The following is a 56,699-nucleotide window of genomic DNA, read 5'->3' as shown; positions in this document are numbered from 1 at the left end:
CCGCGACGCGCAGACCCCGTACAGCGAGGCGCTCAAGGCCCAGTGCCCCTACGCCTACTCGTGGTCCCGGCACGACCAGGAGCCCGGCAACCAGGTGATGCGCCAGTGCGCCAACTGTTCCGGCTTCACGATCACGTTCCACGCGCCGGGCAGCACCGAACCGACCCCGCGCGTCGGCCCGGTCGTCGGTCTCGCCGACAAGTGCATGGACGTCGACGGCGCCAACCCCGCCGACCGGACCGTCGTGCAGCTGTACACCTGCAACACCAGCGCCGCGCAGCGCTGGACGATCGGCACCGACGGCACGATCCGCGCGCTCGGCAAGTGCCTCGACGTCGCCGACGCCGGCACCGCGAACTACACGAGGGTGCAGTTGTACACGTGCAATACCAGCGGCGCACAACAGTGGAGAGCCACGGCCGCACTGCAGTTGCAGAACCCGCAGTCCGGCCGTTGCCTCGACGTCTCCGGCGCCAACCCGGCCGACCGCACGCCGCTGGTGCTGTACGACTGCCACACCGGCGCCAACCAGAAGTGGCGCCTCCCCTAGGAATCAGCGCATTCGCGCGACCGCGCCGCGCAGGCGGTCGAGATCGCGCCGGCGCCGCTCGTAGGTCGTCGCCACGGCGACCAGTGCCAGACCGCCGATCGCGAGCGGCGCCCATCGCGGCACAAGATCCCAGATCAGGACCATTTCATGGAACGCCACCAGCACGAGCACGGCACCACCCACCACGAACGGCGCGCGCAGCCGCCACTTCGCGCCCACGAGCACCACGGCTACCGCCGCGACGCCCAGCGCGAGGCGGCGCACCGGGTCGCCCTCCTGCGCCAGTCCACTTGCGACACTCGGCCCGAACCCGGCCAACAGCGCGGCCCCGTACGCGGACCAGCTCGACAGGCCCGGCCGCCGCTTCGCGACCGTCCACCCCGCGAACACCGCCGCCGCGGCGCTCGGCACCGTGTACGCCTCCACCAGCGCCACATCGTTGGCGGCGAGCAGGTACCAGTACGCGAGAAGTTCGACCAGAGTGGCGGCGACCACGCGGGAACGGCGACCGTCCCCCGCAGCGCGCAGTGCCCGCAGCCCGACGGCGATCCCCCACAGCCCGCACACGCCCGCGGCGTGCCCGAGCCGCCCGCCCGCGAGCAGGAACGCCACCGCGGCGCCCGCATGCCCCGCGGCCTCGAGGACCGTCCACTCAGGACGGCGCCGCACCACAGCCGAACCGGCCAGCAGCACCGCCGCCGCGCCCAGCACGCAGTAGGCGACCAGATGCAGCGGCAGGTCGGCGGCCCGGCCGGCGGCCAGCCCCAGGGCGACCCCGCTCGCGCCCGCCACGAGCCACCCCGTCACGCGAACCGGCACCGAACGCCCGACCGCACCGCAGATCCCGCCCACGGCGACGATCGCGCCGAGCGCGGAGAGCGTCATCGGGCGCGTGGCGAGCGACCCCGCCAACCCCGCCGCGACCGAACCCCACGCGAGCACACCACCGACGGCGAACCGCTCCGGACGCGGGCCGAACGCGGCGAGCACAACGGCCGCGAGGCCGCCGGCCAGGCTGACGATCGGGACGGCCGGCCACTGCGCGCCGAGCGCGGCACACGCGGCGAGCGCGGTCAACGTGGCCAACGGCAGGGTCGCCCGCAACACGGTCCACAGTGGACGGTGCTCGTGGGCGACGCCGGCGGGCATGGGTGCCGCTCCGTCCGCCGGCACCGTCCCGCCCGGCGCGGGATGCGGCCCGGACAACGCCTCCGGGGCCCCTGCCGCCACGGGAGCCCAGCCCGCCGACGCGGCGATCCGCCCGGTCGCGTAGGCCCGGGCGACGAGCCCGACCACGACGGTGAGAATCGCGAGCGACACCGCGGCCGGCCCGACCCCGAAGGGACCACCGACGCCGCCGTACCCCGACCGGCCCGGCGCGAGCCCGACCCCGACCACGGCCCCGCTCCAGACCTCACCGGCCCAGCGGTACGGCCCGAACAGCAACGCACCGACGGTCGGCGCGACGGCCACCGCGAGCGCCCCGCCCACCGGCAGCGCGGCCGCACCGAGCGCACGGGTCCCGCCCGGCACACGCCGGCCGAGCACGAGGGCGAGCGCGACGGCACAGAGCAGTTCGACGGCGGCCACCACCCCGAACGGCACCCCGGGCACCGCGACGGCCGCCACCGTCACACCCGCTCCGGCGGCCGCGGACGCGAACCCGCCCGCCATCGCCCACGGCTCCCTCGCCACCCGCGGCACCGCGAGCCCACCCGCGACACCCACCGAGGCGACGACCGCGCACACCGAGGCCACGGGGGTGTCGAGCAGCACAGCCGGCGCGGCGAGCAGTTCGCCCAGGGCGGCGGCCAATGCCGGCACCGCGAGCACCACCGCGGCGACGGTCACGGCGCGTACCGCCGGCACCCGCGCGAACCACCCGACGACGATCCCGAGCGCCACCACACCGGCCAGCACTCCGGCCGTCCCCGCCGGACGCCCCAACCCGACCAGCACCGCGTGCGCCACGAGCACACCCGCGCCCGCGCCGCAGAGGTGAGCCGCGCGCCGCGACGTGACCCGCGCCGCCGCGAGCGCCAACGGCACGGCCACCAGACCGTCCACAAAGGACGGTGTCCACCACACCGTCGCGAACGACACCGGCACCGCGAACACCACCAGCGCCCCACCGACGATCCCCACGGCGGCCGGCGCCGGCACGGCGGCACGGCCGCGCGGCACGATCCGCCACAGCGCCACCGCGAACGCCCCCGCCACCAGCACCAGCGACACCGGCAACTGCCAGTCGTACAGCCGCGCCGGATCGGCCCCGTCCCGCCACGCCGGCAGCCCGAGCGCCGCCGTGAACGCCGCACCGGTCAGCGCCGAGTTGGCGAGCACCAGCGCCACACACCCCGCCACGAACAGCACCCCGGCCATGGCGCCCCGCCGGATCGCGCCGAGCACGCCGCCGCTCCACGCCACCGCCACCCCGAGCCCACCCGGCCCGGGACCACCGGCCACCGACGCAGCCGACGACACGACACCGCCCGCGAGCACACCCGGCGACGTACCGCCGCCGCCACCGGCCCCGCCCGGACCACCCGCCACCGGTGCGACGGCGGCGGGCAGGGCCACCGCGAGTGCCACGGACAGCGTCAACGCCGCGATCCCGACCGTTGCGTACCCGGGCCACGACACCGCGATCACCCGCGCCGCCCCGCCGGTCCAGCCGGCCACCGCGACAGCGGTGAGCAGGGCGGCGACGGCAGCGTTCCGGCTGCGGGCGCCGGCGTACCCGAGCACGGCGGCCAGTAGCGTGGCGGCCAGCAGCGGCGACCCGACCCATTCGCTCCGGCCGGCGCCCGCGAAGGCGAGCACGGCGAGGATGCCGGCAAGGGCGGCGTTCGGCACGAAGAGGAGCCAACCGGTGACCCGGAACCCGCGCACCGCGCCGGACACGTCAGCCCAACGGGAGCCGACCGTCGCGGCCGTCGCGTCGAGGCCGGCGACGATCGCGAACGCGGCGACCCATCCGGCGGGGCTCGGCCGCTGTTCGGCCACGAGCAGCGGCAGGACCGGCTGCGCGATCAGCAGCGCCACGAAGCGCGGCCCGACGAGCCCGGTCGCCGCGGCGTAGCCGGCCGCGATGAGCGCTGTCGCGCCGCACACCCCGCCGATGTACCTGGCCAGCGGGATCGCGTCGACGGCCGCCACGTCGAGCAGCCGTGCGGCGCACCCGTCGAGGAGCACGAGCAGCAGCCCCAGCGCCGCGAACGTCTCACCCGTCCCGGCGAGCCCACGCTGTCGGGCGATCGGACCGACGGCCAGCGCCAGAACGGTGAACGCCGTCAGGATGGCCGCCCGCCCGCCAGCGCCGAAGTTCGCCCACGCCACCGCCGTGAACACGATCGCGGCAGCGCCCAACAGCAGGCCGCCGAGCACGAACAGCAGCGTCTGCACGGTCAGCGGCGACGCCTCCGGCGCGGGTCCCCGGCTGTGGTGCGCCGGCCACCCACCGCCGACGCCCACACCACCCACGCCAGGCCCACCCGGGACAGCGGGGCCGCTCGGGCCGCTCGGGACGGGGCCGCCGTACGGACCAGGGGCCGGGGCGGTGGCAGCCGGGGCACCCGACGACGGTGGGGCGAAGCCGGGCGGCGGCACGGGCACGGGGCCGGCCGCCGACGCGAGGGATCGCTGCCGGATCATGCCGAGCAGCGACTCGAAGCGCCCCCTCGCCGCCCCGAGCTGCCCGAGCAGCGCGTGGTGCCGCAGCCACGCGGTCTGCGCCTCGGCGGACAGCCCGTCGATCTCGTCGCGCAGCCGCGCCACCTCGGGCGCCTCCGGCTCCGGCGGGCTCCCACAGGTCCGGCATCCCCGCACGATGTCCGCGACCGCGCCGCATCGCGGGCACGCGTACGCCGTGCTGTTCTCCCCCGTCATGCCGTGTGTCATGACCGTCAGGGTGCCCCGGCGGTGACCGCCGGTCATCGGCTCACATACTCAGTCGCGCTAGGTACTCAGTCGCCCCGGGTGCGCAGCCCGGTCGATGACCGGATGACACCGCAGGTACGTCATTTTCCGGGAATGAGGTACCCGGCGTGTCATCCGGTCAGCGATCGTCGCCCACGACCAGGACGTTCACCGAGCGGAGGTCGCGGTTGGCGTAGTGGACCTCCACGATCGAGGCGAGCGCGTCGCGGCCGAGTGCCCGATACGCGCCGGTGAGGAGTTCCAGGGCCTCGTGGCGGAACGCGTCGACGTCGCACCAGTGCAGCTCGCCGCCGACCGTAAGCGCGAAGGCCGGGCGTCCCTCGGCGAGTTCGGCGCGGGCCAGGTCGATGTGGCGCCGGGCGGCCGCCGGGTCGCGGTAGTCCGCCAGGCGGTGGCGCGTGGCGGCCGGTGTCAGGCGCGGGTCGCCGATGCCCGGCAGGAGGACCGGTCCGACCGAGATACCGCCCTTGGGGCGTTTCAGCCGCGTCAGCCGCCGGGGGCCGTCCTCCTTGAGCGATGCCCGGTCGATCTCGTGGAACCAGTGGAGTGCGTCGCGCAGCGGTTCCAGCACGGCGGTGTCCTCGCCGTAGCCGCGCAGGTCGCGGTCGACGTGCGCGAGGTGGATGCCGACCTGCTCCAGGATCGTGCTGCAGCGGTCGGTTCCGGTCTCGGCGGAGTCCCGCGCGTAGTTGAACGCGATGAGCGACGGCAGGTGGGCCGGATCGTCGTACCAGAGTCCGAAGTGCAGCCCGTCGCTGCCACCGCTCATGACGGTCACGAACTCGGCCGGGTCCCGCCGGTAGCGCCAGTGCAGCCGTTCGTCGAGTCCGTCGCGGGCCACCAGGCGCGGCCCGTCGGCGCCGAAGTGATCCAGCACGCCGGCCGGCCGCAGGCCCATCCGGTCGAGGGCCGCGGACTCCGCCGGGGTGGCCGAGGCGAAGAACGCCGCGGCCACGGCCGTGTGGCGGGGTAGCCGCAGCCCGTAGACGCGCCGGAAGCGTTCGGCCACGGCGGGGAACCGTCCGGTCATCTCCGCGAGCGCGGCACGCCGTTCGTCGGTCATCGCGGCAGCGTAACCGCCCGTGCGAAACGGCGAAGGCACCACGCGTGCGCCACCACCAGCGCCGCGTGCGCGGCGGTCGCCGCGATGCCCATCGGCACCAGTCCATAGTGGACGAAGCTGTCCCAGAAGTAGACGTTCGCGCCGCCGAGGAGCACGTGCAGCGCCAGCGCGAACCGGTGCCAGTATGCCCGCGGGTCGTGCCGCGCCACGAGCAGGAACAGCAGCCCCACGAGGAACGCCTGCCCGTGCGCCTCGACCCAGCCGATCGTCAGGTACGAACCGTCGAAGATGTCCCCGAGCGGCCCGACGCCGAACCGGTGCCCGACCAGTTCGAAGACGACCTGCACGCCACCGATGACGGCCAGGAAGAGCCCGTTGACGGTGAACAGCAGCCGCGGGCTCATGAGCGCACCGCCGGCACCGGACCGCACCAACGGGCGATCGCCGCCGGATCGAGCACGGAGCCGGCCCAGGCCACGTAGCCGTCGGGGCGCACCAGCACGTAATCCGGCAGCCCGGCGGCGAGCGACCGTACACAGTGGACAGTCGACGGGAGTTCCGCCGGGGTGTCGCGAGAGAGCAGCACGAACCGGCCGTCCCGCATCAGTTCGTAGAGGCGGCCGCCGTCGCAGTCCACGTCGGGCATGCGCCGGCCGACCCACGAGTGCCCGTTCGACGGGTATGCGATGCCGATGCCGCTGAGGCGTTCGGCCATGAGGAGCCGGGTGCGGTGGAAGCGCAGCACGGTCCGGATCACCACCGCCTGCGCCACGTTGCGCAGCTTCGAGCGCCCCAGCACCAGCCGGTTGAACGTGTCCGTGAGCGCCAGCACCTTCTCGCCGACCGGGTGGCGTTCGGACTCGTAGGTGTCGAGCAGCTCCGCGGCGGCCGTCCCGCGCACGGCGGCGGCGAGCTTCCAGCCGAGGTTCATCGCGTCCTGGATGCCGGTGTTCATGCCCTGGCCGCCGAGCGGCGAGTGCACGTGGGCGGCGTCGCCGGCGAGGAACACCCGTCCGACGCGGTACTTCGCGGCCTGCCGGCGTTCGCTGAGGAAGCGGGTGCTCCAGCGCGGCTCGCCCATGCCGAGGTCGCCGCCGGCGATGCGCCGGAACGCGTCGACCATCTCGTCGCGGGTGACCGGCTCGGACAGCGGTGCCCGTTCGCGGCTGCGGTCCCAGGCGATGACGCGGAACCAGCCGTCCCCGAACGGCACCGAGATGACCGCGCCCTCGGTGTTGGTGCGCGCGAACATCGCCTCGGCCGGCGGCTCGGCCAGCCGCACGTCGGCCAGCAGGATGTGCGTCTCGTACTCCTTGCCGGCGAACGGCACCCCGATCAGCGTGCGCACCGTGCTGTGCGCGCCGTCGCAGCCGACGACGTAGTCCGCCCGTTCCCGCGAACCGTCCGCGAGGGACAGGGTCACGCCGGAGGGGTCCTGCTCGAGCGCGGTGACGACGGCGCCCCGCACGATCGCGACCCCGAGCCGCGACGCCCGCGCCTGCAACGCCTTCTCGGTGGCGCTCTGCGGCGCGATGCACAGCATCGGGTAGCGGGTGTCCAGGATGCCGAGGTCCAGGTAGGCCCCGGGGACGGGGGCGACGCCGTCGATCCGCACGCCGCGCAGCAGCACCTCGTCGGCGAGGCCGCGGGCGTCGAGCAGTTCGAGGGTGCGGGCGTGCACGGCGAACGCCCGGGTGATGTTGGATTCTTCGGCGCGGCGTTCGAGGAGGCGCACCCGCACGCCGGCCAGGGCGAGTTCGCAGGCGAGGGCGAGGCCGGTGGGGCCGGCGCCGACAACGATGACATCAGCGGAATTCATGGGCACCAGCCTGCGAAAAATCGAACGCGGTCGAATCGGCGAAGTCGCCGGTCGGCATAGACTCCGCAGCGTGCTGTACGGCAGGACCGACGAGTGCGCGGCCGTGGACGCCCTTCTCGCGGGGGCGGTCGAGGGGCGCAGTGGTGCGCTGGTGCTGCGCGGCGAGGCCGGCATCGGCAAGTCCGCGCTGCTGGCCTACGCCGCCGCGCAGGCCGGAGACGCCACACAGGCCGGAAACGCCGCACGAGCCGGCGAGGGAAAACAATGGAAGATCCTGCGCGGCACCGGCATCGAGTCCGAGTCGGAGTTCCCGTTCGCGGCCGTGCACCAGCTGCTGCGGCCGGTCGCGGACCTCATCGACGCCGTTCCGGAGCGCCCCGGTGCCGCCCTGCGGGGTGCGTTCGGGCTGGGGCCGGCCGGTGGCGGGGACCGGTTCCTCATCTCGCTGGGTGTGCTGAGCGTGCTCGCCGAGGCGGCCGAGTCGGGGCCGGTGCTGTGCCTGGTGGACGACGCGCACTGGCTCGACGGCGCGTCGGCGGGCGCGTTGACGTTCGTGGCGCGGCGGTTGGACGCCGAGGGCGTGGTAATGCTGTTCGCGGCGCGGGACGGCGATCCGGCGACGTTCGCCGCGCCGGGGCTGCCGGAGCTGACGCTGGCCGGCCTGGACGCGCCCGCGGCCGGTGCGCTCCTCGCCGCACGCTCCACTGTGGAGCTTCCCGGGTCGGTGCGGGACAGCCTGGTGGCGAGCACGGCCGGGAATCCGTTGGCGCTGCTGGAGTTGCCGGGTTCGCTGAGCGGGGCGCAGCTGTCCGGCCGCGAGCCGTTGCCGCGCCGGCTGCCGGTCGGGGCCGACGTCGAGCAGGTCTTCCTCGACCGGGTGCGCCGGCAGGACCCCGCCACCCAGACGCTGTTGCTGGTCGCCGCCGCGGAGGAGACCGGGGATCCCGGTGTGGTGCTGCGCGCCGCGTCCGCGCTGGGCGTCGCCGCGGGCGCCCTCGACGCCGCCGAGCGCGCCGGGTTGATCCGGGTGAACGACCGGAGCATCGCGTTCTGCCACCCGCTCGTGCGCACGGCGGTGTACCGGGGTGCCACGTTCTGGCAACGGCGGGAGGCGCAGCGCGCCCTGGCCGACGTGCTGGCCGGCGCCGACGAGGACCGGCGCGCGTGGCATCTCGCCGCGGCCGCGCTGGGGCCCGACGAGGAGGTCGCCGCGCTGCTGCACGATTCCGCCGAACGGGCCCGCGCCCGCGGCGGGCACGCGGCAGCGGCGACGGCGTTCGAGCGGGCGGCCGCGCTGACCCTGGAGGCGCAGCGGCGCGGGGAACGCCTCGCCGACGCCGCCGACGCCGCCTGGCAGGCCGGCCTCCCCGAACGGGCGAAGTCCCTTGTGGACGGTGCGGCCGAGCTGGCCTCGACGGTGCCGCTGCGCGCGCGGGTGGCGCACCTGCGGGGCTCGATCGCGGCGGTCAGCGGCGAGCTCACCGCCGCCTACGCGACCCTGGTCGCCGCCGCGGAGCCGATCGCCACCACCGAACCGGCGCGCGCCGCCGCCATGCTGACCGAGGCGGGACAGTCGGCCTGGCTCGCCGGCGACGTGCGCGGCCTGCACGCCGTGGCGACCCGCCTCGCCGCCCTCCCGCACACCGCCCCGCCGAGCGCCCCGCCCGCCGCCGCGCCGAACGAACAGACCGCCGCCGCGCACAGCGGGCCGACCGGCGGAGCGGCACAGGCGGCCGTGCCGATGAGTGCGGAGCTGATCCTGGGCCTGGACCGCCTGCTGAGCGGCGACACCGCCCGCGCCGTCGGGCACCTGCGCGAGGTGGCCGCCCGGGCGACGCAGTCGCCGGACCTGCGCGCGGTGATGCTGACGGCGGCCGGTTCGATGTTCCTCGGCGACGACTCCGTGGCGTTGGGCCTGTTCTCGACGGGTGTGGCGCGGGCGCGTTCGGCGGGTGCGGCGGCCGTGCTGCCGGCCCTGCTCGCCCCGCTGTCGTCGCTGGAGGCGTGGACGGGTCGCTTCGCGGCGGCCACCGCCAACGCGACGGAGGGCCTGCGCATCGCCCACGACACCGGTCAGGAAAATCCGGGCGCGCACCTGCATGCCGTTCTCTCCTGGATAAATGCGGTACACGGGCGGGAGGGCGAGTGCCGGGCGCACGCCGAGGCCGCGATCAGCCGGGCGATCGGGCACCGGCTCGGACCGTCGGCCGGGATCGCCGGGTGGGCGCTGGCCCTGCTGGACCTGGCGTGCCGGCGGCCCGACGAGGCCCGCGACCGCCTCGCCGCGCTCGCCGAGGCCGGGCCGGGCGACTCGCATCCGGTGGTCGCGATCTTCTCCGCCGCCGATCTCGTGGAGGCCGCCGTCCGGACCGACCGCCTCGACCTCGCCCACCATGCGGTCGAACGTCTCGCGTCGTGGGCCGGCCACACCGGATCGGTGTGGGGCGCGGCGCTCGTGGCCCGCGGAAAGGGCCTGCTGGCGGAGGGCTCCGCGGCCGACCGGCACTTCACCGAGGCGCTGGCGCTGCACACCCGGGGCGGCCGGCCGTTCGACGCGGCGCGCACGGCGCTGCTCTACGGCGAGGTGCTGCGCCGGCGGCGCCGCCGGGCGGACGCGCGGGTGCACCTGCGGACGGCGCACGAGACGTTCGAACGGCTGGGCCTGCGGCCCTGGGCGGACCTGGCGGGGACCGAGCTGCGCGCCACCGGCGAGACCGCCCGCAAGCGCCGCCCGGACACGGCGACCGCGCTGACCCCGCAGGAGGTGCAGATCGTGCGCATCGTCGGCGAGGGCGCCACGAACCGGGAGGTCGCCGCGCAGCTGTTCCTCAGCCCGCGCACGGTCGACTACCACCTGCGCAAGGTCTTCGCCAAGCTGGGCGTCACCTCCCGGGCCGAACTGATCCTGGCCGCGCGCGCGGACCGGTGACTTCGCCGATTCGAACGCCGGTCGCGGCGTACAGTGCCTCGGCATGGGGGCGGCGTTGACGTTCATCGGTGGGTGCGTTGTCGTCGGGGCGGTGCTGTGGTGGCTGCGCCGCTCGTACGTGCTGGTCAGCGTCTCGGGCCGGAGCATGGAGCCGACGCTGTCCAACGGCCAGCGGGTGCTGGCCCGCCGGGCCGGCCTGCGCCGGGTGCGCCGCGGCGACGTGGTGGTGCTGTATCCGCCGCCGGGCGGGCCGCACGGCGACGGCCTGGTGATCAAACGGATCCTCGCGCTGCCTGGCGATCCGGTGCCGCGCGCCCGGGTGCCGAAGCTGCGCGACCTGCCGCTGGAGACGGTTCCGCCGGAGCAGCTGGTGGTGCTGGGCGACAACCCGGGCTGGAGCATGGATTCCCGCCAGCTCGGGCTGTTCCCGGCCGACCGGCTCCTCGGTGTGGTTCCGCGCCTGCGGGCCGAACGCGCCGAGGCCCGCCCGGCCGCACGACCGGACGGGCCCGGCGAGCCCTGAGGCTCGGATCAGCAGAGGCTGATGGCGCCGGCCGCCTGCCCGCACCCGGTGTTGCACCCGTTGCACTTGTTCCCGCACTGCGGCGTCGTCCAGCACCGCTGGAGGTAGCACGTGGCGCAGACCCGGCAGTACGGATCCGGGGGGCACGCCGCGGACGCCTGAACGGTCGGCACGAGCTTGCCGAGCATCCAGGAGCCCATCGATTCGATGGTCTTGATCATGATCAATCCCTCCCTTCCGTTGATCGGGCGACACGCTAGGCGCCGCGCATACGGCGCCGGTACAGGCGCGTTGTATCGACGCCGTATGCGCGGGTCCTACGGTCGGCGCTGTTGATCGCTCAGCTGATCGCAAGGGAGTGGGACCGGCGTGGCATACGTCGAAGTGGCGGTCCGGGCCCTCGTGGTGACGGTGTTCGTCGTCGCCGTGTGGGGCAAGGCGCACGGCGGGGAGGCGTGGCGGGAGTTCGTCGCCTCGGTGCGGGCGTTCGACGTGGTGCCGGCGCGCGCCGTCCGGCCCGTCGCGGCGCTCGTGGCCGGGTGCGAGGCGGTGGGTGTGGCGCTGCTGGCCGTCCCGGCGACCGTGGTCGCGGGCTATGGGCTGGCGGCCGCGCTGCTGGCGGCGTTCGCCGTCGCGATGGCGGTGTCGCTGCGGCGCGGCGCCCAGCCGGTGTGCCGGTGCTTCGGTGGGCGCGGGTCCGCCGTCACCGCCGTGCACGTCGCACGCAACCTCGGGCTCGTCGTGGTCGCGCTGCTCGCCGTGGCGGCCCGGATGTTCGTCGACGATCCGGTCGAACCGGCGGGAGCCGCGCTCGCGGCGCTCTCGGGTGTCCTGGTCGCCGCCCTCGTCGTCCGGCTCGACGACGTCGTGGCCCTGTTCGCGCCGGTCTCCTCCCCGCGTTCGCGCTGAGGCCCCTCTTGAAAGTCGGAGGCTCCGATGTGGATCCTGTCCGCGGCAGTCGTCATCTTCGGCGTGCTGACCACCCTCAACCTCATCCTCACCCTCGGGGTGTTGAAGCGCCTGCGTGAGCAGTCCGAACAGCTCGCCAAGACGGCCGTGGCCGAACAGGTCGAGGACCCGCTGCTGAGCGCCGGCGAGACACCCGGGGACTTCGCCAACACCACGATCGACGGCGAACCGGTGAGCCGCGACGACGTGACCGGTGCGCGGCTGGTGGCGTTCCTGTCGCCGCTGTGCGACCGCTGCGAGGCGCAGATCCCCGGCCTGCTCGACGCCGCGCGCAGCATGCTCGGCGGGCGGGACAACGTGCTCGTCGTCATCGTCGGCAAGGACGAGAAGGCCGGCGAGTACGCCGAACGGTTCCGCGACGTCGCGAAGGTCGTCATCGAGCCGGGCAACGGGCCGATCACGAAGGAGTTCAGGCTGACCGGGCTGCCGGCGTTCGCGCTCCTCGACCCGTTCGGGAAGGTCGTCACCAGCTCCATCGCCATCGACCGGCTGGACATCCCGGTGGCGTCGAGCGCATGAGGCAGCAACGCCTCGGGCCGCGGCGGGCCGTCTCGCACAGCCTCGCCGCGGCCGGCATGCGCTGGCGGGCCGCACCCGTCGGTTCCGTCGTCGAACTGCTGATCACGCTGCTCACCGGCGCCACCCCGGTCCTGACGGCATGGCTGCTCAAGCTGCTGCTCGACGACCTGACCTCGGGCCGGGCGAGCCGCGAACGGGTCCTCGCGCTGGCCGCCGCCCTCGGCGCGACCGGCGTTGTGGGGCTGGTGCTGCCGCACGTGACCCGTTACCTCGATGCGGAGATCACCCGCCGGGTGACCCGCCTGGTGCGGCAGCGGCTGTTCACCGCCGTGAACCGGCTCACCGGCATCGGCCGGCTGGAGGACCCGCGCTTCCACGACCGGTTGCAGCTCGCCCAGCAGACCGGCCACATGGGCCCCTCCGAACTGTCCGGCGGCCTCATGCGCATGGCCGCGGGACTGGTCGCCGTCGGCGGGTTCGCCACGTCGCTGCTGCTCCTGCACCCGCTGGTCGCCCTTCTCGTGGTGGCCGCCGCCGGCCCGGGCCTCTGGGCCGAACTGCGCCTGAGCCGGGCCCGCGCGGCCACGTTCCTGCGGATGGAGCAGCGGGAGCGGCGCGAACGCTTCTACACCCACCTGGTCACCGGCGTGGAGGCGGCGAAGGAGGTGCGCCTGTTCGGGCTCGGCGGCTTCTTCACCGGCCGTATGCTCGCCGAACTCGACGCCGCGAACGCCGAGCACCGCGGGCTCGACCGGCGTCAGCTGCGCGCGCAGTCCCTCGTCGGGCTGCTCGGCGCGGCGGTGGCCGGCCTCGCGATCTGGTCCGCCGTGGCGGCGGCGTTCGACGGGCGGATCACGGCCGGCGGCGTGGCGCTGGTGCTGGCCGCCATCCCGGGGGTGCAGGGCGGGCTCGGTTCCCTGGTCGGGCAGGCCGGCCGGATGCACCAGGCGCTGCTCTTCTTCGACCACTACCGGGTCGCCACGGGCCAGCCGCCCGACCTGCCGCTGGCCGGGTCGCCGGTGCCCGTCGCGGCGCTGTCCGAGGGGATCGTCTTTCACGACGTGTGGTTCCGGTACGGGGACAACCACCCGTGGGTGCTGCGCGGCGTGGACCTGACCCTCCCGGCCGGACGTTCGGTCGGTCTCGTCGGGTTGAACGGCGCCGGCAAGAGCACGATGGTGAAGCTGCTGTGCCGGTTCTACGACCCGACGAAGGGACGCATCACCTGGGACGGCGTGGACCTGCGCGACCTCGACCCGGCGGCGCTGCGGGCCCGGCTCGGCGCGGTGTTCCAGGACCACACCGCGTACGACCTGACCGCGACGGAGAACATCGGCGTCGCCGACCTGCCTGCCCTCTCGGATCCGGCCCGCATCGCCGCCGCGGCCCGCGACGCCGGGCTGCACGACGCGATCGCCGCCCTGCCGCGCGGCTACGACACGCTGCTGAGCCGCATCTTCTTCGACGCCGACGACCTGGCGGCCGACGGCGATCCGGACACCGGCGCCGGGGTCGTCCTCTCCGGCGGGCAGTGGCAGCGGATGGCGGTGGCGCGCGGGTTCCTGCGGGCCGACCGCGACCTGCTGATCCTCGACGAGCCGAGCAACGGCCTCGACGCCGAGGCGGAACACGACCTGCACGTGCGCCTGATGCGGATGCGGGAGGGGCGCAGCAGCCTGCTCATCTCGCACCGGCTGAGCGCCGTGCGTTCGGCCGACGTGATCGTGGTGCTCGCCGAGGGGCGGGTCGCCGAGGAGGGTGACCACGCCGCGCTGATGGCGGCCGGCGGCGGCTACGCGCGGCTCTTCTCCCTGCAGGCGCGGGGTTACGCGTCCCCGGCCGCCACGTAGGCCGACGCCGCTGCGGTGCTGCGGCGGGCCGCGTCGACGGCGAGGCGCCGCACCAGCGCGGCCTGCCGTTCGTGGCCGCCCCGGCGCAGGTTGTCGTGCAGCGCGCGGGCGATGCGGCGCACGGCGTTCTCGCCCCCGGGCACGCGGGCCGCCTGGCGCATCGCGGCGAGGAGGTTCTCCCGCTCCACGCGCAGCCAGGTGGCGCTCGCGTGCCCGGCCGCCGCGGCGTACCAGTCGAACGCCCGCATCAGGGCCGCGTGCCGGCGCACGGTCGGCTCGTAGCCGGCCAGTTCGGCGCCGTAGGCGCGCAGCAGATCGGGCAGCCGGAACCGGTCGGTGCCAACCGGCGTCACGATGTGTTCGGCGACCAGCCGGTCGAACACCGTCTCCGCCTCGCGCACACCCGAGCCGAGCACCGCCGCGAGCACCGGCACCCGGTACTCCGGCACCCGCAACTGGGCCAGCCGCCAGAGGGCTTCCGTGCCGGGGCCGAGCGTGCGGCAGGCGCGGGCGTAGTGCGTGCGCACGTCGAGCAGTTCGCAGCGCAGCTCGTCCAGCCGGAACCGCAGCGGGCGCAGCCGCGCCGCGAGCACCGGCACCGGCAGGTCCGGCCTGCGGGCCAGCCGCACGGCCGCCGCCCGAACGGCCAACGGCAACAGGTCGCAGCGTTGCGCCACGGCCGTCACGGCATCGCTGTCGTCCGGCTGCGGTTCGGCGCCGACGACGCGGGCGATCAGTTCGCGGGCCTCCGCCAGGGGCATCGCGCCCAGCGCCACCTGGAACGCCGCGGGCCGCTCCGGCACGCTGCGCCGGGTGATGATCACCGCACAGCCCGGGCCGGTCGGCAGCAGCTGGCCCAGGTCGGGGAAGGCGTCGGCGTTGTCCAGCACGAACAGCAGCCGGCGCCCGTAGCCGGCGGTGCGCAGTTCGGCGGCGTCGACCTGCGGGGTGGGCGTGCGGCGCAGCGCCTGCAGCAGCCGCCGCAACACCTGCTCGGGCGCGGTGACCGGCGACAGGTCCACGTACAACTGGCCGTCCGGGAACGCCTCGGCGACGCGGTGCGCGGCGGTCACGGCGAGCGCGGACTTGCCCACGCCGGGCGGCCCGGTCACCACCACGACGGCCGGCCCAGCACCGGGGCGCAGGGCGCCGCAGACCCGGTCGAGTTCCGCCTGCCGGCCGGTGAACCAGCCCGACGTCGGCGGCAACTGGTGCGGCACCGGCGGCGGTTCGCCGCTCCAGCCGGCCGGGGTGCCTCCGGCGACGCTGGCGTCCCGGTCCCGCACGGCGCGGTACATGGCGGCCAGCTCCGGCCCGGGTGCGATGCCGAGATCCTCCGCGAGAACGCGGGTGGCGGCGGCGTGTGCGCCCAGCGCCGCGGCCGGGTCGCCCGCGCGGTACAGGGCGAGCATCAGCTGGCTCCACGCCCGTTCCCGATAAGGATGCTCGGCGAGGTGCTGCCGTAAGCGGGCGGCCAGCTCGGCCGGGTGCGCGGCTCCGGTCCGCAGTTGCGCGGCGACGTGCTCCTCCACCGCGACCACCCGCAACTCGTCCAGCATGCCGGCCCGGGCGGCGATCAGCGGCCCGTGCGCGACGTCGGCGGCGACCGGGCCGCGCCACAGTCCGAGGGCCGCGCCGAGCAGCGCCCCGGCCTCGCCCGCCGGGGCTCCCGCGGCGTCGTTGACCGAACTCTCGAACACCTCGGCGTCCACCTCGCCGGGCGCCGCGACCAGCAGGTAGCCCTCGCCGCGGGCGACCAGCCGGTCGGGGTCGCCGAGGACGCGGCGCGCCTGCGAGGCGTAGCTGCGCAGGTTGTAGCGGGCCGAACGCGGCGGGGACGCGCCCCACAGCTCCTCGGCCAGGGCCAGCAACGGGACCACGCGGTTGGCCCGCAGCGCCATGCCGGCGAGAAAGGTCGCCAGCCGCCCCGCGGGTACCGTCCGCAGTTGTCCGTCGAGGCGGATGTCCAGCGGTCCGAGCACGCCAATGTGCAGCGACATCGTCGGCCCTCCCCGTGCCCCCGTTTGCCGACATCGCAGTCAGGAGAACCATAACGGTCGATCAGGTGGCGGTCGAGTGGAGAGCGGTGCGGGGGCCCGTCACACAAATGTTTGCCGGAATGCAACTATGTACCGTCGGAGGAGGTGGAATGGAACTGACGACCCGCGTGTCCGGGCCGCTCACGGTGGTCACCGTGCACGAGGACGCCGACCTCGCCACGGCCGCCGACCTGCGCACGTACCTGTACGACGCGCTCGAGGGCGGGGCCACCCACCTGGTCGTCGACCTGAGCGCCACCACGTTCGTCGACTCGGCGGTGCTCAACGCGCTCATCGCCGTGCACCGTCGGGCCACCACGGCCGGCGGCCGCTTCGGGGTGCTCTGCCCCGACGAACGGATCCGGCGGCCGTTCGAGGTGACCGGGCTGCACGAGGTGTTCGAGATGTACAGCAGCCTCGCTCAGGCCTCCGGGCCCCCGCCGTAGCCGATCTCGTTGCCGTCCGGGTCCCGGAACGTCACCTTGCGCACGCCGTTGCCGTAGGTCTCGCGCCCGGCGGGCTCGATGCCGCGGGCGCCGATCGCCGCCACCACCGCGTCCAGGTCCTCGACGAAGAGCGTGTGCAGGGCGTGGCCGGCGTGCTCCGGGTTGACCTCGATGTAGAGGTAGCGGTGCTCGGCCACCTCCCAGACGGCCTCGACGTCGTTGGGCACGAACGCCGGCGGGCCGCCGAAGAGGCGTTCGTACCAGGCGAGCGCGGTCGCGTAGTCGCGCACCCGGATCCCGCCGAACAGGTCCACCATGCGCGCGATCCTACGTTCCGGCGGCACTCCACCAGGGACGTTCCACTGTGGACCCGGTCAGCACGGCCCGAGCCGTCCACGGGAGCGTGCCGAACGTGCGCCGCCTGGTCACCCGGTGCATCGGCAGCGCGGCCAGGGCCAGCGGCACCGCGAGCCCGCCCGGGACGAGGGGCGCGGTGCGGGCGGCACACAGCAGGGCGAGGCGTTCCCGGGGCGGCACGGGATCGACCCGCTCGGAGTCGCCCCACTCGAGCACGACCGTCCGGACGACGGGCGCGGCGAGGGTGCGCGGCGCCGGAAGCTCCAGCCGGACCCGCTCCCCGCCCCGCACAACCTCGCCACCCGCCTCCGGCCCGCGCACGGCCCCCGGCCCGCGCACGGCGATCTTGCAGTTGTGGTGCCCGGCGTATCCGGTCCGAGCCTGATTTGTCGCCGCCACAACTGCAAGATCGGCGAAGTCCCCACCGGGAGCGGAAGCGAAGCCCAGGCGGGCGGCCGCGTCCGGGCGGAGGTCCAGGCAGCCGGGCCCGGCGTGGGCCACGCCGTCGCGCAGGTTCAGGTGGTCGTCGGTGAGCACGTCCAGCCCGGCCTCGAAGGCGAGGTACGCCATCGTCGAGGTCTTCCCGCCGCCGGACGGGGCGAGCACGGCGACCACCCCGTCGGGCGTGTGCACGGCGCCGGCGTGCAGGCAGTCGCCGCCGCGTTCGAGGGTGGCGGCGCAGACGACGAGCGACAGCATCGGGTGCACGCGGCTGTCGGGGCGGTGCACCGCCCCGCCCGTCCACCAGACGGCCTCCCCGCCCCGCCGGACCCGCACCGCCCATCCGTCGCCGGCGAACACCTCCCGCCAGCCCTCCGGCGGGTCGCCGACGCGCACCTCCAGGGCCGGCCAGTCCGGCGCGGCGGTATGCAGGTAGCGGCGGCCGAAGAGGTGGGGATCGAGCCGAAAGCCGAAGGCGCCGCAGTGCTCCACGATTAAAGAACATATACGGACAAAAACTCATACGTCGCGGTACCTTGGCGCCATGACCACGATCGTTGAGGAACGCGAGATCACGCTGGACGCCGACTACGTCCCGCCGGCCATCGAGACACTCGGCACCCAGGAGGAACTGGCCCGCACCGCCGGGGAGCCGAAGGCGATCGGCGCCTCGTTCTGACGCCACAGTTCGCCCGCCCGGCCGGCCCGCGCCAGCGCCTCGTGCGCCGGCCGGGCCGCCGCCGCTCCGGCGAGAGTGTGCAGCGGGAACCGCGCCGCCTGCGGCACACCCGCCGGGAGTTCACCGCGCCGCAGGCCAACAACGGCGTCGACCATGAGATCCGCCGCGAACACGTCGGCAGCCCGTTCCAGATACCAGAGCGAGAGCGGACCCGACGGCACCGGCATCGGCCGCCGCACGACGATCGCGCCGGTGTCGATCCCCGCGTCGACGCGGTGCACCGTGGCCCCGAGCGGTATCCCCTCGGCGAGCGAGTAGCCGACCACCCCGCTGCCGCGCATCCACGGCAGCAGCGCCGGATGGGTGTTGAGCACCGGCACCGCGACCGCGTCGATGAGTTCGGCCGGCAGGAGGCCGCAGCCGCCGAGCAGAACGCAGTCCGGCGCGAGCCGCACCAGGTCCCGGCGCAGCCGTGCGCCGGCGAGGCCGCCGCTGGTCCGGATGCCCCGCCAGCGGCGGTGGAAGTGCAGCGTGCGCCGCAGGGTCGGCCACGGCCGTTCCCAGTCGCCGGCGAGGAACACCACCGCGTCGAGCGGCACGCCCCGCCGGCGGAAGCGGTCCAGCAGCAGCCGGCCCCGGAAGCCACCCGGCGTGATCAGGACAATTCGGGCCACCTACCGCACGCTACAGGCCGATCGCGGCGCGTACCTCCGTGATGCCCTCGACGGTCAACGGGTGTTCCGGCCGGACGAAGCGCTCCGGGGTGAGCACCAGCCGGCGCAGCATGGCCAGCTCGCCGGGCCGCCGCCGCCAGCGCGACGTGCCGTTGTCGACATAGCCGACCTTGCGGCTCACCGCCAGCGAGGCCGGGTTGTCGAGGAACGCCGCCGACGTGATCTCGGCCGCGCCGAGGTGGTCGAAGAAGAGCGCGCAGACCGTGCGGCGCATGGCCGTGCCGATGCCCTTGCCCTGGAACCGCTGGCCCAGCCAGGATCCGGTCTCGCCGGTGCGCACGACCGCGTAGTCCTTCGCCGAGAAGCCCTGGACCCCGACGATCTCACCGTCCACGCGGACCACCAGGTCGAGGGTCCATTCCTCCGGGGAGAACGTCGCCCGCTTGCGCCAGTAGTAGGCGGCCATGCGGGAGGGAAGCTCCTCCTTCGGCGCCTCCGTCCACGGGAACGCGAACGGCATCCGCCCCGGCTCGTGCACACCCCCGAGCGCCAGTGCGGCCAGCGGTCCGATGTCCGCGTCCGTGACGGCGCTCAGCCGGATGTGTCCACAGTGGACGCTCAACGCGAACGGGGGCCACAGCTGCGCGGGTGTCACCATCACCCGATGATGACCAACCCGGCGGACGCTGTCTTTTCAATTACCCGCACAGCGCTCCGTCGACGCGGTGCGGCGCGCGATCGGGATCCGGGCGGCCGGTTAGGCTCGGCGCACCGCCCCACCGGGAAGGACGCGCCTTGGCGATCTACGTCGTCGGTTCGATCAACGCTGACCTGACCACCGTCGTGCCGCACCGCCCCACCGGCGGCGAGACGGTCCTCGCGAGCGAACTGCGTCGCTCCCCCGGCGGCAAGGGCGCCAACCAGGCCGTCGCGGCGGCCCGGGCGGGTGGCCGCGTCACGATGATCGGCGCGGTCGGCGCCGACGACCTCGGGCGCGCCCAGCTGGCGGCGCTCGACGCGGCGGGGGTGCGGACCGGACCGGTGGCCGTGCTGGACGACGCGCCGACCGGGCTCGCGTTCATCGTCCTGACACCCGACGGGGAGAACTCCATCGTCGTCGTGCCCGGCGCCAACCGGCGGCTCGACGGCGCCCTGTCGGCGCTGCGCGACAACCTGCGCGAGGGCGACGTCGTGGTGGCCCAGGCGGAGATCGGGCCGGCGGCGGTCGACGCGGCGGCGACGGCGGCCGCCACGCGCGGGGCCCGGCTGGTCGTCAGCGACGCGCCCGTGGTGCCGCTCGCACCGGCCACGCTCGCCGCCGCCGACCCGCTCATCGTCAACGAGCACGAGGCGCACGACCTGCTCGGCGGGCCGCTTCCCGAGGGCAGCACGCTCGCCGCCGCGGTGCTGCGGGCGACCGGGGCGCGTTCGGTCGTGGTGACGCTGGGCGGGGCCGGGTGCGTGGTCGTCACCGGGGACACCGTCGAGACGGTGGTGCCCGGCGAACCGGCCGACGTCGTGGACACCACGGGCGCCGGCGACGTCTTCGTCGGCACGCTCGCCGCAGCGGTGGCCGCCGGGGCCGACCTGCTGGCCGCGGCCCTGGCCGGCAACCGCGCGGCCGCGCGGTCCGTGGGGGTGGCCGGCGCCCGGGGCTGACCCGCTCGCCGATCTTGCAGTTGTGGCTGCGACAAATCCCCACCGAAGGCCGCAGGTCGGGCGCCACAACTGCAAGATCGCACGGTCAGTGGCGGTGGTGCAGGTACTCGGCCGGGCGCAGCAGCATCGCCAGGAGCATCGTCGCGAACATCAGCGTGTGCCCGGCCATCATCAGCGTCTCCCCGGAGACGGCGCCCAGCCAGTACGGCACGAGCAGCACCACGAACGGCGCCACCATCGCCACCGACATCTCCACGATCGGCCGCCACGCGTGCCGACGCACCCGCATCCACAGCACCATGCCCACCGTCATGTCGAACGCCATCACCAACGCCCCCACGTCGTCGCGCGCCACGAGTCCGGGCGCCGCGAACGACCACACCGGCGCCAGCACGAACATGCCGACGAACATGGCCACCACCATCTCCACGTAGTGGCCCGCGAAGCGAAGGTAGGAGCGGGAACGAAGCGAAGTCGTATCGGTCATGCCGCACAGGGTGTCGAACCGGCCGGCCGCGCGCACGTGCCGAACGTCATGACCCGGGTCATGGTCCCAGCAGCCCCAGCGCACGGGCCCGCAGCGCCGCCTGCGTCCGGTCGCGCGCACCGAGCTTGCCCAGCACGTTCGTGACGTGGTTCTTGACGGTGCCCTCGGCGAGGAACAGCGCCGCCGCGATCTCCCGGTTGCTGTGCCCCCCGGCGAGCAGCCGCACGACGTCGAGTTCGCGGTCGGACAGCGGTGACGTGACCGGCGGCGGCTCGTCCGGCAGGCGCGCGAACGCCGCCACCACCTTGGCCGCCACGGACGGCTGGAGCACGGACTCGTCGCGTGCGGCCGCCCGAACGGCCTCGACGAGGCGTTCGGAGGAGACGTCCTTGAGCAGGTAGCCGACCGCGCCGGCGCGCAACGCCGCGAACACGTCCGCGTCGTCGTCGAACGTCGTCAGCGCGATCACCCGCGCGCCGGGGCGTTCGGCACGCAGGCGGCGGGTCGCGGCGATCCCGTCGAGCACCGGCATGCGCAGGTCCATCAGCACCACGTCGGGTGCCAGTTCGGCGGCGCGGCGCAGCGCCTCCTCGCCGTTGCCGGCCTCCCCGACGACCTCGATGTCCTCGTGCACGCTCAGCAGCACCGCGAGCGCCTCGCGGAAGAGCGACTGGTCGTCGACGAGCAGCACCCGCGTCATCCGGGCACCTCCACGCGGAGCGTGTAACCCTTGCCGGGCAACGATTCCAGCGTCATCGTTCCGCCGGCGTGCGCGGTGCGCTCCTCGATGCCGAGCAGTCCGAAGCCGCCCCGCGCACCGTCCACATCGGACACTCCGGTGCCGTCATCGCGCACCTCCAGGCGGACGTTCGCGGCGTGCGTGTAGTCCAGGGTCAGGTCGGCGCGGGTGGCGGCGGCGTGCTTGCGGACGTTCGTCAGGCCCTCCTGGGCCGCACGGTACAACGACTCCGTCGCCGCGGGAGCCAGCGGGCGGGCCTCCCCTACGACGTCCAGGCCCGTGGGCACGCCGGCCGCCGAGGCCTCCTCCGCCAGGGCCCGGAGGGCGTCCGGTAGCGGTGCGCGCGACTCCGGTTCCCGCAAAGCTCCGACGGAACGGCGAACGTCGCGCAACGCCGTCTCCGCCTGGGACTGCGCCTTGGACAGCACCGCGTCCGCGCGGGCCGCGTCCGCCGCCAGCACCGCGCGCGCCGCCTTGATCTGCATCTGGACGACCGTCAGCGAATGGCCCAGCCCGTCGTGGATGTCGCGGGCCACCCGGTTGCGCTCCCGCACGACGGCGAGCCCTTCCGCCTGGACGGCGTACTCGCGCAGCCGTCTGTGCGCCTCGGCCAGTTCGGCCCGCGACCGCTGTTCGCGCATCAGCAGCTTCGTCACGAACGCCGTGAACAGCCCGGCCGCCAGCAGTCCCAGCCCCTCGCGCAGCCCGTCCCGCCACGCCATCCCGACGTGGTAGAACGGCACCACACCGACCACCACCGCCGCCGCCCGCCAGGGCAACAGCAGCACGCTCTGGCTCACCAGCACCACGAGGAACAGCGTCGCGCCGACGTACGACCGCGCGCCGACGAAGACGATGAAGCCGAGCAGCATCTGGACGACGACGTACGCGTACGCCCCGGCCCGCCCGCGCCGCGCCACCCATTGGAACCCGGCGATCGCCGCCGCGGCGAAGAGCGCGCTCGGCACCAGGGGCCACAGCCGCTGGCCCGCCCCGATCAGGTCCACCCCGATCGTCGCGAACGCCCCGAGCGTCAGGGCGGCCAGCGCGCGTCTCATGCCCCCACTCTGCCGTGCGCGGGCGCGGAAAAGCTACTGGCCGATCCGGCCGTCGATCCGTTCGCGCAGCAGGTCGGCGTGGCCGCAGTGGCGCGCGTACTCCTCGATCATGTGCACCAGCACCTGCCGCAGCGGGAGGCCGGTGGGGCCGGTGGGACCCAGGTCGGGAGCGGCGTCGACAAGGCGTTCCGCGAAATCCACCTCGGCCCGCCACGCGGCCCACGCGTCCGCGACGACGGCGGGATCGGCGGACGCCCCGTCCCACGCCTCCTCCCCCGGACCGTACAGGTACGGCGCGTCCGCGCCGGCGAGCCGGCGGCGGAACCAGCCGCGCTCCACCTCCGCGAGGTGGCGCACCAGGCCGAGCAGCGACATGGTCGACGGCGGCACCGAACGGCTGGCCAGCTGCGCGGCGTCCAGATCCGCGCACTTCAGCTCCAGCGTGCGCCGGTAGCGGTGCAGGAAGTCGCGCAGCGTGGTGCGCTCGTCGACGTACGCGACGCCGGTCTCCCGTGGGTCGTCGGCGGGGTCGACCCACATGTCGGCGTAAACGGTGGACTTGGTCCAGCGGCCGGGCTCGTCCGAGGTCATTCCCGCATCCTTGCCGGGCGACGGACCGGCCCGCCACCGCAATTGCGCACGACGCCCGTCCGTCCACACACGACAGACGGGCGCCGGCAGCTCGCGTGGGGCTTCAGCTGGAGGTGCAGCCCGGCGTCAGGGAGCCGGCGGTGCCGGTGCCCTGGAAGCCGAACTCGGTGCTCTGACCGGCCGCGACCCGGCCGTTGTAGCTGACGTTGGCGAACCGGACCGCGCCGCTCGTGCCGCTGGCCGTGGCGTTCCACGAGTTGCTGACCGCCGCGCCGCTCGGCAGCGTCAGCGCGACGTTCCAGCCGTTGATGGCCGAGGCGCCGGCCGTCACGCGGACGGTGACGACGAAACCGTTGTTCCACTGGTTGATCGACACGCTCGCGGTGCAGCCGTTACCGGTCGGCGGCGGGCTGGAGGTGACCGGCGGCGACGACGGCGGCGTGCCCGGCGAGGACTGGCCGGGCGACGACGGCGGGGGGCTGCCGGCGTTCAGGGCGTTGAGCGTGGAGGTGTAGGCGGCCTTCTTGTTGCCGCTGCTGTCGAAGAGCAGCGGGGTGCCGCTGGCGCGCCACGAGTCGCTGTCCCGGATGCCCCACACCGTGATGCCGTTGCAGCGGGCCACGGCGAGGCAGGCGTTGACGACGGTCGCGAAGTTGTTCGCCTGCGCCGTTCCGGAACCCTCGATGTCGAGTTCGGTGATCTGCACGTCCACGCCCAGGGCGGCGAAGCGGGCCAGGTTGGCCCGGTAGTCACCGGGCACCGGCGACTGCGCGTTGAAGTGCGACTGGAAGCCGACGCAGTCGATCGGCACGCCGCGCGCCTTGAAGTCCTGCACCATCGCGTAGACGGCGTTCGACTTCGCGTTCTGGCCGTCGGTGTTGTAGTCGTTGTAGCAGAGCTTGGCGCCGGGGTCGGCGGCGCGCGCGGCGCGGAACGCGGCCTCGATCCAGTCGTTGCCGGTGCGCTGCAGGTTGGAGTCGCGGCGGGCGCCGCTGTTGCCGTCGGCGAACGCCTCGTTCACCACGTCCCACGAGTCGATCTTGCCCCGGTAGTGGGTGGCGACGTTCGTGACGTGGTTGAGCATGGCGTTGCGCAGCGCCGTACCACTCAGGCTCGACGTCCAGCCGGGCTGCTGCTGGTGCCAGGCGAGCGCGTGTCCGCGCACCTTCATGCCGTTGGCCTGCGCGTGGCTGACCAGCCGGTCGCCGTTGGTGTAGTTGAACGAGTTCTGGTTGGGCTCGGTGGCGTCCCACTTCATCTCGTTCTCCGCCGTGACGGAGTTGAACTCGCGGTTGAGGATGCCGACGTACACCGAGTCGGACAGCTTGTTCACGGCGACGGCGGTGCCGAAGTAGCGGCCCTTCTCCGCGGCCGACGCGCCGAGCGTGGTGCCGGCGTCGGCCACACCGGTCGTGGCGATGAGAACGGCGGTGACAGCGGCGGCCGTGGCCGCCAGGGGCACGGCGAGTCGTGCCGAGAGGGGAATCTTGGCCATGTCCAGCCTTCCGGGCGGGGGGAGCAAGGACGCGCCGGAAGGCTAGCGGCGGGCGGGCGGGCAAATCGACGTTCGTACCCGGCCGAAACATGCTCAGCGCGCTCTACCTGGGAAAACGTCAGACAGACCGCTGGAAGTTTCAGCGTCGGACTGGAAATTTAGATCTACACTCGGTACCGCGGTCCTGCGGACGGGGGTCAGATGCGCGCGACGGAACGGGCGGTGCTCGACGCGGCCGAGCGGGTCGCGACGGCCGCCACCGAGCTGGGCGCCTCGGCGCGCGGCCTCGCCGCCCTGGCCCGGGACGCCACCGTCGAGTCGGGGCGCGCACTCGGCACCGTGGAGGCGCTGCGCACCGCCACCGCCGACATCCGTTCGGCCGTCGGCCTCATCTCCCAGGTGTCCGCGCAGACCCGGCTGCTCGCGCTCAACGCCACCATCGTGGCCGCGCACGGCGGCGGGACGTGGCGCGGCTTCGGCCTCCCGACCGACCCTCCGGCCGACGAGGCGGCCGTCCCCGACCGGGTCGACGCCCTGCTGCGGGCCGTCGACGAGGCCGTCACCGCGCTCGAACGGGCCACCGCCGGCATCCGTCGGATGGACGAGACGATCACCGGGATCACGGCGGCGGTCGACGGGGCCGGCGGGGCGAGCGCCGGGCTGTGCCGCCTGGTGGAGGCGCTGCGGACCGAGGTCACCCACGCGGCGGCGGCACTGCGCGACGACTGAGCCCGGTCAGCCCACTACAGCGGGTTCCCGCAGACCCGCCATTCGCCGTCGGCCTCCCGGCGCAGTTCCACGGAACGATTTATCTCGTCGTCGCCGCGGTAGAAATACAGCGACACCCGGACGCGCGCGACGCCGGCCTTGTCGCTCTCGGGCTCGGGAGGACGAATGCCGGGAAGCACGCGGAGCAGCAGAACGCAGAACAGCATCATGGCCGTCAACTTGATGATCCATTCCATCACCGTCGCGCCGTCGACGCGTCTGTCCATCGGCCGCCGCCTTTCCCCGTGCGCTGCTGCCGTCGAGGATGTTCCACACGGTGCGGTGTGCGACAGGTCGGCCGGCGGCTGTCCGGGCCGGGCCCCGGCTGCCGGGTTCCGGCAATCTAGGTGGTGCCCGTCGAGGGAACGACGAGGCCGGTCTCGTAGGCGACCACCACCGCCTGCGCCCGGCTGTTCAGCCCGAGCTTGGCCATCACGCGCTTGACGTGCGTCTTGACGGTCGCCTCGCTGAGCACGAGCCGTTCGGCGATCTCGGTGTTGCTGAGGCCGGTGCCGACGAGGCTCAACACCTCCGCCTCGCGCGCGGTCAGCTCGGCCAGCGCGGAACCGCCGACCGTCGTCGTGCGGTGCTTGTCGGCGTACGCCTCGATGAGCCGGTGCGTGATGCGCGGTGCGATGAGGATGTCGCCGGCCGCGATGGTGTGCACGGCGGCGATGATGCGCTGCGGCGGCGTGTCCTTCAGCAGGAACCCCGACGCGCCGGCCCCGAGCGCGGTGTACACGTACTCGTCGAGGTCGAACGTCGTCAGCACCACCACGTGCGGCCGGTGCGGGCTGTCGTCGGCGAGGATCGCCCGGGTGGCGGCGATGCCGTCCATGACGGGCATGCGGATGTCCATCAGCACCACGTCCGGCCGGGTCTCGGCGGTCAGCGCCACGGCCTGGGCGCCGTCGCTCGCCTCCCCCGCGATCTCCAGCCCGGGCGCCGCCCGGAACAGGGCCACGAGCCCGGCCCGGATGAGGTCCTGATCGTCGACGACCAGAACCCGCACCGGCGCCGCCGACGAGTCGCCGGGCGCGCCGACAGGAGGGGTGCTCATCGCGCCGCCCCCACCGGCAGCCGCAGTTCGACCGTGAACCCGCCCCCGTCGGCGGGCGACGCGGTCAACACGCCCCCGTACAGTTCCGCCCGTTCCCGCATGCCCTTGATGCCGTGCGACGTCGGGGAGACCGCCGCCGAACGGGACACCCGCCCGCCGGTGTCGCTGATCCGCACGGTGAGCGCCCGTTCCGAGTACTCGACCTCCACCCGCGCCGAGGCGGGGCCGGCGTGCTTGAGCACGTTCGTCAGCGACTCCTGCACCACCCGGTAGGCGCACAGGTCGGGGCCGGGCGGCAGCGGGACGGCCGTTCCGGTGACCGTCACGTCGACCGGGACGCCTGCGGTGCGCGTGCGATTCACGAGTTCCTCCAGTTGGGCGAGGCCGGGTTGCGGCCGGTAGCCGTCGTCGCGACCGGTGTCGGGGAGGTCGCCCGGTTCGACGCGGAGCACGTCGAGCAGGCGGCGCATGTCCAGCAGGGCGTCGCGACTCGCCTCGCCGACGGTGGCGATAGCGGTGCGCGCGGTCGGCGGGTCGGCGTCCAGAACGTACTCGGCGAGGCCGGCCTGCAGGGAGATGACCGACATGTGGTGCGAGACGATGTCGTGCAGTTCGCGGGCGATGCGGACGCGTTCGTTGGCGGCGGCGCGGGCGGCCTGGGCGGCGAGCCGTTCGGCGCGCGTCGACCACTCGCGGGTGCTCTCCCCGAGCGCCCACACGCCGGCGATCAGCAGGGCGATCTGGAGGATCTGCGACCACGGCAGCGCGTCCGGAAACGTGCGGCTGTAGGCGATCGCCATCACGGCCAGCGCCGCCACGAACAGTCCCGCCACGACCGCGCGCCGGCACAGCATCGCGGCGGTGAACATGCCGAAGAGCAGGCCGACGCCCGAGTCGGGGAACTCGCCGTTGCCGAGCATCGCGTAGCCGGTGAGCCCGACCAGGATCGCCACCACGGTGAGCACGGGCGCGCGCTGGCGCCAGGCGATCGGCGCGACGCTGAGCGTGGCGAAGAGGACGGCTGGAAGGCTCGGCCTGCCGTCGCGCTGCTGGACGAGCGTGGCCAGGGCCAGCCCGGTGAACACGATGGCCAGCAGCACGTCCACCAGGACGGATCGGAGGAGCGTCCGCACCCGTTCGACGATAGTCGCGATCTCCCCGGTGAGCCTCTCACCAGCGTGGTAACCCCCGGTACCCCCGGCGGGGTAGGCGAAGTTGCCGTGCCCGTGTGACGACTGCGGTCGATGTCCCGCCATAGCGTTCCCAAGCATGAAGCCACTTCGGATCACATTGACGGCTGCCACCGCCGCCGTGCTCGCGGCCGGCGTCGCCCTTGTCGGCACCGGCACCGCGGAGGCGGGTGAGAGAACCACCCTGCAACGCGACGCCGACGCGCTGTTGAAGTACGGCACACCGGGCGTGCTGGTCGGGGTCGACACCCCCGGCCGCGACATCAAGGTCCGTAGCGGGCTCGGCGACGTCTCCGCCCGGACACCCGTTCCGTGGAACGCCAAATTCCGCATCGGCTCCTTCACGAAGACGTTCGTGGCGGCGACCGTGCTGCAGTTGGTGGGCGAGGGGAAGCTCTCCCTCGACGACCCGGTCGAGCGTTGGCTGCCCGGCGTGGTGAACGCCAACGGCAACGACGGCCGCGCCATCACCGTTCGCCAGCTGCTGCAGCACACCAGCGGCCTGAACGAGTACCTGATGGACATGCCGTGGCTCTTCTCCGAACAGGGCTTCCGGGACAAGCGCTTCACGACGGTGACGGCGGAGGAGGCGGTGGCTTTGGCCGTGCAGCACCCGCCACTGTTCCCGCCCGGCGCCGGATGGGAGTACTCGAACACGAACTACGCGCTCGCCGGCATGATCATCCAGAAGGTCACCGGGCGCACGTGGTTCGACGAGGTGCGCGAGCGCATCATCGAGCCGTTCGGCCTCAAGGACACCAGCGCCCCGTACACGGAGAGCCGGATCCCGCGCCCGCACGCCGTCGGCTACGAACGCTTCCCCGGCGAGGGCGCCACCGAAGAGGACCCGAAGTACGGCGAGTTCGTCGACGTCACCGAGCAGAACCCGTCCTGGGGCGGCGCGGCCGGCGCCATGGTCAGCACGCTCGACGACGGCAACCGGTTCCTGCGCCTGCTGCTGAGCGGCAGGGTGCTCAAGCCCGCACAGCTCGAGGAGATGCGGGCGACCGTGACGCCGAGCGAGGAGTTCCGGGAGAACTGGCCGGGCGCCCGCTACGGCCTGGGGCTCGTGTTCGTCCCGAACTCCTGCGGCGGCTCGTGGTCGCACGGCGGCGACGTCATCGGCTTCCAGACCCGCAACGGCGTGACGCCGGACGGCAGGCGGAGCGTGATGGTCTCGTTCAACACCCACTCGTTCGAGCCCGACGAGGGCGTCACGCCGCCCCGGACGGACAAGTCCATGGAGCTGATCGACCACGCACTCTGCTCCCACTGACCCGATCCGGATCACGGGCCGGCGCCTCCGGGATGCCGGCCCGTGATCGTCATTTCTTACCGAAAACCGCCGTCCGGCAACACCTTCTCGTAAAAGATGGCGATCATGCGCGCCACACTGTCCGCCATCGCCACCGCCGCCCTCTGTGTCAGCCTGTCCGCGACACCGGCCGCCGCCGCCTCCGGCGAGGGGTGGGCGCAGGACGGCTACGGCCCGGCCAACACCGGCTGGAACCCGCACGAGCGCGCCATCAACCCGAGGACCGCCGGCGCGCTGACGTACCGCTGGTCGATCGTCTCCCCCGCGGTGCGCGCGAGCTGCCTCGGGCAGTGGTCGCCGGTGGTGGCCGGCGGGCGGATGTTCCTCTCCGACGCGAACGGCTTCGCCGCCTACGACGCCGCGACCGGCAGACGCCTGTGGCGGCACACCGTCGACAGCACCGCCGACGAGGAGACGCCGGAGCTGAGCGTCGCCGGGGACACGCTCGTCGCGGCGGCCAACACGTGCGGCTCCACGAGCGACCCGGACGGCTTGCTCACGGCGTACGACGCGGCGACCGGCCGGGAACGCTGGTCGCTCCGGCGCGACGCGCCGATGTACCAGGTGGTCGTGGCCGGCGACGTGGTGGTGGCGGGCGGCGGCGACGCCGGCGTGGACACGGTGACCGCGTACCGGCTCGACGACGGCCGTCCACTGTGGACACGTGACGGGGTCGAACTGGGCTCCGGCGCGGCGGCCGGCAACCTGATCCTGCTGACGCGCACCGACGGCAGCGCCACCGAGGCGGTGCACCTGCGCACCGGGAAGCGGCTCTGGACCCGGCCGGCGGAGTGGTCCGTGCAGGCCGCCGATCGGGACGGCCGGCTCTTCCTCGCCACGACGCCCGGTGGTGACCTGCTGGCCGTGCACGCCCGCACCGGCGCAACCGCCTGGAAAGCCCCGAACGCCGCCGGCCGGCTGGCCGTCGACGACACCCGCGTCTACGTGGCGCACGGCGAGGACATCCTCGCCCTGAACCTGACCGACGGCCGCCCCGCGTGGAAGCACGAGGTGTGGAGCCCGGTCGCCCGGCCGGTGGTCGCCGGCGGCGTCGTGTTCGCCGGTTCGGACCTGCAGTCGGTGACGATGCTCGACGCGCGCACCGGTCAGCCGCTCGAGGACACGCCGATCATCCGCCGTTCGGTCGGGCACGTCGTGGTGGTCGACGGCCGCCTGTACGCGACGGACGGCCGCGTCCTCGACATGTTCCGCTGAGTCGGGACGGCCGCGGGGCCCGATGCCCCGCGGCCGCTTCCCAGGACCCGCGTCAGCGTTTCGGTTTCTGCGGGATGCGCGGCTGCACGTACGGCGCACCGGCCGTCGCCAGGTCCGCCCGCATCGACTGGTAGGCGTGCTTCGGGTTGTAGTTCGTGTCGTAGATGGCGGCGAGACCGGTACGTCCCTCGCCCCCGAACTCCCAGTCGTTCGTCCACTGGTAGCGGTCGGTGAAGCCCCATACCGTGAACGACAGGCACTTGCGGCTCATCAGGCAGCCCTGCAGCAGTGCGCTGTAGTTGAACGCCGACCCCTGCAGCCGCGGGTTGATCTCCTTGGTGTCGCCGGCCTCGACGGCCGGGGTGCGCTGGCTGCGCACGTCGACCTCGGTGTAGGCGGTGGCGACGCCCAGCCCGGCGAACTTGTCCAGGGCGTCCCTGATCTGGAACGCGCTGTAGTTGCCGTACTGCGTGGAGAGGTGGCCCTGGCTGCCGACGCCGTCGATCGGGACGCCCTGCGCGCGCAGGTTCTTCGTCATGTTGTAGACGAACTGCACCTTGTCCATCGGGCCCTCGTCGCCGAACGCCTCGAGGTTGTAGTCGTTGTAGAAGAGCAGCGCCTGCGGGTCGGCCGAGCGCGCCCAGCGGAACGCGTCGGCGATGTAGCCCGGCCCGAGGTGATCGGCCCAGAAGACCTGGTTGTCACCGGCGCCGGCGGCGGGGGTGGGCCGGTAGGTGATGCCGCTCGGCGGGCTGTCCCACGGGTCGGTGACGGCCTCGTTGACGACGTCCCACTGCCAGATCTTGCCCCGGAAGTGCGACACGACGGTCTTCACGTGGCGTTCCAGGATGGCGCGCAGCTCGGTCTTGGAGATGGAGCCGTCCTTGACGCCCTTGCCCAGCCACTCGGGCACCTGGTTGTGCCACACGAGCACGTGCCCGCGCACCTTCTGGCGGTTCTTGCGGGCGAAGTCGATCAGCTTGTCGGCCTCGGTGAAATCGTACGGGCCGTTCTTTTCCTTCTGCAGCGCCTCCCATTTCATGACGTTCTCGGCGGTGACGGTGTTGAATTCGGTGCTGGCCAGTTCGCGGTAGCGCGACTCGGCGGGGTCCTGCAACGCGTCCATGTTGACGGCCGTGCCGACGTACAGCCCGTGGCGCTGGGCCAGGGCGCGGAGCGTTTCTCCGGCGGGGTTGGGTGGGGTGTGTGAGGCCGATGCCGACAGCGACGGAAGCAGTACGGCAGCGACAACACCTGCGACGATGAGTCTTCGCGATAACACGCATGAACGCTAGGTGTGCATTTCGTGACCCGTCAAGAACTGATCATTCGTCGCCGCCAATTGGTATTTCGACCGTTCGAAAGTTGCGCCGAAAGTGCGGCGGGCGGGAGCCGGGGGTAGATTGGCATCGATCGCTCATTTGCCCCCAAACTGGGAGATCCGACATGCACCGTCCACTGTGGACAACTGCGGCACTCGTCGCGGGCGCCGCCGTCATCGGCGCCGTCACGTTGCAGGCGCACCGGCCGGCCGAGGCGCGGGCCGCCGGCGGCTTCGACTTCACCCGCCCGGAGACCGTCGCCACCAACCTCGCCACGCCGTGGGGTGTGGCGTTCCTGCCCGACGGGAGCGCACTGGTCGCCGAGCGCGACAGCGCACGCCTCCTGCGCGTCCGCGCCGGGAGCGCGCCGGTCTCCCTGGGCACCGTGCCGAACGTGGTGCGCGGCGGCGAGGGCGGGCTGCTCGGGCTGGCCGTGTCGCCCACGTTCGCCCAGGACAACCTCGTGTACGCGTACTTCACGGCCGCCGGCGACAACCGCATCGTGCGCTTCGACCTGAACAGCATCCAGGCGCAGACCGCCGTCGTCACCGGCCTCGCGAAGGCGTCCATCCACAACGGCGGGCGGATCGCGTTCGGGCCGGACGGCAACCTCTACGCCGGCGTGGGCGACGCGGGCACCACCTCCAACGCGCAGAACCCGAGCAGCCGCAACGGAAAGATCCTGCGCATGCGCCCCGACGGCAGCGTGCCGGCCGACAACCCGACCGCGGGTTCGCTCGTCTACAGCCTCGGCCACCGCAACGTGCAGGGGCTGGCGTGGGACACCCAGGGGCGGCTGTTCGCCACGGAGTTCGGCCAGAACACCTGGGACGAGGTCAACCTCATCGTCGCCAGCGGCAACTACGGCTGGCCGACGGTCGAGGGCATGGGCAACAACGCCAACTTCCGCAACCCGATCGTCGTGTGGAGCACCGCGCAGGCCTCGCCGAGCGGGGCGGCGTTCGCAAACGGCACGCTCTTCGCGGCGGCGCTGCGCGGCACCCGGCTGTGGACCGTCCCGATCACCGCGAGCGGCGGCGCCGGTACGCCGGTGGCCGAGTTGCAGGGGCAGTACGGCCGGCTGCGCACCGTCGTCGTCGGGCCGGACGGCTACCTCTGGGTGACGACGAGCAACCGGGACGGCCGCGGTTCGCCCGCCGCCACCGACGACCGCATCCTCCGCTTCCCGCCCGTCTGATAGATCCCTATTTACGCGCGTCCGCCGTGGGCGCGACCGTATGCTCCCGCGCGCACCGCTCCGCTGCCGGGCTCGCGTTCACTCCCAACGCGCGTAGCCGCGCACGGCGAGCGGACAGAAGAGCACGAGGAACACCGCGCACCAGACGAGCCCCGGTGCCCTCAGCATCCGCGACGGCCAGATCATCGCCAGAGCTGAGGGCACCGGGGCCGCCCTGTCCGTCGCGGCACTCGGCTAGTCGCAGCGCTCGGGTGTGCGATAGATGTCGCCGGGGCCTCAGGTCGCGCTGGAAGGCGTCGCGCTCCCTGTGGTGGGCGCCCTCGTACTCGACGCCCACCCGCTGTGCCTCGTAGGCCAGGTCGAGCCGGGCGACAAGAGCGCCGCACCTGTCACGCACCTCGTGCTGCGTCAGCGGTCTGGGCAGGCCGCCGTCAAGCAGCATCGGACCACCACGAGGCCGCGCTGCGGCGCCAGCCGCTTGTCCCGCGGGACCGTCACCTCCACCGGAGCGTCCCGCGGGAGCACGTCGGCTCCTCGGAGCAGGGCCGCGGAGTGGCCACTCAGCGCGCCCCGTCCCCTGAGCAGCAGCGCGGCGGCGCGGCACCACGCGGCGTGATCCAGCGTCACCCCGGCCGCGGCGTACACGTCGGGGAAGAGCCGCACGTAGTGCGGGCCGGCATTGGGGTCCGCGCACGGTGGCCCGCAAGACGCACCTGCGGGCTGTGGACAACTAGCCGGTCGCGTGTAGGCCCAGGCCTCGACCGTCCACTGTGGTCAGTGTCAACCGATCCCCCTTGACGGACACTGTCGCCTCGTCGGCGAGCGTTCCCACGACCGACGCGTGCAACTGGTCGTGGCACGGCGTGTGCATCAGATCGGCGAAGCGCAGCCTGTCTCCCTCGCGGGTGTAGGACCCCTCGAAGACCCCGCACGGCGTGGACCCGGTGACCCGCCCGTCCGCGAACACCAACCCCGCGCTCCCCTGCCCCGAACTCGCGACGCCACCGCTGAACACCGTGTCGACCGTCCACCTGGTACCGAGGAGCGGCCGGTCCGGCTCGGCCACCCGCTGGTCCACGAACGTCACCGTGACGGCGCCGGCCGTCAGGGTCAGCGTGTCGCCGTCGAGCTTCCAGCCGGGGCGCCCGCTCAGCACTCCGGCGAACCATTGATCCTGCTCGGAGAGCCCCGGCGGGCAGCCGATGGCGGTGCTGCCCAGTTCGCCGACGACGAGCTTGTCGCCGTCGAGGCTCACCGGGCCGGAGAGGTGGTTGCAGCCGGCGTTCGCCTTCACCTCGTCGGCCGTGAACGACATCCGGATCCGGGTGTTGGCCGCGAGCGGCTTCGGCTGCCCGCCGTCGGTGACACCGGTCGACAGGAACGTGCGTCCCTCGAAGGAACCGGTGTCGGCCGACGCCTCCCCGCAGGCCGTCGCGGCGAGAACGAGCAGGAGTGCCAGGGCGCGCAGCTTCACGCCGTCTTTGACGCGCGGGGGCACCCGTCCGGTTCCGCTCACGCGTACACCAACTCGACGGCCACCGGAACGGTGTCGCCGGGCTCGATGCCCTCCTTCTTGCGCACCGCCCGCTTGACCGGCAGCACGTACGGCCCACCGCCGGAGCCCGGGAAGATCGAGGTCGACCACGTGCTGCCGCCGATCGAGGCGCGCACCTTGAGCGACCCGAACCCCCGCGCGTTACCCGCCGTCAGCGCACGGATCTCCTCCGAGGCGTCCTCCGGCAGGCTCACGAAGGTCCACGTCTCGGAGCGGCGCGCGTCCCACACCCACAGCTCCGCCTCGAACTCCACCATCACTCAGCCTTTATAGGCCGTCGACGTCGGGCGCGGAGCGGCAGGTGTCGCCGTTGCGCTACTTCTTCGGGCAGTTGTTGCTCTTGCGTTCGACCGAGTACTCCCGGTCGTCGGTGGTGATGCCGGAGGGCTTGCCGTCGAAGTTGGCCACGACCTTCTGCCAGCCGGCGTGCACCTCGTAGTGCAGGTGCGGCGCACCCGACTCGCCGGTGCTGCCGACCTTGCCGATCTGCTGCCCGGTCGCGACGCGGTCGCCCTTCTTGACCATGGGCTGCTCGATCATGTGCAGGTACTGGGTCGACCACTTACCGCCATGGTCGATCTCCACCATGTAACCGCCGCCGCGGCCCATCGGGCCCTTGGGGTTCTCCTTGGTGCGTCCGCCCAGGTCGCCGCTGGGGCCGGCCTTGACGACCTCGCCCGCGTAGGCCGCGAGGATCGGCCGCCCCCACGCCTCCCCCTGGGTCGGGAAGAAGTCCACATCGAAGTCGTCGTGGCCGGGATACGTGCCCAGCCGCCAGGTCTCGCCGCAGGCCACCGGCATCTGGAACGTCGGCTCCGGCCCGGGCGGCCGCGTGTACTGGTACGCCACGACGGCACCGGCGATGAGCGCCGCGACGACGCCGAACGCGAAGACCCCGAGAACGGTCCGGAGGCGACGGCGTCGGCTGCTGCTGCGTGATCGGATGATCGTCATCGTTATCGAGCATGACACGCGTCGACCACCGTCAGCCCGCGCCGCTGAGGAAGCGCTCAGGTTGTGCGGGTTCCCTTAGCGGGCGCAGCAGGAGCCAGCCGAACGCCGGCACGAGCACCAGCGGCGCCAGCGCGGCCCGCAGCGACGTGGCGTCGGCGAGCGCACCGATCAGCGGGGCGACCGCGCCGCCGACGCTGACCGTGAGGCCGAGCGTGACGCCGCTCGCCGTGCCGACGTGCCTGGGCAGATAGTCCTGGCCCAGGGTGATGTGCAGCGAGAACGGCACGTACAGGCCGGCCGAGGCGAGGGCCACGAACGCGAGCAGCGCCGGCCCGCTCGTCAGGACGACCCCGGCGACGGCGAGGATCGTCAGCGCGTAGGCGGCCCGCACCACGGGCACGCGCCCGTATCTGTTGGCCAGGCGGCCGCCGGCGACCGTTCCGACGGCGCCGCCGAGGTACAGGACGAACAGCGCGGTCGTGCCCTGGGCCCCGCCGCCGGCGTGCAGGGCGATGAAGGCGCTCAGGCCGACGAAGACGATCGAACGGCAGACGATGGCGCCGGAGAGCCGTCCGAACGATCTCCAGTCGTCGATCCCCCCGCTTTGCCTCTTGCCGGCCGCATTGCCCCTTGTTGTTGCACGGATTCCGGCAACGCACAGGGCCGCGCCGGCGATCGCCGGGACGACGAGCAGCGGCGAGGCGCCGAGGCCGCCCGTGGCGACCACGGCGGCGACGAGCAGCGGAGCGGTCGCGAATCCGACGTTGCCGCCCAGGGAGAACCAGCCCATCGCGGTGTGGCTGCCGGTGCTGGCCGCCCGGGCCACCCGCGCCGCCTCGGGATGGTAGGCCGCCACCCCGATCCCGGAGACCGCCACGGCGACGACCGTCAGCGCGTAGGAGTCGCCGACCCCGGCCAGCGCCACGCCCGCACCACCGACGAACGCGCTCACCGGCAGCAGCCACGGCATCGCCCACCGGTCGGTGAGCGCCCCGAAGAGCGGCTGCACGACCGAGGAGAGCAGCGTCGCCGCGAGCACCACCCCGGAGACGGCGGCGTATGAGTAGTGCCGTTCGGCCACGAGGAACGGCACCAGCGCCGCCACCGCGCCCTGGTACATGTCGACGCAGGCGTGGCCGAGGGCGAGCAACACGATCGGTCTGCGCACCTGATCATCGTGGCCCGGGTAGGCACCGGCGCGCTTCCGATAATCTGCCAACCGATGCCGCAGATCCGCCACCTGCCGACGGCGCCCACCCGCACCCAGGTGATGGCCGCCGGCGAACGCATCGACGCGCACCGCCACGACGACCACCAGCTCGTCTACGCGGGCTCCGGAGTGCTGGCCGTCACGACGGAGACCGGCACCTGGTACGCGCCGGGCAACCGCGCGGTGTGGGTGCCGGCCGGCTGCGTGCACGCCCATCGCGCGCACGGCCGGCTCGACCTGCACCTGCTCGGCCTGCCCACGTCGCTGGGGTTCGACGGGCCCACCGTCCTCGACGTCGGCCCGCTGCTGCGCGAACTGATCCTGGCGTACACCGCCGACGACGTCGACACCCCGCAGCGCCGGCGCCTGCGCGCGGTGCTGCTCGACCAGCTGCGGGCGGCGCCGCGCCGGCCGGACGGCCTGCCCACCCCGCGCGACCCGCGGCTCGTGGCCGTCTGCGCACTGCTGCACGAGGACCCCGCCGACCCGCGCACGCTGGCGCAGCTCGGCACGGCCACCGGCGCCGGCGAACGCACCCTCAGCCGGCTGTTCGCGCGGGAGCTGGGCATGACGTTCCCGCGGTGGCGCACCCGGCTGCGGCTGTACCACGCGCTGCGGCTGCTGGCCGACGGGTTGCCGGTCACGACGGTGGCGCACCGCTGCGGCTGGTCCTCGACCAGCGCGTTCATCGACGTCTACGCCCGCGCGTACGGAATGCCGCCGGGCGCCCACCGGCGGCTGTCCTGAACGCCGGCCGCCCCATCAGGAGAGGGTGACCGTGGTCAGGGCCCGGGCGGGGAGGGTCAGTGCCAGCCGCCTGGCGTCCCGCGGGCTCGCCGCACCGACCTTCGCGACGTCGTGGGTGGTGTCCGTGCGGTAGATCGTGGCGTGGCGGAATCTGGTGTCGCTCCGGAAGTCCGTGCGCACCTCACTCGTGTTGGTGTTGAGGAGTTCGACCACGAGGGCGCCGTCGCGGTTGCGGAACGCCGTCGCCTTGACCCCCTCCTCGGCGAACGTCACCGGCACCCGCACCGCGCCCGGCCGGATGAACCGCGAGTACGCCGCGAACGCCCACAGCCGCTTCGACACCCGGTAGCCGTCGCCCTCGTTGGCGATCTGCACGAACGCCCGCGTCGTGCCGAGCGACGTCGCCACCCAGTACACGTAGGCGCTGGCGTTCGCCTCGGCGAAGCTCTGATGGATGCTCTCCGCGATCGTGAACCCGTCGTAGCCGCTGCCGTCGTCCCAGGCCTCGTTCCAGGTGGTGCCGGAGGGGTTCCACTCGGTCATCCAGGCCGGCGCGTCGGTGGGCAGCGGCCGGGTCGGCCGGCTCGCGTACATGTGTCCCGTGTGGACACTCACGTACCGGTCGGCCGGCGGGTCGGCCTCGATCGCGGCGCTGTACGCCGCCTGTTCCTGCCAGCCGAACGAGTCGCAGCACACCAGGCGCGCGCCGAGCCCGCTGCGGCGCAGCGTGGGGCCGAGCACCTTCACCATGTCGACGGCCTGCTCCGGCGTGAAGCGCATGGAGGCGTACGAGGCCGTCCAGTCCGGTTCGTTGGTGAACCCGACATCGGTGAGCCGGATGCCCTCCTGCCGGTAGAAGCGCAGGTACTGCACCAGGTAGTTCGAGTAGGCCTGCCGCCAGTCGCCGCTCGCGCAGGCCGTCCCGGGAACGCCGCACAGCTCGCCGCCGCCCGAGTCACTGCCGTTGGTCTTCATGAACCCGGGCGCGCTCCACGCGTCGGCCATGAAGCGGGTGACGCCGTAGCGCTGGGCCTGCTTGAGAAACCAGACCTGGCCGCCGTCGTCGCCGTCCCACCGGTACGCGGGCGTCGCGTCGGGGCCGCCGGGGTCGTTCGGCAGGATCGTGCGCATGTGGTCGTAGACGTCGTCGGTGGAGGAACCGATGCCGATGCGCACGATCGAGGCGCCGGCCCCGGTGCGCCGGTTGAAGAGGAGGTCGATGACGGCGGCGGAGTTCGCCGGCGAGAGGCCCCGGTCGCCCCGCACAAGCGTCGCCCGCTGGAACGCCTCCGCGAACCCGAGCCCGTCGATCGACTGCAGCCGCTGCCGGAACGCGATGCGGTTGTCGGTGCCCGCCTGCGCGGGCGGCGCGAACCCGAGCACCGCCGCGGCTACCGTGGTGCCCGCCAGTAAGCGTCGAAACTTTCGGCCATTTTCCGCAAACATAGCTCATTGTCGATGCGGTGGGTCAGGTGAGCCACCCCGGACGCACCAGTCCCGCCTCGTACGCGAATACGACCAGTTGAGCGCGGTCGCGGGCGCCGAGCTTCACCATCGCCCGTGAAACGTGCGTCTTCGCGGTCGCCGGACTCGTCCCGAGCCGCCCGGCGATCTCCTCGTTGGACAGGCCGGTGCCGGCGAGCGCGACGACCTCGCGTTCCCGCTCGGTCAGCTCCGCCAGCCGGCCCGGCTGCGCAGGCGTGGCCACCCGCCGCGCGAACTGCTCGATGACGCGGCGGGTCACCCCCGGAGAGAGCAGCCCGTCGCCGGCGGCCACCACCCGCACGCCGCGGACGAGTTCGGCCGGGACGGTGGACTTGACCAGGAAACCGGCCGCACCCGCGCGCAACGCCTCGACCACATACTCGTCCAGCTCGAACGTCGTCAGCACCACGACCCGCACGCCCGCCAGCGCGGGGTCGGCCGCGATGTGCCGGGTGGCCGCCAGGCCGTCGGTGCCGGGCATGCGGATGTCCATGAGGATCACGTCGGGGCGCAACTGCCGGGCCAGCCGCACGGCGTGCGCCCCGTCGTCGGCCTCGCCCACCACCTCGATGTCGTCCTCGTTGTCGAGCAGCGCCCGGAACCCGGCCCGCACCAGGGTCTGATCGTCGGCGAGCACGACCCGGATCACGCCGCCCCGCACCGTCCCGCCGTCCGCACCGCCGGTCACTCCGCACCCCCCGCCGCACCGGCACCGCCACCCGCCGCGCCCGAATCCCGGCCCGGCCCAGCAGATCCGCCACCGCCCGCCGCGAAAAGCCCGGGGCCGCCCGGCCCGGCGGGTCCGGCTCCACGCGCGTCGGGAAGCGTGGCGGGCAGCGGGAAGCGGGCGCGCACCTCCCAGCCGTCCGCCTCCGGCCCGGCGGCCAGCGTCCCGCCGAGCGAGGTGGCGCGCTCGCGCATTCCGGCGATGCCGTTGCCCTCCACTGTGGACGCTGCGGACACTGGGGACGCCGCCGCGCCGCCGCTGTCGCGCACGGAGAGGGTGAAGTGTTCCCCGCCGTAGTCGAGGGAGATCGCGGCGCGCGCGCCGGGGCCGGCGTGGCGGCGGACGTTCGTCAGGGCCTCCCGCACGATGCGGTACGCGGCGCGGTCGATCTCGGCCGGCAGCGGGCGCCGATCGCCGGTCACCGCCGTGCGCACGTCGAGACCCGCGTCGGTGGTCAGCTCCGCGAGCCGGTCGAGCCCCGGAGCGGGTGCCCGGGCCGCCGCCTCTCCCTCGGGATACAGCGTCGTGAGAACGGACTGGACCTCCCGCAGCGCCTCCGCACTCGTGTGCACGATCGCCTCCAGCGCATCCCGCACCTGCGCCGGCTGTTTCGTCATCAGGTGCAGCCCCACGCCGGCCCGAACGTTGATCAGCGACAGGTGATGCCCCAGCACGTCGTGCAGTTCCCGCGCGATGCGCAGCCGTTCCTCGCTGGTGCGGCGCCGTTCGCGCTCCTCGTCGAGTCTGCGCTGGTCCCGGAACATCCGTGCCCCGTACCGCCCCATCGCGCACAGGATCTCCAGCGGCAGGAACGACGCCGCGACCGCCGCCGACAGCACGAGCGGCCGCCCGAGCGCGAATCCCCCACCGCCGAGGACCGCCAGGACCACGAACGCGCTCAGGTGGTGACCCGCGTTGATCGCCGCGACGGCCGCCACCCCCACGGCGGGCAGGGTCCAGCCGGCCCGGAAACCGACCGCGAGGCACACCATCGTCACGCCCGCCGTGAACAGCAGCACCACCCGCGGATGCCGGTGCCGGTCGAACAGCGCGAGCCCGCTCACGGCGAACAGCACGAAGGCGAGCGTGGGCCGCCCGGACGACTGCCACGCGGCGCCCACGCACTGCGCCACCGCCACGAGGACGCCCAGCCCCGGCGCGCTGTCCCGGCCCCGGTCCGGATTGGGCGGCGGCCACCCGCTGGGACGCCCGGCACCGGTCGCGCCACCACGCTGCGGCCAACCGCCCGCACGCCCCGCGCCGCCCACACCTCCACGCGCCGGCCACCCGCCCGCACGCCCGGTCACCGACCCACCTCCACGCGCCGCCCGACAGGACGCCCGCCACCCGGCAACCGTCCGCCCGCGCCCCCGCCAACCGTGGCGTCGCCGCGCACCGCCCATCCGCTGACGCGGCCGGCATCCGTCATTCCCGCACGATAGGTCACCCGCGCGGCGGCGGCGATCCTCCCGCCAACGGACGGCGTACTCCCGGCGGCGCAGCGGGCCACCGGCGTACCACCACGGGAGCAGCCCGACCGCCGACCCGCGTAGGACGTGTCGAGGTGCCCCCGGCCCGCACCGTGATGCCATGACAGCCACACGCATGAGAGCGATCGTCCGCACCACCTACTGCGCGCCGGAGGCGCTGCGCGTTCGCGAGGTCGACCGGCCGGTGATCGGGGCCGGCGAGGTCCTCGTGCGGGTCCGCGCGGCGTCGGTCAATCCGTACGACCTGTACTCCGTCATCGGTTCGCCGTATCTGATGCGCACCTCGATCGGGCTGCGCCGGCCGAAGCTGGCCGTGCCGGGCGTCGACCTCGCCGGTGAGGTCGAGGCGGTCGGGCCGGACGTCACCGGGTTCGCGCGCGGCGACGCGGTGTTCGGGATGCACGCTGCCGCGTTCGCCGAGTTCGCCGCGGTGCCGGTGGAACGCCTGGTGCACAAGCCGCCCGCACTGTCCTTTGTGGACGCCGCGGCTACGCCGCTGGCCGCGCTCACGGCGTTCCAGGGAATGCGGAAGGGCGGGCTGCGCGAAGGGCAACGGGTCCTCGTCAACGGCGCGTCCGGCGGCGTCGGGACCTTCGCGGTGCAGTTGGCCCGCGCGGCCGGCGCGACGGTGACCGCCGTCTGCAGCACCCGCAACGTCGCAGCCGCGCACACGCTCGGCGCCCGGCACGTCATCGACTACCGCACGGAAAGCCTTACCGGCCAACGGATCCGGTACGATCTGGTGCTCGACATCGCCGGCACCCGCACGCTCGCCGACTGGAAGGCCGTGGCGCCGGAGGGCACCGTCGTCTTCATCGGCGGCCCGAAGACGAGCCGCTGGGTCGGGCCGTTCTTCGCACAGGCGAAGGTGCGTGTCGGGGCGAAGCTGCGGGGCGGTCCGACGTTCACCGGAGTCCTCGTCAGCGGGGGGATCCGCGACGACCTGAGCCGGATCGCGGACCTGCTCACCGACCGGGCGGTCGTCCCGATGGTCGAACGGACCTACGCGCTCGAGGACGCGGCGGAGGCGTTGCGGTACATCGCCGACGGGCACGCCCGCGCGAAGGTGGTGCTGACCGTGTGAGGGCCCGGCACCCGGGGGGAATCCGGGTGCCGGGCCACTGCGGGGAAACCGCTACGGGGAAGCGAAGCTCGGGTGCGGCGGCTGGTTGTAGGCGGTGTTCTGCCAGGCGACCGCGACCCGGTACTGCCGGTCCTGCATCAGCGACGGCCGGGCGATGGACGTGCTGTCGGTGGTGGAGTAGATCCGCAGCGCCCGGTTGTCCGTGGTGCGCCAGACGACCTCCTCGCGCCAGTCGCCGAAGAGGTCGGCCTGCAGCGCCGGCGTGGACTTGGTGCCGTTGTTGGACGCGACACCGGAGCCGGTCAGCAGGCGGGTGTCGCCGCCCGTGCCGTACTTGTCGATGTGCGTGCCGTCGAGGAGTTCGCGCTGGGCGTCGCCGTCCCACCAGATGACGAAGTTGGTGGAACCGGGCTTGCGGCTGTGCACCTGCGCACCGTTGGTGCCGCTGCGCAGGCCGGCCACGCAGGATGACCACGCCTCCGCGCCCGGGTTGCCGGCGTAGATGTCGGCGGCCACCCCGCGCCCGTTGTCGGTGCCGCAGGAGGGCGCGCTCCAGAGGATCTGGCCGGTGCGGGCGTCGCCCATCCAGTGCGCCGGCTCGCTGCCGGTCTCGGAGGGCTTGAAGACCTCCAGGCCGGCGCGGGACGGGATGAAGTCGCTGACGTGATAGGCGTCGCCGTGGTGAGTGTTGTTCTGCCACAGGCCGTAGCCGTTGTCGTCGACCGCCATCGAGCCGTACATGATCTCGTCGCGTCCGTCGTTGTCCACGTCGGCCACGGACAGCTGGTGGTTGCCCTTACCGGTCCAGGCGCTGCCGTTCGTCGACGAGTTGCTGTCGAACGTCCATCGACGGGTCAGCGCCCCGTTGCGGAAGTCCCAGGCGACGACGACGCTGCGGGTGTAGTAGCCGCGCGCCATGATGATGCTCGGCCGCGATCCGTCCACATAGGCCGTTCCGGCGAGGAAGCGGTCGACGCGGTTGCCGTAGCTGTCGCCCCACGAGGAGACGGTGCCGCGCGGCACCACGTAGTCCGCGGTGGCGAGCACGGCGCCGTCGGTGCCGCGGAACACCGACAGGAACTCCGGACCGCTCAGGACGTAGCCCGAGGAGTTGCGGTAGTCCGCGCCGGCCGACCCGATCACCTGCCCCGTGCCGGAACGGGTGCCGTCGGCGGTCTTCGTGACGACCTCGGCGCGCCCGTCGCCGTCGTAGTCGAACACCTGGAACTGCGTGTAGTGCGCGCCGGCGCGGATGTTCCGGCCGAGGTCGATGCGCCACAGGCGGGTGCCGTTGAGCTTGTACGCGTCGAGGTAGACGTTGCCCGTGTAGCCGGACTGCGAGTTGTCCTTGGCGTTCGTGGGGTCCCACTTGAGCACGATCTCGTACTGGCCGTCGCCGTCGAGGTCACCCACGGAGGCGTCGTTGGCCACGTAGGTGTACGCCTCGCCGCTGGGTGTGGTGCCGCCCGGCGGGATCTGCAACGGCACGTCCTGACTCGTCGCGAACGGCGTCACCGGATCGGCCGCGAGTGTGCTGGCCTGTTCGGCGCCGTTCAGCACGGGGCGCACGGTGTACGTGGCGTCCGCGGGCGCGCCGGCGTCCAGGAAGCTCGTGGCGGTCGTGAGCGGGGCGGCGTTCACCTTCGCGGCGCCGCGGTAGACGTTGAACGCTATGCCGGTGGGGTCCCCGGCCAGCAGTCGCCAGGAGACGAAGTTGCCCCTGTCGTTGCGGATGCTGACGAGGCCACGGTCGAGGCGTTCGGTCAACCCCGTGCCGGACGCCGCGGCCGGTGCGGCGGCGGGGATCACGACCGATGCGCCCGACGGCAGCGTGGCGAACGCGCCGGACGCGACCGCGGTCATCGCGATCACGAACGCCGCCCGCCTGCCGCGGACCCTGTTGATACGTTTCATTCGGACACCGTCCAAACGTATTGGGGGGTTTGCGGAGGGTGTGCGCGCCGGTCCGGGCGGCGCGCGGGCCGCTCCGGACCGCCCTGGGGGAAAGCGCTTTCTTCGCGTCAATCTAGGCGCACTGATTGCCGACGGTCAATGGCGCGTGAAATGTTCAGGAGATGGGGCACCGCATGCACGCACCGTCGACGGGGTGGACCCGGGCGCACTGGGAGTCCACTGTGGACACCACGCTCGCCGCCGTCCGGCCGTACGCCTCGCCGGGACACGCACTCGTCGCGCTGCCCGGCCCGCTGAGCGTCTCCGGAGCGCGGAGCGACGGGCTGGAGGGGTTCGCGCGCACGTTCCTCGCGGCCGGGTTCCGGCTGGCGCGGGAGTTCCCTGGCGACGGGACGCTCGCGCACTGGTACGCCGAGGGGATCGACGCCGGCACCGACCCGGCCTCCCCCGAGGCGTGGCCCCGCCTGGCGGACGTGCCGCAGGCCCGGGTCGAGGCGGCGTCGATCGCGATCGCGCTGCACGAGTCGCGTGCGGTGCTCTGGGACGCGCTCGACGACCGGGTCCGCGCGCGGGTGGTCGACTGGCTGGCCGAGGCCGTCGGGCGCACCGACTACCCGCAGTGCAACTGGCTCTGGTTCCAGAACGTCGTGGAGGCGTTCCTGCGCTCGGTGGGTGGACCCTGGTCGTCCTCGGACCTCGAGCGCAACATCGCGGCCACGGAGTCCTGGTACCGGGGCGACGGCTGGTACACCGACGGCCACGGCCGCCACTTCGACTGGTACGCCGGCTGGGCGATGAACTTCTACCCGCTCTGGTACTGCCGCATGTCCGGCCCCTACGTCGACGAGGCCACGTGGGCCCGCTACCGGGAACGGCTGCGCGCCTACCTCGACGGCGTCCAGCACCTGTACTCCCCCGGCGGGGCGCCGCTGCACCAGGGGCGTTCGCTGACGTACCGGCACGCGGCGCTCGCACCCGTCTGGGCCGGCGCGGTCTTCGACGCCACGCCGCTGTCGCCGGGGCGCACCCGCCGGCTGGCCAACGGCGTGCTGCGCTACTTCACCGGCGCGCGGCTGGGCGACGACGGGCTTCAGCCCATCGGGTGGCGCGGCGCCTTCCCGGCCATCCGCCAGCCGTACTCCGGCGCGGGTTCGCCGTACTGGTCCGGGAAGGCGTTCGCCGGGCTGGTGCTCGCGCCCGACCATCCCGTGTGGACGGACGCCGAGGAGCCGCTGGAGGTGGAGACCCGCGACGTGCACATGACCCTCCCGGCGCCGGGCTGGATCGTCTCCGGCACCCGGGCCGACGGCGTGGTGCGCGTCGCCAACCACGGCACCGACGGGCGCTACTACCCCGACGATCCCGGCTACGCCCGGCACGCCTACTCGACCCACGCGGGGCCGGACTACGACGACGAGGCGCGCGAGTCGCCGGTGGACAGCCACGTGGCGCTCGTCGACGCACACGGCCTCGCGTCGCACCGCTGCCCGCTGCGGCCGCTGCGGATCGAGGGGCGGGTCGGGGTGTCTCGACACCGGGCGCGCTGGGTCCTCGGCGGGCTCCCCCGCGACTTCCGGTGGCCGCCGGCCGCGCCGTCGTTCCGCGAGGGGCCGTGGCTGACGAGCGCGTCGGTGCTGCGCGGCGCGGTCGAGGTGCGGCTGGTCCGGGTGGGGACCGGCGGCCCGTGGACGCTGCGGATCGGCGGCTACCCGCTCGCCTCGGACGACGAGCCGCTGACGGTGTCGCGCGGCAGTGCGCGACGCGCGGACGGGCTCACGTCCACTGTGGAGGGTCTGATCGGCCTACCGCACGCCTCGGTGGTGCGCCGCGAGGGCGTCAACGCCTACGGCCGCCGGTCGGCCACCCCGATCGTGGCGAGCGACGGGCCGGTGCGCGCCGGCGCGCTCTTCGCGGCGGCCGTCGTGCTCGGCACCGGCGACGTCGCCCTCCCCACGGTCACCGTCGAGGGCGACGCCGCCGTGGTGCGCTGGCCGGACGGTGAGACGGACGCGGTCAACCTTTGATGCCGGTCTCCGCCACACCCCGCACGAGCCACCGTTGCAGCAGGAGGAAGACCACCAGCAGCGGCAGGATCGAGATGGCCGCCGCGATGAACAGTTCGTGGATGCGGATGGTCTGCGACGTGAGGAACGACGACAGCGCCACCTGCACCGTCCACGACTGCTGGTCCTGTCCGATGACCAGCGGCCACAGGAAGGCGTTCCAGCCGGCGATGAAGGTGATGACGGCGATCGCGGCCGTGAAGTTCAGCGAGTTGGGCATCACCACGCGCCAGAACGTTCCCCAGTAGCCGAGGCCGTCGACCCGGGCGGCGTCCTCCAGCTCCTTCGGGAAGTTGAGGAAGTACTGGCGGAACAGGAACGCCGTGAAGCCGCTGAACAACCCGGGAATGATGAGCCCGCGCAGGGAGGAGACCCAGCCGAGCGACGAGACCACCACGTAGCTCGGCACGAACGTCACCGCGGACGGGATCATCAGCGTGCCGAGCACCGCGTAGAACACCTTGTCGGCGTGCCGGTACGGGATGCGCGCCAACCCGTAACCGGCGAGCGAGCAGACCAGCAGCGTGCCGAGCGTGTGCAGGACGGCGACGAGCATCGAGTTCAGCAGGCTGCGGCCGAACGGGACGGCCGGGTCGTCGAACAGCTCGGAGACGTTCTCCCAACGCCACGTCTCGGGGAGGAACCGCCAGCCGGGCGCGGTGATCTCCGCGTCGGTGGCCAGCCCGTTTCGCACCAGCAGATAGAACGGGATGAGGAAGAGCACGGCGGCGACCGATGCCACCGCGTACGCGGCACCCGTGGTCGCCCTGCCCTTCGCGCCCTGCACGGCCATCCCGATCAGTCCTTCCGGCCGAAGCCGAGCACCCGGCCCTGGAGCAGGGTGGCCAGCATGATGAGCAGGGTGAGGATCATCGCGCCCGCGCTGCCCCGGCCGTAGTCCTGCTGGCTGAGCGCGGCGAGGTACAGCTCCTGCAGCGGCGTGCGGGCGAGGTTGACCGCGCTCGGCATGAGGTTGTAGAACTCGTCGAACGCCTGGTACGCCGCGATGAGCGTGAGCAGCACGACCGCCACCGTGGTGGTGCGCAGCTGCGGCAGCGTGATGTGGCGGAACGTCTGCCACCCCGGCGATGCACCGTCCACATAGGACGCCTCGTACAGCTCCTCCGGGATGCGCTGCAACCCGGCGAGAAACAGGATCATGTAGAACCCGAGCTGCAGCCAGAGCCGCACGGTCACCAGCGGCACCCAGTACCACGGCGGGTCGGCCGTGATGAGCCAGGAGATGTTCTCGACGCCGAAGAGTCCGAGGACGACGTTGGCCAGGCCGAAGCGCACCCCGTTGAAGATGGACATCTTCCAGATGAGCGACGCGACGACGTAGGAGCACGCGGTCGGGATGAAGAACGCCGACCGGAAGAACGCCCGCGCGAAGCTCAACCGGTGCACCAGCACCGCCATGCCCAGCGACAGCGCGACGGTCAGCGGCACGATGAACGCCGCGAAGACGGTGAAGGTGACGAGGCTGTCCCGGAACGGCCCGCTCTTCAGCATCTCCACGTAGTTGTCGAGCCCGACGAAGACGCTCGGCGTGACGGTGCTCTGCGCCTCGAAGAAGCTGAGCGTGAAGCTCCACAGGATCGGCACGTAGACGAAGACGAGCATCCCGGCGACGAACGGCCCGACGAAGAGCCAGAATGTCAGCGTCTCCGAGCGTGCCTTGCGTCGCCTCATCCCACGAGCGTCTTCAGCTCGTTCTCCACCTTGCCGACGGCGGTCGCCAGCTCGGCCCTGGGATCGGCGCCCTTGAGGAAGACGTTGCTGCACATGTCCTTCATGGCCGTCTTCATCGCCTCGGTCCAGTTGGGGTCGTCGACCCAGCCGAACTGCTGCGTGAACTTCAGCGTCTCGGCCGCCTGCCCGCTCTGCAGCTTGGTGGCCTTGGCGGCGATGCTCTTGCGCGGCGGGATGTGGAAGCCGTAGTTGAGGCTCCACTCCTCCTGGTAAGCGGTCTGGTCGATCCAGAGCCACCGCACGAACTTCTTCGCCGCCTCGACGTTCTTCGACTTGGCGCTCACGAACGTCGTCCAGCCGCCGAGGTAGATGGCCTGTGTGCCGCCGTCGAACGCCGGGCTCGGGAAGACGCCGAAGTCGTCGCCGATGGCCTGCTTGATGCCGGGGATGGCCCACATGCCCTGCCGGCTCATGGCGCACAACCCCTGGTTGAACGCCGACGGGTCCCACCAGTTCGTCGGTGCGCCGGTGAGCGTCACCTTGGCGTCGACCAGCTCCTTCACCTTGATGAGCGCGGCTACGGTCTTGTCGCTGTTGAAGCCGACCTTCTTGTCCGGCGTCAGGAAGCGCTGGCCGGTGCTGGCGAGCATCTGGTTGGCGGCCCAGTCGACCGCGTCGTCGTTGCCGAGGAAGAGGCCCTTGACGTCCTTGGTGGTCAACGCCTTCGCGGCGGCGATCAGCTCGTCGAACGTCGTCGGCGGCTTGATGCCGGCCTTGTCGAGCATGCTCTTGCGGTAGATGAACAGCTGTGGGTCGTCGATCATGCGGATGCCGTACAACTTGCCGTTGTACGTGTTGGACGCGATGTCGATCTCGCTGAAGTCGCTCTTCACGTCGGCGATGATGTCGTCGAGCGGGACGACCTGGTTGGACTTGGCCATCTGGGCGTTGAAGTGGCCCTCGAAGACGTCCGGACCGTCATCGGTCAGCAGTGAGCTGTTGAGCTTCTGGTCGTACTCGCCGGGGATCCACTGGATCGTGACGTTTGCGTCCTTGTACGCCTTGGCGAACTTCTCGGCGGCCTGCTGAGTGCCGGCCTCGCCGTACTGGTGGTACCACTGCGACAGCGACTTTCCGCTGCCGCTGCGGCCGGTGTTGGAGCCGCACGCCGCGAGGGCGGCCGCGGCCGCGACGCCACCGGCGCCGCGAAGAAGATTGCGTCGAGAAATAGCCATCTGAGCAGCTCCTGGGTCGCCGGGGGGTGGTCGGGACGCGGCCGCGCGGGGGTGAATTACGTGTTTCGATCGAGTTAAGTGAGGCGAGCGTAGAATTCCGCTACCCCTTCGTCAAGGCCTGAAAAAAAGCGTGTCCGGGCGGTTGACGCGGGGGTCGCCGACTGTGGACGCTCTGTGCCATGGCGCCCGTCATCCCGGCCGTCCGAGGGTTCGCCTTCGGCGGCGACTACAGTCCCGAGCAGTGGCCGGAAGAGGTCTGGGCCGAGGACCTGCGGCTGATGAAAGCGGCCGGCGTGAATCTCGCGACGGTCGGCATCTTCTCCTGGTCCCGCCTCGAGCCGGCACCCGGCCGGTACGAGTTCGGGTGGCTCGACCGTGTGCTGGACGGGCTCGCCGCACACGGGGTCGCGGCCGACCTCGCTACGGCGACAGCCTCCCCGCCGCCGTGGTTCAGTCACGCACACCCGGAGACGCTGCCCGTGACGCGGGACGGCCGGCGGCTCTCCTACGGCAGCCGGCAGGAGTTCTGCCCCAGCTCGCCGGTGTACCGCGAAGCGGCCGGGGCGTTGGCGGAGGCGCTCGCCACGCGCTACGCCGGGCACCCGGCCCTCGCCCTCTGGCACGTCAACAACGAGTACGGCTGCCACATCCGGCGCTGCTGGTGCGACGTGTCCGCCGCCGCGTTCCGGGAGTGGCTGCAGCGGCGCTACGGCGACCTCGACACGCTCGACGAGGCGTGGGGCACGGCGTTCTGGTCGCAGCGGCACACCGACTGGGCGCAGGTGCTGCCGCCCCGGGACTCCCCGAGCTTCGCCAATCCCACGCAACAGCTGGACTTCTACCGGTTCTCCACCGATGAGCTCATCGCCTGCTTCCGCGTCGAGCGCGACATCCTGCACCGGCTGACGCCCGGCATCCCGGTCACCACCAACTTCCTCATCGCGGAGTGGGGCGTCGACTATTGGGCGTTCGCCGAGGAGGTGGATGTCGTGGCGATGGACCACTACCTCGTCGCGGACCGCACCGACCCGTACGCCGATCTCGCCCTGGTCGCGGACCTGGCACGCTCGCTCGCCCACGGCAAGCCGTGGATTCTGATGGAACATGCGACGGGCGCCGTCAACTGGCAGCCGCGCAACCTCGCCAAGCCCCCGGGGCGGCTGCGCCGCGACTCGCTGGCACACGTGGCGCGCGGCGCCGACGCCGTCCTGTACTTCCAGTGGCGGCAGTCCCGCGCGGGCGCGGAGAAGTGGCACTCCGGGATGGTGCCGCACGCGGGAACGGAGACGAAGGTCTGGCGGGAGGTCGTCGGGCTCGGCGCGGAACTGGTCGACCTCGCGGACGTCGCCGGCAGCGAGGTCGTCGCCGACGTGGCGATCCTGCTGGACTGGTCGAGCGTCTGGGCGCAGTCGCACGAGTGCCAGCCGAGCGTGGACCTGGACCCGGTCGCGCTGACGGAGCAGTGGCACGCGGCGCTGCGTGCTTTGGGGATCACCGCCGACTTCGCGCCTCCCGCCGGCGACCTGTCGCGGTACCGGGCGGTGCTGGTGCCCGCGCTGTACCTGGTCGACGACGCCGGCGCGAAGAACCTGGGGTCCTATGTGGACGGTGGCGGGACCGTGCTCGTCGGACCGTTCAGCGGCGTCGTCGACGAACGCGACCACGTCCGCCTCGGCGGCTACCCCGGCGCGTGGCGGGACCTGCTCGGCGTGCGGGTGCAGGAGCACTTCCCGCTGCGTACCGGGGAGACGGTGGCCCTGTCGGACGGCACCCGCGGCCGCATCTGGACCGAACTGGCGACCGTCGCCCCCGACACCGAGACGCTGCTGTCCTATGTGGACGGACCGCTGGTCGGCGGCCCCGCCCTGACCAGGCGCGGCAACGCCTACTACCTCACCACGCACCCCGTGGACATCACCCCGCTGCTGCGCACCGTCGCCGCTGCCGCGGGAGTGGCGCCGGCCGCCGAGGTGCCGGCGGGTGTGGAGGCCGTGCGGCGACGGCACGCCGACGGGCGCGAGTACCTGTTCCTGGCCAACGACGGACCCGAACCGGCTGCGGTGGACGGCGTGACGGTGCCCCCCGGGGAGATGCTGATCCTGCGCGGCGGAGGAATCCGGCCGCCGGAGGCGCCGTGACCGCACGCGGACGTGGAAGCGTAGCCCCGAAGGGGCCATGCCCCCGACGGCCCGGGAAACAGACCATCGAAAAACATCGGGCCCGTGCCACCCAACACGGGCCCGATGAGCTATCGGATGCGAAGGTGCGCAGACCCGCCGATCGCGGCGAGGAATCCCTCCAGGGCGAACGTCGCCGCGCCGAGGCTCACCGGATTGCCGGCCAGCCGGCACAGCGTGATCTCGGTGGCCGCGAGCGGGCGGCGCAACGCGTGGCGGGTGACCACCTCGCGCACCTCCGCGAGCAGCGGCTCCCCGAGGCGGGCCGCCACCCAGCTGCTGAGCACGATGACCTCGGGGTTGGCGACGTTGATCATGTCGGCCACGGCAACCCCCAGGTAGCGGGCCGTCTCGCCGATCACCTTCGCCGCCACCGGATCGCCCGCCTCGTGGCCCCGCGCGAGGGCCTCGATCGTGGCGGTCTGGTCGTCGGGGTGCAGCATCGGGCTGCTCGGGTCCAGCTCGCTCAGGTTGCGCATGATGCCCGGCGCGCCGACGTACGTCTCCACGCAGCCGCGGCTGCCGCAGTGGCACGGCCGGCCGTCGATGACCAGCGTGGTGTGCCCCCACTCGCCGGCGCTGTTGGTGGCACCCCGGTAGAGCGAACCGCGAAACGCCAGCCCCGCGCCGACGCCGGTCCCCAGGTTGAGCACGACGACGTCGTCCCGCCCGCGCCCGGCGCCGAACCAGAGCTCCGCGACGACGGCCGCGCGCAGCGGATTGTCGAGGTACAGCGGCAGGTCGAGCCGTTCGGTCAGCAGGCTGCGCAGCGGAACGTCGTGCCAGTCCCAGTTGGGCGCGAAGACGGAGACGCCGCCGCCCCGGTCGACCTGCCCGGGCACGCTGACGCCGACACCGAGCACGCGCTCCGGGGCGACACCGGCCCGCTCGACCGCCGCCCGAACGCCGGAGACGATGTGCGCCACCACCTGGTCCGGCCTGTTCTCCTCGGGGTGCAGCTCCTCCTCGACGGTCGCCACGACCGACAGTGCCGCGTCGAACACCTCGACGTGCACGTAGGTCTCGGCGACGTCCGCGCCCACCAGCACACCGCCGGCGGGGTCGACGGAGATGAGGCCGCGCGGCCGGCCGCCGCCCGAGTCCTCGAAGCCGACCTCGACCAGCAGGCCGGCCTCCAGCAGCTCCCCCACCAGGTTGGAGACGGTGGCCAGGCTGAGCCCGGTCTCGCCCGCGATCTCCTGCCGGGAGACGGTGGACTCCGCGATGATGTGCCGGAGCACCTCGAAGCGGTTGGCCACCCGGATGTCGCGGGACGTCCGCTTGGCGATCTGGATCACCGTGCCTCTGGGGCTAGAGCTGGGCGGGTTTCGGGACCCACATTTGTCAACGCTTATGATAAGCAGACGACTTTGTACTGGGTCTATAGCCGCCCGGCCTAAAGCCGGCCGATGGCCGGACGGGCGGACTTCACCCGGTACATCTCGGCGTCGGCCACCCGCAACAGGTGATCCGGGTCCGACGAGCCGTCCGTCGACAGCGCCACACCGATGCTCACCCCGATCTCGACGGTGTTCCCGTCGATGACGTACGGGGCAACCAGCGCCGAACGGATCGTCCGGGACACCAGCTGCGGCGCGTCCGGATCGGTGACGCCGTTCAGCAGGACCACGAACTCGTCGCCGCCCAGCCGTGCCACTGTGTCGGACTCGCGCAGCAGGCCGGTCAGCCGGCGCGTCACCTGCACCAGCAGCTGATCGCCGGCCGCGTGCCCGAGCGAGTCGTTCACCCCCTTGAACCCGTCGAGGTCGAGCAGCAGCACCGCGAACCGGTGATCCGGCTGCCGGGCGGCCCGCAGCGCGGCCTGCCGCATCCGATCGGCGAGCAGCACCCGGTTGGGCAGGCCGGTCAGGTGGTCGTGCAGGGCCGCGTTGCGCAGGCTCTCCTGCGTCGCGTGCAGCGCGTGCACCATCGCGTCGTGGTCGAGCGCCGCCGCGAGCAGCGCACCGGACTGGTTCATCATCTCCCGGCCCGGCGGCGTGCTCGCCTGGATCCGGCCGACCGCGGCCAGCAGCCCCCAGTCGCGGTACTCCGTCTTCACCGGCACCACGAACACCACGTCCCCCACGGTGGCGTCGGCGAGCGCGAACAACGCCGGCGGCGGGAACCGGCTCACCGGCACCGTCGTGCCGACCGACGGCGTCGGCGCGCCGTCCGTGCGGAACTCGCCGACGATCTCCATCGCCGGGTCGGGCCGGAAGTGCGCCTCGTCCGGCTCGGACGCCCACAGGCCGAGGCACCCGCCGACCGCCGGGGTGCGGCGCAGCCACAACAGCGTGCGCGGGGCGCGGGCGTGCGAGCCGAGCAGTTCCTTGCCGAGTTCGTACTGGATGTTCAGGGTGGTCTGGAGGTAGACCACGTCGGCGAAGAGCGCACGGGTGTGCTCCTCCGACACCGGCAGGCCGCTCGACGGGCAGCCGCACGAGTCGCGCTGCACGAACACCGTCGGCACGTGCCGCACCTCCGGCGGCGCGTCCGGGCTGTCGACGAGGTCGGCGATCAGCCCGTACGCGGCGGCGCCGATCCGGTCCAGCGGCTGCCGCACCGTGGACAGCGACGGGTGCAGGTACATGCCGTCGGCGATGTCGTCGAAGCCGACCACGGCCAGCTCGTTGGGGAGGTGGCAGCCGGCCGAGGCGAGTCGGCGCATCAGGCCGATGGCGTTGCGGTCGGTGCCGAGCACGATCGCGGTCGCCGGCATACCGGCGGCGAGCAGCCGGTCGGCGACCTCCTCGCCGCCCTCCTCGTGGTTGTCGGGCGCGGCGAAGAGCAGGTCGGCGCGGGGCGCGATGCCGTGCTCGATCAGGCCCTCGCGGTAGCCCTCGTGGCGTTCGCGCACGTCGAAGGGGTCGAGGTTGCCGGCGAACGCGATCCGTTCGTGCCCGTGCGCGACCAGGTGCGCCACGGCCTCCCGCACCCCGGAACGGTTGTCGGCGAGGACCGAGGAGCAGTCGCCGACGTCGTCGCAGCCCACCGTCACCACGGGTTTGCCCGCGCGGCGGGCCGCGATCGCGTAGTCCTCGTCGACGGCGCCCGGCAGGATGATGAGCCCGGCGACCCGCTGCCACGCCACCGGCCGGCGGAAGTCCGGTACGCCGCTGCCGTCGGCGCTGTGCGAGCCGGGGTCGAGCGTCTGGACGGCCATCACCCGGTCGCCGTGCGCGGCCGCGGCCGCGTTGACGCCGGCGATGATCGCACCGTAGTAGTCGCCGCCGACGAACGGCGAGAGGACCGCGAACAGACGATCCCTCATGCCGTCGCGCACCTCGTCCCGCCTCACCCGCCTCCGGTCATCACCCGGTCATATCGGCACCTAGGTGGGGCGGCTTGAGGAATGCCGCAGGGAGAGCAGCGCGATGGTGCCGATGTAGCAGAGGAGCGCCAGCGCGGCGGCGAAGCCGCCGTACTCCGTGTACCACCCGGGCGCCGTGCCCGCCACGTGGGTGGGCGACGTGAGGAGCACGCCGCCACCGACGAACGCGAGCAGGCCCAGCCCGCAGGCGATCCGGGCGAGGGTGCGCCCCCGGCGGCTGCCGCGCACCACCAGCACGGCCAGCGTCAGGAACCCCGCCGACACCAGCACCGCCACGCCGACCCCGATCGCGCTCGGGTGGATCGGCCCGCCCGCGAACTGCTTGGCGAGCGCGTTGCCGTCGAAAGCGGTCGGGCTGACGACGTCCCCGAACCGGACGGCGAGCGCGACGCCGACCAGGGCGAGTGCCGCCTGAACGGCGAGCAGGCCGGCGGAAACCTTCGTCGATCTATTCACTGCGCAGTCCTCCGGGTTTCGTGAGCCGCCACAGCAGCGGCATGGTGGCAACCGTCGTCAGAAGAACGACCAGCGCCGCCGCACCCGACGTGGCACCGATCCCGGACCAGTCGAACCGCACCGGCGCGTTGGCGGCGGACTGCAGCACCGCGCCGAGCCCGGTGCCCGTCGCGACGGCCAGCACCAGCCCGAGCAGCACCGGGATCGCCACCTGGTACAGCACCGACCCGGTCAGCGTCCCCCGCCGCGTCCCGAACGCCACCAGCACCGCCAGCAGCCGCCGCCGCTCGCGCAACTGCTCGACGACGTTGACGAGCATGCTCGCGCCGATGAGCAGCAGCAGCGCCGTGGCCCCGACGAGCAGCCCCTGCCGCATGGTCACCAGGACGGCCTCGACGGTGCGCAGCTCGACCGGCCGCACGTAGGCCGACGGGTCGACGGCGGCGACGACGTTGCGGAGGCGCTCCATCGCGTCGGTGTCACCGGGATCGAGCGCGACGAAGACGTCGGCCGGCAGCGGCGTGCTGACGCCACGCACCGCACCGGGCGTCGCGAGGATGATCCCGCCGGCCTGCAGCATGTCGTCCACGGGCGGGACGGGGCGCACGCCGCCGGGCAGCGTCCACTCCTGCGTCGGCTCCTCGTAGAACGACTCCGCGAGGCCGAACGTCGTGCCGGCCGCGACCGCCGGCGCGTACTGACCGGTGACCACGAAGACGTCGCCGTCCGCGCACTCGGCGACCTTCCCGAACTGGCGCAGCACGCCGCACTCCCCGACCCGCAGGGTCATGCTGCCGCCCTGCGGGTCGACCGCGCGCAGCCACGCCGCCGTCCCGACGGCCTCGACGCCCGGGGTGCTCTTCAGGCGCGCCATCGCGGGCCCGGCCGGGTCGAGGTCGGCGAGGCGCAGCGCCGCGACGGCCTGATACCTGTCGGTCACGTGCCCGGTCTCCCGCGTGTACTGCGCCTGAACCGCCACGAGCAGCCCCTGCAGGGCGATCACCCCGGCGACCGAGACGGCGATGCCGGAGACGGCCCGCACGGCGGTGCCGCTGTCGAGCTGCAGCCGCCGCACGGCAAGCTCCCAGGCGACCCCGCCGCCGCCGAGCCGGTGCACGGTCGCCTCCACCAACCAGGGCAGCAGCAGCGCCACCCCGACGAGCAGCAGCGCCACCCCGGCCATGACCTGGTACTCGAAGCCCTCCGCCCGCTGGTCGAGCCCCTCGTGCAGCGGATACAGCAGGGCGAGGCCGGCCACCGGGAGGATCAGCCGCCACCAGAGGCGCCGCCGCCGGTCGCCGCTGCGGCGCACCACGCCGAGCGGCTCGACGACCACCCGCCGCAGCGCGGACTGCGTCACGAGCACCGCCGACACCGGAACGAGCACGATCACGAGCAGCGCCAGCAGCGGCACCGGCCGGAAGTCGGCCGGGTAGAAGCTGAAGCGTTCGGGGACGGCGCGGCCGGCCAGCGCGCCGAGGCCGAGGAAGAACAGCCCACCGGTGAGCAGTCCGAGCACGGCGCCGACGAGGGTCTCCCCGGCGGCGATCCGGCGCGTCATGACGGCGTCGGAGCCGACCAGGCGCAGCGCGGCGAGCTGCCGGTCGCGCGACTCGCTGCCGAAGCGCACCGCGGTCGTCACGAAGATCAGCACGGGCAACAGGAGCACCACGAGGCCCACGACA

General features: G+C 73.1%; 52 protein-coding genes (2 of these 52 cut by a window edge). 16 read left to right on the top strand and 36 right to left on the bottom strand.

The genetic code is table 11. From position 1 onward, the window contains the following. Window positions 1-550, top strand: the end of a protein-coding gene (locus Val02_RS47780) for a thaumatin family protein (RefSeq protein WP_239153595.1). The gene continues 593 nt to the left of window position 1, outside the view; the window shows 550 of its 1,143 coding nt (coding positions 594-1,143); its start codon lies beyond the left edge, outside the window; the stop codon is at window positions 548-550. A gap of 3 nt (window positions 551-553) precedes the next feature. Here Val02_RS47780 and Val02_RS35840 read toward each other — a convergent pair whose 3' ends face one another. The 4 genes from Val02_RS35840 to Val02_RS35825 form a co-directional block, all read right to left on the bottom strand. Further along, window positions 554-4,450 (bottom strand): SCO7613 C-terminal domain-containing membrane protein, encoded by a 3,897-nt coding sequence (locus Val02_RS35840; protein WP_203903739.1) that lies wholly within the window; start codon window positions 4,448-4,450, stop codon window positions 554-556. A 157-nt stretch (window positions 4,451-4,607) separates the two neighbouring features. Beyond that, complete coding sequence (locus tag Val02_RS35835; protein WP_203903738.1) at window positions 4,608-5,552, bottom strand: ADP-ribosylation family protein; 945 nt, start codon at window positions 5,550-5,552, stop codon at window positions 4,608-4,610. Continuing rightward, window positions 5,549-5,956, bottom strand: coding sequence for a hypothetical protein (locus Val02_RS35830; protein ID WP_203903737.1), 408 nt, complete (start codon window positions 5,954-5,956; stop codon window positions 5,549-5,551). Before Val02_RS35830 ends, Val02_RS35835 begins: the two co-directional genes overlap by 4 nt. Beyond that, the gene (locus Val02_RS35825) at window positions 5,953-7,371 is read right to left on the bottom strand and encodes an FAD-dependent monooxygenase (RefSeq protein ID WP_203903736.1); all 1,419 of its coding nucleotides are present in this window, start codon (window positions 7,369-7,371) and stop codon (window positions 5,953-5,955) included. The genes Val02_RS35830 and Val02_RS35825 overlap by 4 nt, the downstream gene beginning before the upstream one ends. A gap of 70 nt (window positions 7,372-7,441) precedes the next feature. Between Val02_RS35825 and Val02_RS35820 the strand changes: the two genes are divergently transcribed. Beyond that, complete coding sequence (locus Val02_RS35820) at window positions 7,442-10,300, top strand: helix-turn-helix transcriptional regulator (protein ID WP_203903735.1); 2,859 nt, start codon at window positions 7,442-7,444, stop codon at window positions 10,298-10,300. Between the two features lie 43 nt (window positions 10,301-10,343). Beyond that, a complete protein-coding gene (locus tag Val02_RS35815) occupies window positions 10,344-10,823 on the top strand; it encodes a S26 family signal peptidase (protein WP_203903734.1) in 480 nt (159 codons plus the stop codon). Window positions 10,824-10,831: 8 nt separating this feature from the next. Here the strand turns inward: Val02_RS35815 and Val02_RS35810 are convergent, their stop codons facing one another. Further along, a complete protein-coding gene (locus tag Val02_RS35810) occupies window positions 10,832-11,044 on the bottom strand; it encodes a hypothetical protein (protein ID WP_203903733.1) in 213 nt (70 codons plus the stop codon). Between the two features lie 148 nt (window positions 11,045-11,192). On the opposite strand from Val02_RS35810, the gene Val02_RS35805 reads away from it, so the two are divergent. The 3 genes from Val02_RS35805 to Val02_RS35795 are packed head-to-tail and all read left to right on the top strand — an operon-like array spanning window position 11,193 to window position 14,161. Then, entirely contained in the window at window positions 11,193-11,732 is a 540-nt protein-coding gene (locus tag Val02_RS35805) for a MauE/DoxX family redox-associated membrane protein (RefSeq protein ID WP_203903732.1), read from the top strand. Between the two features lie 27 nt (window positions 11,733-11,759). Then, the gene (locus tag Val02_RS35800; protein ID WP_203903731.1) at window positions 11,760-12,311 is read left to right on the top strand and encodes a TlpA family protein disulfide reductase; all 552 of its coding nucleotides are present in this window, start codon (window positions 11,760-11,762) and stop codon (window positions 12,309-12,311) included. Continuing rightward, on the top strand, window positions 12,308-14,161 hold the full coding sequence (locus Val02_RS35795) for an ABC transporter ATP-binding protein (protein WP_203903730.1): 1,854 nt from the start codon (window positions 12,308-12,310) through the stop codon (window positions 14,159-14,161). The genes Val02_RS35800 and Val02_RS35795 overlap by 4 nt, the downstream gene beginning before the upstream one ends. On the opposite strand, the gene Val02_RS35790 is transcribed toward Val02_RS35795, so the two are convergent. After that, a complete protein-coding gene (locus Val02_RS35790) occupies window positions 14,137-16,161 on the bottom strand; it encodes an AfsR/SARP family transcriptional regulator (protein ID WP_203903729.1) in 2,025 nt (674 codons plus the stop codon). The genes Val02_RS35795 and Val02_RS35790 overlap by 25 nt on opposite strands. Before the next feature lie 149 nt (window positions 16,162-16,310). On the opposite strand from Val02_RS35790, the gene Val02_RS35785 reads away from it, so the two are divergent. After that, complete coding sequence (locus Val02_RS35785) at window positions 16,311-16,646, top strand: STAS domain-containing protein (RefSeq protein WP_203903728.1); 336 nt, start codon at window positions 16,311-16,313, stop codon at window positions 16,644-16,646. Here Val02_RS35785 and Val02_RS35780 read toward each other — a convergent pair. The 4 genes from Val02_RS35780 to Val02_RS35765 form a co-directional block, all read right to left on the bottom strand. After that, a complete protein-coding gene (locus tag Val02_RS35780) occupies window positions 16,622-16,963 on the bottom strand; it encodes a VOC family protein (protein ID WP_203903727.1) in 342 nt (113 codons plus the stop codon). The genes Val02_RS35785 and Val02_RS35780 overlap by 25 nt on opposite strands. 10 nt (window positions 16,964-16,973) lie before the next feature. Further along, entirely contained in the window at window positions 16,974-17,936 is a 963-nt protein-coding gene (locus tag Val02_RS35775; protein ID WP_203903726.1) for a hypothetical protein, read from the bottom strand. A gap of 96 nt (window positions 17,937-18,032) precedes the next feature. After that, window positions 18,033-18,797: a formyltransferase family protein gene (locus Val02_RS35770; protein WP_203903725.1), complete on the bottom strand. Its 765-nt coding sequence runs from the start codon at window positions 18,795-18,797 to the stop codon at window positions 18,033-18,035. A gap of 10 nt (window positions 18,798-18,807) precedes the next feature. Then, complete coding sequence (locus Val02_RS35765) at window positions 18,808-19,455, bottom strand: GNAT family N-acetyltransferase (RefSeq protein WP_203903724.1); 648 nt, start codon at window positions 19,453-19,455, stop codon at window positions 18,808-18,810. 137 nt (window positions 19,456-19,592) lie between these two features. Between Val02_RS35765 and Val02_RS35760 the strand changes: the two genes are divergently transcribed. Then, entirely contained in the window at window positions 19,593-20,456 is an 864-nt protein-coding gene (locus Val02_RS35760) for a PfkB family carbohydrate kinase (protein ID WP_203903723.1), read from the top strand. An 85-nt stretch (window positions 20,457-20,541) separates the two neighbouring features. On the opposite strand, the gene Val02_RS35755 is transcribed toward Val02_RS35760, so the two are convergent. The 5 genes from Val02_RS35755 to Val02_RS35735 all read right to left on the bottom strand — a co-directional run bounded on the left by Val02_RS35755 (window position 20,542) and on the right by Val02_RS35735 (window position 24,826). Continuing rightward, window positions 20,542-20,943: a hypothetical protein gene (locus tag Val02_RS35755; RefSeq protein WP_203903722.1), complete on the bottom strand. Its 402-nt coding sequence runs from the start codon at window positions 20,941-20,943 to the stop codon at window positions 20,542-20,544. Window positions 20,944-21,001: 58 nt separating this feature from the next. Further along, entirely contained in the window at window positions 21,002-21,643 is a 642-nt protein-coding gene (locus Val02_RS35750) for a response regulator (protein WP_203903721.1), read from the bottom strand. After that, on the bottom strand, window positions 21,640-22,740 hold the full coding sequence (locus Val02_RS35745) for a sensor histidine kinase (RefSeq protein ID WP_203903720.1): 1,101 nt from the start codon (window positions 22,738-22,740) through the stop codon (window positions 21,640-21,642). The genes Val02_RS35750 and Val02_RS35745 overlap by 4 nt, the downstream gene beginning before the upstream one ends. A gap of 33 nt (window positions 22,741-22,773) precedes the next feature. Then, window positions 22,774-23,331, bottom strand: coding sequence for a DinB family protein (locus Val02_RS35740; RefSeq protein WP_203903719.1), 558 nt, complete (start codon window positions 23,329-23,331; stop codon window positions 22,774-22,776). Window positions 23,332-23,434: 103 nt separating this feature from the next. After that, window positions 23,435-24,826, bottom strand: coding sequence for an endo-1,4-beta-xylanase (locus Val02_RS35735; protein ID WP_203903718.1), 1,392 nt, complete (start codon window positions 24,824-24,826; stop codon window positions 23,435-23,437). Window positions 24,827-25,027: 201 nt separating this feature from the next. On the opposite strand from Val02_RS35735, the gene Val02_RS35730 reads away from it, so the two are divergent. Continuing rightward, complete coding sequence (locus Val02_RS35730; RefSeq protein ID WP_203903717.1) at window positions 25,028-25,555, top strand: methyl-accepting chemotaxis protein; 528 nt, start codon at window positions 25,028-25,030, stop codon at window positions 25,553-25,555. Between the two features lie 14 nt (window positions 25,556-25,569). Here the strand turns inward: Val02_RS35730 and Val02_RS35725 are convergent, their stop codons facing one another. From Val02_RS35725 to Val02_RS35715, 3 genes are all read right to left on the bottom strand, one after another. Next, window positions 25,570-25,821: a hypothetical protein gene (locus Val02_RS35725; protein ID WP_203903716.1), complete on the bottom strand. Its 252-nt coding sequence runs from the start codon at window positions 25,819-25,821 to the stop codon at window positions 25,570-25,572. Window positions 25,822-25,937: 116 nt separating this feature from the next. Continuing rightward, a complete protein-coding gene (locus Val02_RS35720) occupies window positions 25,938-26,654 on the bottom strand; it encodes a response regulator (RefSeq protein ID WP_203903715.1) in 717 nt (238 codons plus the stop codon). After that, window positions 26,651-27,787, bottom strand: a complete 1,137-nt coding sequence (locus Val02_RS35715) for a sensor histidine kinase (RefSeq protein WP_239153594.1) — start codon at window positions 27,785-27,787, stop codon at window positions 26,651-26,653. Before Val02_RS35715 ends, Val02_RS35720 begins: the two co-directional genes overlap by 4 nt. A gap of 136 nt (window positions 27,788-27,923) precedes the next feature. On the opposite strand from Val02_RS35715, the gene Val02_RS35710 reads away from it, so the two are divergent. Beyond that, a complete protein-coding gene (locus tag Val02_RS35710) occupies window positions 27,924-29,120 on the top strand; it encodes a serine hydrolase domain-containing protein (protein ID WP_203903713.1) in 1,197 nt (398 codons plus the stop codon). A gap of 105 nt (window positions 29,121-29,225) precedes the next feature. Then, window positions 29,226-30,374, top strand: coding sequence for an outer membrane protein assembly factor BamB family protein (locus Val02_RS35705; RefSeq protein WP_203903712.1), 1,149 nt, complete (start codon window positions 29,226-29,228; stop codon window positions 30,372-30,374). A gap of 52 nt (window positions 30,375-30,426) precedes the next feature. Here the strand turns inward: Val02_RS35705 and Val02_RS35700 are convergent, their stop codons facing one another. Continuing rightward, window positions 30,427-31,656 (bottom strand): endo-1,4-beta-xylanase, encoded by a 1,230-nt coding sequence (locus Val02_RS35700; protein ID WP_203903711.1) that lies wholly within the window; start codon window positions 31,654-31,656, stop codon window positions 30,427-30,429. Between the two features lie 164 nt (window positions 31,657-31,820). Here Val02_RS35700 and Val02_RS35695 point away from each other — a divergent pair, with 164 nt between their 5' ends. After that, window positions 31,821-32,894, top strand: coding sequence for a PQQ-dependent sugar dehydrogenase (locus Val02_RS35695; protein ID WP_203903710.1), 1,074 nt, complete (start codon window positions 31,821-31,823; stop codon window positions 32,892-32,894). Between the two features lie 78 nt (window positions 32,895-32,972). On the opposite strand, the gene Val02_RS48350 is transcribed toward Val02_RS35695, so the two are convergent. The 6 genes from Val02_RS48350 to Val02_RS35670 all read right to left on the bottom strand — a co-directional run bounded on the left by Val02_RS48350 (window position 32,973) and on the right by Val02_RS35670 (window position 36,571). Next, window positions 32,973-33,098 (bottom strand): hypothetical protein, encoded by a 126-nt coding sequence (locus tag Val02_RS48350; protein ID WP_275415640.1) that lies wholly within the window; start codon window positions 33,096-33,098, stop codon window positions 32,973-32,975. A 204-nt stretch (window positions 33,099-33,302) separates the two neighbouring features. Beyond that, complete coding sequence (locus Val02_RS35690) at window positions 33,303-33,557, bottom strand: hypothetical protein (RefSeq protein WP_203903709.1); 255 nt, start codon at window positions 33,555-33,557, stop codon at window positions 33,303-33,305. 67 nt (window positions 33,558-33,624) lie between these two features. Next, entirely contained in the window at window positions 33,625-34,410 is a 786-nt protein-coding gene (locus tag Val02_RS35685; protein WP_203903708.1) for an META domain-containing protein, read from the bottom strand. Next, a complete protein-coding gene (locus tag Val02_RS35680; protein WP_203903707.1) occupies window positions 34,407-34,709 on the bottom strand; it encodes a DUF1905 domain-containing protein in 303 nt (100 codons plus the stop codon). The genes Val02_RS35685 and Val02_RS35680 overlap by 4 nt, the downstream gene beginning before the upstream one ends. 55 nt (window positions 34,710-34,764) lie before the next feature. Next, window positions 34,765-35,403, bottom strand: coding sequence for a M23 family metallopeptidase (locus Val02_RS35675; protein ID WP_203903706.1), 639 nt, complete (start codon window positions 35,401-35,403; stop codon window positions 34,765-34,767). 31 nt (window positions 35,404-35,434) lie between these two features. Continuing rightward, window positions 35,435-36,571, bottom strand: a complete 1,137-nt coding sequence (locus Val02_RS35670) for an MFS transporter (RefSeq protein ID WP_203903705.1) — start codon at window positions 36,569-36,571, stop codon at window positions 35,435-35,437. 54 nt (window positions 36,572-36,625) lie between these two features. Here Val02_RS35670 and Val02_RS35665 point away from each other — a divergent pair, with 54 nt between their 5' ends. Next, window positions 36,626-37,360, top strand: coding sequence for an AraC family transcriptional regulator (locus Val02_RS35665; RefSeq protein WP_203903704.1), 735 nt, complete (start codon window positions 36,626-36,628; stop codon window positions 37,358-37,360). Window positions 37,361-37,375: 15 nt separating this feature from the next. Here Val02_RS35665 and Val02_RS35660 read toward each other — a convergent pair whose 3' ends face one another. The 3 genes from Val02_RS35660 to Val02_RS35650 all read right to left on the bottom strand — a co-directional run bounded on the left by Val02_RS35660 (window position 37,376) and on the right by Val02_RS35650 (window position 40,879). Continuing rightward, window positions 37,376-38,743, bottom strand: coding sequence for a glycoside hydrolase family 30 protein (locus tag Val02_RS35660; protein ID WP_239153592.1), 1,368 nt, complete (start codon window positions 38,741-38,743; stop codon window positions 37,376-37,378). 85 nt (window positions 38,744-38,828) lie between these two features. Continuing rightward, a complete protein-coding gene (locus Val02_RS35655) occupies window positions 38,829-39,494 on the bottom strand; it encodes a response regulator transcription factor (protein WP_203903764.1) in 666 nt (221 codons plus the stop codon). A 35-nt stretch (window positions 39,495-39,529) separates the two neighbouring features. Beyond that, window positions 39,530-40,879, bottom strand: coding sequence for a sensor histidine kinase (locus tag Val02_RS35650; protein WP_239153591.1), 1,350 nt, complete (start codon window positions 40,877-40,879; stop codon window positions 39,530-39,532). A 298-nt stretch (window positions 40,880-41,177) separates the two neighbouring features. On the opposite strand from Val02_RS35650, the gene Val02_RS35645 reads away from it, so the two are divergent. After that, on the top strand, window positions 41,178-42,146 hold the full coding sequence (locus Val02_RS35645; RefSeq protein WP_203903702.1) for an NAD(P)-dependent alcohol dehydrogenase: 969 nt from the start codon (window positions 41,178-41,180) through the stop codon (window positions 42,144-42,146). Between the two features lie 51 nt (window positions 42,147-42,197). Here the strand turns inward: Val02_RS35645 and Val02_RS35640 are convergent, their stop codons facing one another. Beyond that, entirely contained in the window at window positions 42,198-44,060 is a 1,863-nt protein-coding gene (locus tag Val02_RS35640) for a rhamnogalacturonan lyase (RefSeq protein ID WP_203903701.1), read from the bottom strand. A gap of 173 nt (window positions 44,061-44,233) precedes the next feature. Here Val02_RS35640 and Val02_RS35635 point away from each other — a divergent pair, with 173 nt between their 5' ends. Beyond that, window positions 44,234-46,084 (top strand): DUF2264 domain-containing protein, encoded by a 1,851-nt coding sequence (locus Val02_RS35635; RefSeq protein WP_203903700.1) that lies wholly within the window; start codon window positions 44,234-44,236, stop codon window positions 46,082-46,084. On the opposite strand, the gene Val02_RS35630 is transcribed toward Val02_RS35635, so the two are convergent. From Val02_RS35630 to Val02_RS35620, 3 genes are read right to left on the bottom strand one after another with little or no spacing between them, the layout of a single operon-like run. After that, window positions 46,074-46,916, bottom strand: coding sequence for a carbohydrate ABC transporter permease (locus Val02_RS35630; RefSeq protein ID WP_203903699.1), 843 nt, complete (start codon window positions 46,914-46,916; stop codon window positions 46,074-46,076). The two genes, Val02_RS35635 and Val02_RS35630, sit on opposite strands and share 11 nt — an antisense overlap. A 5-nt stretch (window positions 46,917-46,921) precedes the next feature. Then, the gene (locus Val02_RS35625; protein WP_203903698.1) at window positions 46,922-47,815 is read right to left on the bottom strand and encodes a carbohydrate ABC transporter permease; all 894 of its coding nucleotides are present in this window, start codon (window positions 47,813-47,815) and stop codon (window positions 46,922-46,924) included. Then, window positions 47,812-49,050, bottom strand: a complete 1,239-nt coding sequence (locus tag Val02_RS35620; protein WP_203903697.1) for an ABC transporter substrate-binding protein — start codon at window positions 49,048-49,050, stop codon at window positions 47,812-47,814. The genes Val02_RS35625 and Val02_RS35620 overlap by 4 nt, the downstream gene beginning before the upstream one ends. A gap of 179 nt (window positions 49,051-49,229) precedes the next feature. Here Val02_RS35620 and Val02_RS35615 point away from each other — a divergent pair, with 179 nt between their 5' ends. After that, window positions 49,230-51,188, top strand: coding sequence for a beta-galactosidase (locus Val02_RS35615; RefSeq protein ID WP_203903696.1), 1,959 nt, complete (start codon window positions 49,230-49,232; stop codon window positions 51,186-51,188). A gap of 110 nt (window positions 51,189-51,298) precedes the next feature. Here the strand turns inward: Val02_RS35615 and Val02_RS35610 are convergent, their stop codons facing one another. The 4 genes from Val02_RS35610 to Val02_RS35595 form a co-directional block, all read right to left on the bottom strand. Beyond that, complete coding sequence (locus tag Val02_RS35610) at window positions 51,299-52,525, bottom strand: ROK family transcriptional regulator (RefSeq protein ID WP_239153590.1); 1,227 nt, start codon at window positions 52,523-52,525, stop codon at window positions 51,299-51,301. 98 nt (window positions 52,526-52,623) lie between these two features. Beyond that, window positions 52,624-54,498: a substrate-binding and GGDEF domain-containing protein gene (locus Val02_RS35605; RefSeq protein WP_203903695.1), complete on the bottom strand. Its 1,875-nt coding sequence runs from the start codon at window positions 54,496-54,498 to the stop codon at window positions 52,624-52,626. A 60-nt stretch (window positions 54,499-54,558) separates the two neighbouring features. After that, window positions 54,559-55,014, bottom strand: a complete 456-nt coding sequence (locus Val02_RS35600) for a hypothetical protein (RefSeq protein WP_203903694.1) — start codon at window positions 55,012-55,014, stop codon at window positions 54,559-54,561. Further along, window positions 55,007-56,699: the 3' portion of an ABC transporter permease gene (locus tag Val02_RS35595; protein WP_203903693.1), read on the bottom strand. It continues 581 nt past the right edge of the window; 1,693 of the gene's 2,274 nt are visible here — the last part of the coding sequence; its start codon lies beyond the right edge, outside the window; the stop codon is at window positions 55,007-55,009. Before Val02_RS35595 ends, Val02_RS35600 begins: the two co-directional genes overlap by 8 nt.

The organism is Virgisporangium aliadipatigenens (genome assembly GCF_016863615.1).
In the GTDB taxonomy this organism is placed as follows: Bacteria; Actinomycetota; Actinomycetes; order Mycobacteriales; family Micromonosporaceae; genus Virgisporangium; species Virgisporangium aliadipatigenens.
The sequence above is the reverse complement of the archived record's forward strand: the minus strand, read 5'-3'. Positions and strand labels throughout refer to the sequence as shown.

Bases quoted from the DNA above. Each gene is read 5' to 3' on its own strand.
- Val02_RS35735 (WP_203903718.1), bottom strand. From the start codon at position 24,826: ATGGCCAAGATTCCCCTCTCGGCACGACTCGCCGTGCCCCTGGCGGCC.
- Val02_RS35785 (WP_203903728.1), top strand. From the start codon at position 16,311: ATGGAACTGACGACCCGCGTGTCCGGGCCGCTCACGGTGGTCACCGTG.
- Val02_RS35835 (WP_203903738.1), bottom strand. From the start codon at position 5,552: ATGACCGACGAACGGCGTGCCGCGCTCGCGGAGATGACCGGACGGTTC.
- Val02_RS35765 (WP_203903724.1), bottom strand. From the start codon at position 19,455: ATGGTGACACCCGCGCAGCTGTGGCCCCCGTTCGCGTTGAGCGTCCAC.
- Val02_RS35720 (WP_203903715.1), bottom strand. From the start codon at position 26,654: ATGAGCACCCCTCCTGTCGGCGCGCCCGGCGACTCGTCGGCGGCGCCG.
- Val02_RS35815 (WP_203903734.1), top strand. From the start codon at position 10,344: ATGGGGGCGGCGTTGACGTTCATCGGTGGGTGCGTTGTCGTCGGGGCG.
- Val02_RS35620 (WP_203903697.1), bottom strand. From the start codon at position 49,050: ATGGCTATTTCTCGACGCAATCTTCTTCGCGGCGCCGGTGGCGTCGCG.
- Val02_RS35705 (WP_203903712.1), top strand. From the start codon at position 29,226: ATGCGCGCCACACTGTCCGCCATCGCCACCGCCGCCCTCTGTGTCAGC.
- Val02_RS35745 (WP_203903720.1), bottom strand. From the start codon at position 22,740: ATGAGACGCGCGCTGGCCGCCCTGACGCTCGGGGCGTTCGCGACGATC.
- Val02_RS35780 (WP_203903727.1), bottom strand. From the start codon at position 16,963: ATGGTGGACCTGTTCGGCGGGATCCGGGTGCGCGACTACGCGACCGCG.
- Val02_RS35675 (WP_203903706.1), bottom strand. From the start codon at position 35,403: ATGACGATCATCCGATCACGCAGCAGCAGCCGACGCCGTCGCCTCCGG.
- Val02_RS35605 (WP_203903695.1), bottom strand. From the start codon at position 54,498: ATGAGGGATCGTCTGTTCGCGGTCCTCTCGCCGTTCGTCGGCGGCGAC.
- Val02_RS35615 (WP_203903696.1), top strand. From the start codon at position 49,230: ATGGCGCCCGTCATCCCGGCCGTCCGAGGGTTCGCCTTCGGCGGCGAC.
- Val02_RS35695 (WP_203903710.1), top strand. From the start codon at position 31,821: ATGCACCGTCCACTGTGGACAACTGCGGCACTCGTCGCGGGCGCCGCC.
- Val02_RS35730 (WP_203903717.1), top strand. From the start codon at position 25,028: ATGCGCGCGACGGAACGGGCGGTGCTCGACGCGGCCGAGCGGGTCGCG.
- Val02_RS35810 (WP_203903733.1), bottom strand. From the start codon at position 11,044: ATGATCAAGACCATCGAATCGATGGGCTCCTGGATGCTCGGCAAGCTC.
- Val02_RS35725 (WP_203903716.1), bottom strand. From the start codon at position 25,821: ATGGACAGACGCGTCGACGGCGCGACGGTGATGGAATGGATCATCAAG.
- Val02_RS35640 (WP_203903701.1), bottom strand. From the start codon at position 44,060: ATGAAACGTATCAACAGGGTCCGCGGCAGGCGGGCGGCGTTCGTGATC.
- Val02_RS35840 (WP_203903739.1), bottom strand. From the start codon at position 4,450: ATGACACACGGCATGACGGGGGAGAACAGCACGGCGTACGCGTGCCCG.
- Val02_RS35750 (WP_203903721.1), bottom strand. From the start codon at position 21,643: ATGACGCGGGTGCTGCTCGTCGACGACCAGTCGCTCTTCCGCGAGGCG.
- Val02_RS35795 (WP_203903730.1), top strand. From the start codon at position 12,308: ATGAGGCAGCAACGCCTCGGGCCGCGGCGGGCCGTCTCGCACAGCCTC.
- Val02_RS35665 (WP_203903704.1), top strand. From the start codon at position 36,626: ATGCCGCAGATCCGCCACCTGCCGACGGCGCCCACCCGCACCCAGGTG.
- Val02_RS35630 (WP_203903699.1), bottom strand. From the start codon at position 46,916: ATGGCCGTGCAGGGCGCGAAGGGCAGGGCGACCACGGGTGCCGCGTAC.
- Val02_RS35800 (WP_203903731.1), top strand. From the start codon at position 11,760: ATGTGGATCCTGTCCGCGGCAGTCGTCATCTTCGGCGTGCTGACCACC.
- Val02_RS35635 (WP_203903700.1), top strand. From the start codon at position 44,234: ATGCACGCACCGTCGACGGGGTGGACCCGGGCGCACTGGGAGTCCACT.
- Val02_RS35825 (WP_203903736.1), bottom strand. From the start codon at position 7,371: ATGAATTCCGCTGATGTCATCGTTGTCGGCGCCGGCCCCACCGGCCTC.
- Val02_RS35710 (WP_203903713.1), top strand. From the start codon at position 27,924: ATGAAGCCACTTCGGATCACATTGACGGCTGCCACCGCCGCCGTGCTC.
- Val02_RS35755 (WP_203903722.1), bottom strand. From the start codon at position 20,943: ATGACCGATACGACTTCGCTTCGTTCCCGCTCCTACCTTCGCTTCGCG.
- Val02_RS35645 (WP_203903702.1), top strand. From the start codon at position 41,178: ATGAGAGCGATCGTCCGCACCACCTACTGCGCGCCGGAGGCGCTGCGC.
- Val02_RS35625 (WP_203903698.1), bottom strand. From the start codon at position 47,815: ATGAGGCGACGCAAGGCACGCTCGGAGACGCTGACATTCTGGCTCTTC.
- Val02_RS35830 (WP_203903737.1), bottom strand. From the start codon at position 5,956: ATGAGCCCGCGGCTGCTGTTCACCGTCAACGGGCTCTTCCTGGCCGTC.
- Val02_RS35740 (WP_203903719.1), bottom strand. From the start codon at position 23,331: ATGACCTCGGACGAGCCCGGCCGCTGGACCAAGTCCACCGTTTACGCC.
- Val02_RS35790 (WP_203903729.1), bottom strand. From the start codon at position 16,161: ATGTCGCTGCACATTGGCGTGCTCGGACCGCTGGACATCCGCCTCGAC.